The organism is Bradyrhizobium sp. 164 (genome assembly GCF_023073715.1).
In the GTDB taxonomy this organism is placed as follows: Bacteria; Pseudomonadota; Alphaproteobacteria; order Rhizobiales; family Xanthobacteraceae; genus Bradyrhizobium.
Genome location: NZ_JADPKA010000028.1, coordinates 1 through 57,671 on the forward strand (window position 1 = coordinate 1; position 57,671 = coordinate 57,671).

General features: G+C 63.5%; 46 protein-coding genes and 1 pseudogene (1 of these 47 running past the window's edge). 20 read left to right on the top strand and 27 right to left on the bottom strand.

Translation table 11 applies throughout. From position 1 onward, the window contains the following. Positions 1-285: 285 nt before the first annotated feature. From IVB01_RS10130 to IVB01_RS10190, 13 genes are all read right to left on the bottom strand, one after another. Positions 286-561, bottom strand: a complete 276-nt coding sequence (locus tag IVB01_RS10130; protein ID WP_247281690.1) for a DUF1488 family protein — start codon at positions 559-561, stop codon at positions 286-288. A gap of 169 nt (positions 562-730) precedes the next feature. Then, positions 731-1,342, bottom strand: coding sequence for a tetratricopeptide repeat protein (locus IVB01_RS10135; protein WP_247281691.1), 612 nt, complete (start codon positions 1,340-1,342; stop codon positions 731-733). A 148-nt stretch (positions 1,343-1,490) separates the two neighbouring features. Further along, positions 1,491-2,960 (bottom strand): AMP nucleosidase, encoded by a 1,470-nt coding sequence (locus IVB01_RS10140; RefSeq protein ID WP_247281692.1) that lies wholly within the window; start codon positions 2,958-2,960, stop codon positions 1,491-1,493. Between the two features lie 80 nt (positions 2,961-3,040). After that, a complete protein-coding gene (locus IVB01_RS10145) occupies positions 3,041-4,375 on the bottom strand; it encodes an HlyD family type I secretion periplasmic adaptor subunit (RefSeq protein WP_247281693.1) in 1,335 nt (444 codons plus the stop codon). Continuing rightward, a complete protein-coding gene (locus IVB01_RS10150) occupies positions 4,372-6,120 on the bottom strand; it encodes a type I secretion system permease/ATPase (protein WP_247281694.1) in 1,749 nt (582 codons plus the stop codon). The genes IVB01_RS10145 and IVB01_RS10150 overlap by 4 nt, the downstream gene beginning before the upstream one ends. 249 nt (positions 6,121-6,369) lie before the next feature. Next, positions 6,370-6,639, bottom strand: a complete 270-nt coding sequence (locus tag IVB01_RS10155; RefSeq protein ID WP_247281695.1) for a GlsB/YeaQ/YmgE family stress response membrane protein — start codon at positions 6,637-6,639, stop codon at positions 6,370-6,372. 110 nt (positions 6,640-6,749) lie between these two features. Further along, positions 6,750-7,724 (bottom strand): ABC transporter ATP-binding protein, encoded by a 975-nt coding sequence (locus IVB01_RS10160; protein WP_247281696.1) that lies wholly within the window; start codon positions 7,722-7,724, stop codon positions 6,750-6,752. Then, on the bottom strand, positions 7,721-9,136 hold the full coding sequence (locus IVB01_RS10165; RefSeq protein ID WP_247281697.1) for an amidase: 1,416 nt from the start codon (positions 9,134-9,136) through the stop codon (positions 7,721-7,723). The genes IVB01_RS10160 and IVB01_RS10165 overlap by 4 nt, the downstream gene beginning before the upstream one ends. Further along, complete coding sequence (locus IVB01_RS10170) at positions 9,133-9,330, bottom strand: hypothetical protein (protein WP_247281698.1); 198 nt, start codon at positions 9,328-9,330, stop codon at positions 9,133-9,135. Before IVB01_RS10170 ends, IVB01_RS10165 begins: the two co-directional genes overlap by 4 nt. Continuing rightward, on the bottom strand, positions 9,327-10,361 hold the full coding sequence (locus IVB01_RS10175; protein ID WP_247281699.1) for an oligopeptide/dipeptide ABC transporter ATP-binding protein: 1,035 nt from the start codon (positions 10,359-10,361) through the stop codon (positions 9,327-9,329). Before IVB01_RS10175 ends, IVB01_RS10170 begins: the two co-directional genes overlap by 4 nt. 205 nt (positions 10,362-10,566) lie before the next feature. After that, on the bottom strand, positions 10,567-11,469 hold the full coding sequence (locus tag IVB01_RS10180; RefSeq protein ID WP_247281700.1) for an ABC transporter permease: 903 nt from the start codon (positions 11,467-11,469) through the stop codon (positions 10,567-10,569). A gap of 4 nt (positions 11,470-11,473) precedes the next feature. Then, positions 11,474-12,427 carry an ABC transporter permease gene (locus IVB01_RS10185; protein WP_247281701.1) on the bottom strand — a complete coding sequence of 318 codons (954 nt, stop codon included), beginning with the start codon at positions 12,425-12,427 and terminating at the stop codon, positions 11,474-11,476. Between the two features lie 199 nt (positions 12,428-12,626). Further along, complete coding sequence (locus IVB01_RS10190; RefSeq protein ID WP_247494479.1) at positions 12,627-14,285, bottom strand: ABC transporter substrate-binding protein; 1,659 nt, start codon at positions 14,283-14,285, stop codon at positions 12,627-12,629. 200 nt (positions 14,286-14,485) lie between these two features. Between IVB01_RS10190 and IVB01_RS10195 the strand changes: the two genes are divergently transcribed. Next, positions 14,486-16,081, top strand: a complete 1,596-nt coding sequence (locus tag IVB01_RS10195) for an ABC transporter substrate-binding protein (protein ID WP_247281703.1) — start codon at positions 14,486-14,488, stop codon at positions 16,079-16,081. A 131-nt stretch (positions 16,082-16,212) separates the two neighbouring features. Here IVB01_RS10195 and IVB01_RS10200 read toward each other — a convergent pair whose 3' ends face one another. After that, the gene (locus tag IVB01_RS10200) at positions 16,213-18,444 is read right to left on the bottom strand and encodes an adenylate/guanylate cyclase domain-containing protein (RefSeq protein ID WP_247281704.1); all 2,232 of its coding nucleotides are present in this window, start codon (positions 18,442-18,444) and stop codon (positions 16,213-16,215) included. A gap of 148 nt (positions 18,445-18,592) precedes the next feature. Next, on the bottom strand, positions 18,593-24,361 hold the full coding sequence (locus IVB01_RS10205; RefSeq protein ID WP_247450579.1) for a VCBS domain-containing protein: 5,769 nt from the start codon (positions 24,359-24,361) through the stop codon (positions 18,593-18,595). A gap of 731 nt (positions 24,362-25,092) precedes the next feature. Here IVB01_RS10205 and IVB01_RS10210 point away from each other — a divergent pair. Beyond that, positions 25,093-25,824, top strand: a complete 732-nt coding sequence (locus IVB01_RS10210; RefSeq protein ID WP_247281706.1) for a transglutaminase-like cysteine peptidase — start codon at positions 25,093-25,095, stop codon at positions 25,822-25,824. A 295-nt stretch (positions 25,825-26,119) separates the two neighbouring features. Here IVB01_RS10210 and IVB01_RS10215 read toward each other — a convergent pair whose 3' ends face one another. The 6 genes from IVB01_RS10215 to IVB01_RS10240 form a co-directional block, all read right to left on the bottom strand. Next, on the bottom strand, positions 26,120-27,319 hold the full coding sequence (locus IVB01_RS10215; RefSeq protein WP_247281707.1) for an ABC transporter substrate-binding protein: 1,200 nt from the start codon (positions 27,317-27,319) through the stop codon (positions 26,120-26,122). A 139-nt stretch (positions 27,320-27,458) separates the two neighbouring features. Further along, positions 27,459-29,297 (bottom strand): AMP-dependent synthetase/ligase, encoded by a 1,839-nt coding sequence (locus tag IVB01_RS10220; protein ID WP_247494480.1) that lies wholly within the window; start codon positions 29,295-29,297, stop codon positions 27,459-27,461. A 78-nt stretch (positions 29,298-29,375) separates the two neighbouring features. After that, complete coding sequence (locus tag IVB01_RS10225) at positions 29,376-30,164, bottom strand: ABC transporter ATP-binding protein (protein WP_247494481.1); 789 nt, start codon at positions 30,162-30,164, stop codon at positions 29,376-29,378. Between the two features lie 4 nt (positions 30,165-30,168). Beyond that, positions 30,169-30,927 carry an ABC transporter ATP-binding protein gene (locus IVB01_RS10230; RefSeq protein ID WP_247281710.1) on the bottom strand — a complete coding sequence of 253 codons (759 nt, stop codon included), beginning with the start codon at positions 30,925-30,927 and terminating at the stop codon, positions 30,169-30,171. Continuing rightward, a complete protein-coding gene (locus tag IVB01_RS10235; RefSeq protein WP_247281711.1) occupies positions 30,924-32,075 on the bottom strand; it encodes a branched-chain amino acid ABC transporter permease in 1,152 nt (383 codons plus the stop codon). The genes IVB01_RS10230 and IVB01_RS10235 overlap by 4 nt, the downstream gene beginning before the upstream one ends. 5 nt (positions 32,076-32,080) lie before the next feature. Next, positions 32,081-32,956 (bottom strand): branched-chain amino acid ABC transporter permease, encoded by an 876-nt coding sequence (locus IVB01_RS10240; RefSeq protein ID WP_247281712.1) that lies wholly within the window; start codon positions 32,954-32,956, stop codon positions 32,081-32,083. A gap of 253 nt (positions 32,957-33,209) precedes the next feature. Here IVB01_RS10240 and IVB01_RS10245 point away from each other — a divergent pair, with 253 nt between their 5' ends. The 6 genes from IVB01_RS10245 to IVB01_RS10270 all read left to right on the top strand — a co-directional run bounded on the left by IVB01_RS10245 (position 33,210) and on the right by IVB01_RS10270 (position 39,179). Next, the gene (locus IVB01_RS10245; protein ID WP_247282043.1) at positions 33,210-33,959 is read left to right on the top strand and encodes an ABC transporter ATP-binding protein; all 750 of its coding nucleotides are present in this window, start codon (positions 33,210-33,212) and stop codon (positions 33,957-33,959) included. Then, on the top strand, positions 33,956-35,482 hold the full coding sequence (locus IVB01_RS10250; RefSeq protein ID WP_247494482.1) for a permease: 1,527 nt from the start codon (positions 33,956-33,958) through the stop codon (positions 35,480-35,482). Before IVB01_RS10245 ends, IVB01_RS10250 begins: the two co-directional genes overlap by 4 nt. A 107-nt stretch (positions 35,483-35,589) precedes the next feature. Then, entirely contained in the window at positions 35,590-36,405 is an 816-nt protein-coding gene (locus IVB01_RS10255) for an MBL fold metallo-hydrolase (protein WP_247281714.1), read from the top strand. Between the two features lie 71 nt (positions 36,406-36,476). Continuing rightward, positions 36,477-37,421, top strand: a complete 945-nt coding sequence (locus IVB01_RS10260) for an EamA family transporter (protein ID WP_247281715.1) — start codon at positions 36,477-36,479, stop codon at positions 37,419-37,421. Between the two features lie 73 nt (positions 37,422-37,494). After that, the gene (locus tag IVB01_RS10265) at positions 37,495-38,016 is read left to right on the top strand and encodes a hypothetical protein (protein WP_247282044.1); all 522 of its coding nucleotides are present in this window, start codon (positions 37,495-37,497) and stop codon (positions 38,014-38,016) included. A 110-nt stretch (positions 38,017-38,126) separates the two neighbouring features. Continuing rightward, entirely contained in the window at positions 38,127-39,179 is a 1,053-nt protein-coding gene (locus IVB01_RS10270; RefSeq protein WP_247281716.1) for an amidohydrolase family protein, read from the top strand. Positions 39,180-39,264: 85 nt separating this feature from the next. Here IVB01_RS10270 and IVB01_RS10275 read toward each other — a convergent pair whose 3' ends face one another. From IVB01_RS10275 to pcaB, 3 genes are all read right to left on the bottom strand, one after another. Continuing rightward, the gene (locus IVB01_RS10275; RefSeq protein WP_247281717.1) at positions 39,265-39,720 is read right to left on the bottom strand and encodes a cupin domain-containing protein; all 456 of its coding nucleotides are present in this window, start codon (positions 39,718-39,720) and stop codon (positions 39,265-39,267) included. A 294-nt stretch (positions 39,721-40,014) separates the two neighbouring features. Continuing rightward, positions 40,015-41,271, bottom strand: coding sequence for an aminopeptidase (locus tag IVB01_RS10280; protein ID WP_247281718.1), 1,257 nt, complete (start codon positions 41,269-41,271; stop codon positions 40,015-40,017). Positions 41,272-41,383: 112 nt separating this feature from the next. Next, positions 41,384-42,745: a 3-carboxy-cis,cis-muconate cycloisomerase gene (gene pcaB / locus IVB01_RS10285; protein WP_247494483.1), complete on the bottom strand. Its 1,362-nt coding sequence runs from the start codon at positions 42,743-42,745 to the stop codon at positions 41,384-41,386. Between the two features lie 370 nt (positions 42,746-43,115). Between pcaB and IVB01_RS10290 the strand changes: the two genes are divergently transcribed. Continuing rightward, complete coding sequence (locus IVB01_RS10290; RefSeq protein WP_247281720.1) at positions 43,116-44,675, top strand: winged helix-turn-helix domain-containing protein; 1,560 nt, start codon at positions 43,116-43,118, stop codon at positions 44,673-44,675. A 53-nt stretch (positions 44,676-44,728) separates the two neighbouring features. Here the strand turns inward: IVB01_RS10290 and IVB01_RS10295 are convergent, their stop codons facing one another. Together IVB01_RS10295 and mddA are read right to left on the bottom strand one after the other, a co-directional pair. Continuing rightward, positions 44,729-45,151, bottom strand: a complete 423-nt coding sequence (locus IVB01_RS10295; protein ID WP_247281721.1) for a GFA family protein — start codon at positions 45,149-45,151, stop codon at positions 44,729-44,731. Positions 45,152-45,236: 85 nt separating this feature from the next. Continuing rightward, complete coding sequence (gene mddA / locus IVB01_RS10300) at positions 45,237-46,022, bottom strand: methanethiol S-methyltransferase (RefSeq protein ID WP_247281722.1); 786 nt, start codon at positions 46,020-46,022, stop codon at positions 45,237-45,239. A 134-nt stretch (positions 46,023-46,156) separates the two neighbouring features. Here mddA and IVB01_RS10305 point away from each other — a divergent pair. From IVB01_RS10305 to IVB01_RS10340, 8 genes and pseudogenes are all read left to right on the top strand, one after another. Beyond that, positions 46,157-47,705, top strand: a pseudogene (locus IVB01_RS10305) (winged helix-turn-helix domain-containing tetratricopeptide repeat protein). Positions 47,706-47,977: 272 nt separating this feature from the next. Next, on the top strand, positions 47,978-49,528 hold the full coding sequence (locus tag IVB01_RS10310; protein ID WP_247281724.1) for an ABC transporter substrate-binding protein: 1,551 nt from the start codon (positions 47,978-47,980) through the stop codon (positions 49,526-49,528). A 199-nt stretch (positions 49,529-49,727) separates the two neighbouring features. Beyond that, positions 49,728-50,699, top strand: a complete 972-nt coding sequence (locus IVB01_RS10315) for an ABC transporter permease (protein WP_247281725.1) — start codon at positions 49,728-49,730, stop codon at positions 50,697-50,699. Next, a complete protein-coding gene (locus IVB01_RS10320) occupies positions 50,696-51,535 on the top strand; it encodes an ABC transporter permease (protein ID WP_247281726.1) in 840 nt (279 codons plus the stop codon). Before IVB01_RS10315 ends, IVB01_RS10320 begins: the two co-directional genes overlap by 4 nt. Positions 51,536-51,537: 2 nt before the next feature. After that, a complete protein-coding gene (locus IVB01_RS10325; RefSeq protein WP_247421668.1) occupies positions 51,538-53,157 on the top strand; it encodes an ABC transporter ATP-binding protein in 1,620 nt (539 codons plus the stop codon). A gap of 358 nt (positions 53,158-53,515) precedes the next feature. Then, positions 53,516-53,689 carry a hypothetical protein gene (locus tag IVB01_RS10330; protein WP_247281728.1) on the top strand — a complete coding sequence of 58 codons (174 nt, stop codon included), beginning with the start codon at positions 53,516-53,518 and terminating at the stop codon, positions 53,687-53,689. Further along, the gene (locus IVB01_RS10335) at positions 53,686-53,895 is read left to right on the top strand and encodes a hypothetical protein (protein WP_247281729.1); all 210 of its coding nucleotides are present in this window, start codon (positions 53,686-53,688) and stop codon (positions 53,893-53,895) included. The genes IVB01_RS10330 and IVB01_RS10335 overlap by 4 nt, the downstream gene beginning before the upstream one ends. Positions 53,896-54,014: 119 nt before the next feature. Continuing rightward, positions 54,015-54,953 carry an AEC family transporter gene (locus tag IVB01_RS10340; RefSeq protein WP_247421671.1) on the top strand — a complete coding sequence of 313 codons (939 nt, stop codon included), beginning with the start codon at positions 54,015-54,017 and terminating at the stop codon, positions 54,951-54,953. An 11-nt stretch (positions 54,954-54,964) separates the two neighbouring features. On the opposite strand, the gene IVB01_RS10345 is transcribed toward IVB01_RS10340, so the two are convergent. Next, complete coding sequence (locus tag IVB01_RS10345) at positions 54,965-55,249, bottom strand: hypothetical protein (RefSeq protein WP_247494484.1); 285 nt, start codon at positions 55,247-55,249, stop codon at positions 54,965-54,967. Between the two features lie 180 nt (positions 55,250-55,429). Between IVB01_RS10345 and IVB01_RS10350 the strand changes: the two genes are divergently transcribed. The 3 genes from IVB01_RS10350 to IVB01_RS10360 all read left to right on the top strand — a co-directional run. Beyond that, complete coding sequence (locus IVB01_RS10350; protein ID WP_247281732.1) at positions 55,430-55,750, top strand: hypothetical protein; 321 nt, start codon at positions 55,430-55,432, stop codon at positions 55,748-55,750. Positions 55,751-55,974: 224 nt separating this feature from the next. After that, positions 55,975-56,700: an outer membrane protein gene (locus IVB01_RS10355; protein ID WP_247281733.1), complete on the top strand. Its 726-nt coding sequence runs from the start codon at positions 55,975-55,977 to the stop codon at positions 56,698-56,700. Positions 56,701-56,863: 163 nt separating this feature from the next. Next, positions 56,864-57,671 carry the start of a HAMP domain-containing methyl-accepting chemotaxis protein gene (locus tag IVB01_RS10360; RefSeq protein ID WP_247281734.1) on the top strand. The gene runs 1,334 nt beyond the window's last position, so 808 of the gene's 2,142 nt are visible here — the first part of the coding sequence; its start codon is at positions 56,864-56,866; the stop codon falls past the right edge of the window.

Consider the following 57,671-nt stretch of genomic DNA (forward strand, 5'->3'; position numbering starts at 1 on the left):
CGGTTTTGGTCCACGGCATGGTGTCCTCCCTCGAATCTTTGCAAATCCGAAGGAATCACAAGCCGGCCAAAACCGCTCACCCTTTTTCGGTCAGGCTCTCAGGATGAGGCCACGTTGGCGCTCGTTGAAACTTTTGCCGCACACTCCGCCCTCATCCTGAGGGCCCGCCGAAGGCGGGCGTCTCGAAGGATGGCCGCAGGGGAGGAGTGTTGCGATCGCCCTGCCATCGCAAACAGAGCCTCGAAAAACGACGGCGAGGGGCTAGCGCTCGTGGTTCAATGGATCTCACCTCGCCAAATGCCGCGTGAAGATCCGCACCACGTGCCCCTTCACCCGTGGCGCTTCGTCGTAGAGGTCTGACGCGATCCGCTCGATGGTCTCGCGCAGCGACAGGAATTGCGCCTGGCGCGCGCTGCTTTCGGTGCCCTGCATGCCCGCGAGCTCGTCCATCGCGGCGTCGCTGATCTGGCACTGCACCACATCGCCATCGTTCAGCATGGTGAAGCGAAAGGCCAGCCGTTCGAGATCATGGCCAATGATCTTGTCGCGCATGAGTGGCATCAAGTCGTCCCGGTCGAACCCCCGCGCCGGACAATGCTGAAAATTTCTTTGCTTGTCACCATGTCTAGGGGTGGGTTAGCCCAAGGCGTAACCCACCTATTGTCGCGATAGTGGATTACGCCGAGCGGACTGCGCTTCGTACAGCGGCGGGCCTGACCCGCCTGCGTTCTCAGTAAACGAGGGCCGCGCCTGTGGGTTTCTCCAGCGCAGTCGCCAGGGACTTGTACTCCTCGCAATCACGCCCGCAGATCGCAGCGATGCGGTCCAGGTGAAACATTGCCTGCTCGCGGTTGCCCTGCTCGAGCTGCCAAAGCCCATAATACTGCCAGGTCAGCACGTGATTCGGATCGGCCTTCAGCGCGCGCTCGTACCAAATCTCCGACTGCTTGTAGTCGCCGAGCTTGCGATATGAGTAACCGATGAGATTGGCGACGGTCGGATGATCGTCGTGGCCGAGCGCCTTCAATTGCTCGATCGCGACCGCATAATCGTTGCGCTCGTAGATCGTGTCATAGGCCGCGCGGTAGCTGGCCGCGAATGCGGGATCCCCGATGCTGGACTGGTTGTTCGGCTTCTTGCCTTTCTGGGTTGCCCTTGGCTTGGAGCGTTTCGGGTAGGTGGGCTGCGCTTTCTGATCCGAATAGGCGCCCGCATAGGGGTCCATGGAGCTGATGCCACCACCTCCACCGCCTCCTCCGCCGCCCGCGGCCAATACCGGCGAAGCGAACAGCGCCGCTGCGACCGTTCCCAGCACGACGATTCTGATCATCGCTGTGATCATTCCTGTCTCCTGCTTCTGCGGCCCCGGATGACGTGATAACCCTGTCATGGCGGCGATATTCCGGGATGATTGCGCTCTCACTGAGACGCCAGCGTCGGGCGTGCGACAGTCTTGCTGCCAGATCCTGCCGGCAAGCGGGAGGGACGCGCTACTGAAACGCGACCTCGGCGAAACTCCTCAGCTTTCGCGAATGCAGCCGCTCCGATTCCTGCTGCTTGAGCCGCTCCAGGGCCTTCAGGCCGATCTCGAGATGCTGGCCGACGCGACGGCGATAGAACTCGCTGGCCATGCCCGCTAGCTTGATCTCGCCGTGCAGCGGCTTGTCGGAGACGCAGAGCAGTGTGCCGTAGGGGACGCGGAAGCGGTAGCCGTTGGCGGCGATCGCGGCCGATTCCATGTCGAGCGCGACCGCACGTGATTGCGACAGGCGGCGGATCACCGCCGGCCCGGAAATCTCCCAGTTGCGGTTGTCGACGCTCGCGACGGTGCCGGTGCGCATCAGCCGCTTGAGCTCGAAGCCTTCCAGCCCGGTGACGTCCTCGACCGCCTCCTCGAGCGCAACCTGCATCTCGGCCAGCGCCGGGATCGGCACCCACAGCGGTAGCTCACGATCGAGCACATGATCCTCGCGCACATAACCATGCGCGAGCACGTAGTCGCCAAGCCGCTGCGTGTTGCGCAGGCCTGCGCAATGGCCGAGCATTAGCCAGGCATGCGGGCGCAACACGGCGACATGATCGGTGACATTGCGCGCATTGGATGGTCCCGTGCCGATATTGATCAGGCTGATGCCGCGATAGCCGGGCGCGACCAGATGGAAGGCCGGCATCTGCGGCACGCGCAATGGCGGCGTGCCGCTGATCGAGCCAGCATTGCGCGTGATGACGTTGCCCGGCGCGACAAAGGCTTCGAGGCCGGCCTCGCCGGACTGAAGCCGCTGCTGGCAGAGCTGCGCGAAGGCATCGACATAGAATTGGTAATTGGTGAAGATGACGAAGTTCTGGAAGTATTCGGGATCCGTGCCGGTGTAGTGATAGAGCCGTCGCAGCGAGTAATCGACGCGCGCAGCGCGGAACAGGGATAGCGGCTCGGGCGCGCCGGGCTGGAGCTCGAAGGTACCGTCGGCGATCGAATCGTCCATCGTGGCAAGATCAGGCACGTCGAACGCATCGCGCAGCGATCGCGTGATGGCCGAGTTCTCGCCGGTGGTGATGGCGGCTTCGATGTTGATGTCGCGGCGATAGGCGAAGTGGATCGGGATCGGCTCGGCGGATTCCCCGATCTCGACGGGAACACCGTGGTTCTGGACCAGCAGTCCGATCTGCTCGGTGAGATAGGCACGGAACAGATCCGGCCGCGTCACGCTGGTCTCGTGCACGCCGGGGCCGGCGACGAAACCGTAGGACAGGCGCGAATCCAGCCGCGCATGCGTCGCGGTGGTGACGCGGACGAAGGGATAATAGGCCCGGACCCGCGTCGTGACCGCTTCGCCGCCAACATAGGCCTCGAACCGGTCGCGCAGGAATTTCGTGTTGCGCTCGTAGATCTCTTCGAGACGGGCGACGGCAAGGTCAGCGTCAGAGAAGGATTCGGTGGCGATGGGGGGTGGAGATTGCATGGTCGACCGCTGGGTTGCTGTTTGCAATCGCAGTATAACAAAGTGACAGCCAAGTCGTGGAGATGACGCGCTTTCGGGCGTCACTTCTCCCGGAACGCCCGCATCAGCTGGTCGTGCAGCGGCTTCATCAGATATGACAGCATGGTGCGGTCGCCGGTCTGGACGAAGGCTTCCACGGGCATGCCCGGGATCATCTTGACGTCGCCGAGACGGGCGATCTCTTGCGCCGGCATCGAGACGCGGATGGTGTAATAGCTCTGGCCGGTGCGCTGGTCGCTGGTGACGTCGGGTGATACGCGGCTAACGACGCCATTGAGCTCAGGCGTGGTGCGCTGGTTGAAGGCGGACAGGCGCAACAGCGTCTTCTGGCCGATCTGGAGCTTGTCGATGTCGACCGGGTTGACCTTGGCCTCGACCTGGAGGTCGTCGGCTTGCGGCACGATCAGCATCAGGGCATCGCCGGCGGTGACGACGCCGCCGACGGTGTGCACCGTCGATTGCAGCACCATGCCGTCCTGCGGCGCGCGGATGTCGATGCGGCGGAGCTGGTCTTCGGCGGCGACCTTGCGCTCGATCAGCTCGCCGATCTTGTCGTTGGTCTCGCGCAGGTCCTTGGAGACCTCGCTGACCACGTCCTTGTCGATCTGGATGATCTGGAGCTCGGTCTCCGTGATCTTGCCCTTGGCCTGGGCGCGCGAAGCGATGTACTGCGCGCGCTCGCCGTTGAGGCGCGCCGAGTCGCGTTCGAGCTGGGTCAGGCGCGAGATCTGCACCAGGCGCTTGTCATAGAGCTCGCGCACGCCGGTGAGTTCGTTCTGCACCAGCGCGATCTCCTGGTCCTTGGCCTTCTCCTGCGCACTGAGGCCGGAAATTTCCTCGTTGAGCTGCGTGATGCGTTCGCGCAGCTGGGCCTTCTGCCCGGTGCGGCCGTTGACACGGACGTCGAACAGCTTGGTTTCGGCGGAGAGCAGCACCCTGACGTCGGGATCGTTGGCGCGCTCGAGGAGGGCTTGCGGGAATTCGATCTTGTCGAGACCGCGCTGCTCGGCCTGCAGTCGCGCCGCGCGCGCTTGCGCCGCATCGAGATTTTTGGTGACGATGGCGAGGTTGGCCTTGGTGACGGTGTCGTCGAGCCGCACCACGATATCGCCGGCCTTGACCACGTCGCCATCGCGGGCGCGCACCTCGCCGACCACGCCGCCGGTCGGATGCTGCACCTTTTTGACATTGGACTCGACTACGATCTGCCCTGGCGCGATCAGCGCGCCCGAGATCAGCACTGTTGAAGCCCAACCGCCGAGGCCGACGACGAGGACCATCACGATGGCGAGGCCGAGCATCAGGTGGAACTTGATCGAATCGCGCACGGTCTTTTTCGCGGCAGGCTTCGTGCCGCCGATCGCCAACGTGCTCATGACTTTGGCACTCCACCTTCGCTGACGATCTTGATCGGCGCCGGCGGCGATACGCGCGGCTGCAGCACCTGGGCCAGGACCTGCTCCTTCGGGCCGAAGGCCTGCATGCGGCCGTCGCGCAGCACCAGGATCTGGTCGACCGCCTCGACGCCGATCGGGCGGTGCGCCACCACGACGACAATGGCGCCGCGCTCGCGCGCCGAGCGGATGGCGCGGGTCAGCGCCTCGTCGCCTTCGGTGTCCAAGTTTGAGTTGGGCTCGTCGAGCACGACCAGGAACGGATTGCCGTAGAGCGCGCGCGCCAGCGCCACACGCTGCGCCTGACCTGCGGACAGCGCGGCGCCCTGCTCGCCGACCTGCGTGTTGTAGCCCTCGCGCATCTTGATGATCATCTCGTGCACGCCGGCCTCCTTGGCCGCGGCGATGATCGCGTCGGAGGTGGCCTCGGGATCGAACCGGCTGATGTTCTGCGCGATGGTGCCGCCGAACAATTCGACGTCCTGCGGCAAATAGCCGATGTGGCGACCGAGCGTGTCGGAGGACCATTGGTCGAGCGCGGCGCCGTCGAGACGCACCTTGCCGCGCACCGGCTGCCAGACGCCGACCAGCGCGCGGATCAGCGACGACTTGCCGGAGCCGCTTGGCCCGATCACGCCGAGGCCGTTGCCGGCGGCGAGCGCGAAGGTGACGTCCTGCACGATGAGGCGCTGGTCGCCGGGAGCCACCATGGCGACGCCTTCGACCGAGAGCCGGCTGGTGGGCGCCTGCAATTGGGTCGGCATCGCCTGCGCCGGCATCTGTTCGAGGAGCCGCGTGAGACGCTGCCAGCTCTGGCGGGCCGCGACGAAGGATTTCCAGTGCGCAATCGCAAGATCGACCGGCGCCAGCGCGCGGGCGGAGAGGATCGAGCCGGCGATGATGATGCCGGCCGTCGCCTCCTGATGGATCACGAGATAGGCGCCGACCGCGAGCACGGCCGATTGCAGCATCATGCGCAGCACCTTTGCGACCGCGCCGAGGCCGCCGGCGACGTCGCTCGCCCGCTGATTGCCGGCGAGATATTTTTCGTTGGCCTCGCTCCAGCGCTGGTTCATCCGGCCGGCCATGCCCATCGACACCATGACTTCGGCATTGCGGCGGCTGGCCTGGGCGAGATCGTTGCGCTGGGCGGCAAGCCCCATCGCTTCGCGCGCCGGCTGGCGGGACATGAACTCGGTGACGAGCGTCAGTCCCACCAAGATGATGGCACCGGCAAGCGCGGTGACGCCGATCAGGACGTGGAAGGCGAAGCAGATGGCGAGATAGAGCGGCAGCCAGGGCAGGTCGAAAAATGCGCTTGGCCCCATGCCGCCGAGGAAGGAGCGGACGTTATCGAGGTCGCGCAGCGGCTGCAGGCCCTCGTTGCGGCTGCCGACGATGAGCGGCAGGCGCACGATGGTGTCGAACACGCGCTTGTTGAGGGCCTCGTCCAGCGCGGTTCCGATCCGCCCCAAGATCCGGTTGCGGATCATGTCGAGCACGCCCTGCGCCATGTAGAGGAAGCTGGCGAGGATGATGAGGCCGACCAGGGTCGGAATGCTGCGGCTCGGCAGCACCCGGTCGTAGACCTCCAGCATGAAGATCGATCCGGTCAGATAGAGCAGGTTGATCATGCAGCTCATCAAGCCGACGCCGACGAACGCCGAGCGACAAGCTCGCAAGGCGTCACCGAGCTCTGAACGGCGGACGCCAGGGATGGCTGCCATCAGTCTGATCTCTTTCGGGTGAGGGGCAAAGCCCCCTGATTTCAAAGGCGAATTGAGGGTACTTGACCCGGATTAACAACGCGTTTTCCGCGCGTCCAACGCAGTCGACCTAATCCGGGCCCGATGAGCCACATCTACCCCTGGCAGCCTTCCGCGCAAGTCCGGAATTTCACAGGCTTGCGGCTTTTTCTTGCAGGCTTTCAGGCTCTTCCCGGAAAAGGCTGAAAGTTCCAATCGGCGAACGCCGGGCTAAAACCGGCCCCCGCCGCGCACCAGTCGCACCACGAGAAGCAGAATGACCGCGCCGATGGCGGAATAGACGATCTCGGACACGAGCCCGGTGCCGAGACGAATACCGAGCTTTGGAAACAGGAAGCTTGCGATCAGGGCGCCGGCGATGCCGACCACGATGTCGCCGATAATGCCGAATCCGGTCCCGCGCACCACCTTGCCGGCAAGCCAGCCAGCAACCAGGCCGACGAACAGGATGACGAGCAGCCCTTCGTTGGAAATGTGCATCGGTTACGTCCCTCTCCGTGAATGGCCTATGGAACCGAAGCCGGATGAATGGCGTCTGAATGGGTGTTCGCCGCGCCCGACGGTAGACGCTGCGAGATGAATGCTACCGCCTACGACGCGACCACCGGCTCCGCCAGCACGCATCTGGCCGCCCGGCCCGGCGCGACCTCCACATTCGCAGGCAACTGCTCCAGGCAGCGCGGCTCGGCTAGCTTGCAGCGCGAGGCGAAGGAGCAATTGTGGGGTTTTTCCGCCAGCGACGGCGGCGTGCCGGGGATGGTTTCGAGCCGCTGCCCGCGCTTGGCGCCGTGGATGGTGGAGGCGAGCAGGCCCTTGGCGTAGGGATGCACCGGCGAGCGGACGATGTCACGCAGGCTCCCCTGCTCCACGATCTGGCCGGCATACATCACCGCGACGCGATCGCAGATCTCGATGGCCACGCCGATGTCGTGGGTGACGAAGATGACGGACATGCCGAACTCGCGCTGCAGCTCGCGCAGCAGCAAGAGTATCTGGATCTGCACGGTGGCATCGAGCGCAGTGGTCGGCTCGTCCGCGAGCAGAATCTTCGGCCGGCAGGCGAGCGCCAGCGCGATCATCGCGCGCTGGCGCATGCCGCCGGACATCTCATGCGGATAGGCATCCAGCCGCCGCTTGGCCGAGGGGATGCGCACGACCTCGAGCATTTCGAGCGCTCGCGCCCGCCCTTCCGCAAAGCTCTTGCCTTCATGGCGCACGACGCTTTCGGCGATCTGCGCGCCAATGGTGTAGACCGGATCGAGCGCGAGCGCGGGCTCCTGGAAGATCATCGAGACGGTCTGGCCGCGGAAGGACGAAAGCTCTTCGTCGTTCATGGCGAGCACGTCGCGGCCCATCACGTTGACCGTGCCCGCAATCTGCGTGCGCTTCTTCGGCAACAGCCGCATCAGCGCACGCAATGTCACGCTCTTGCCCGAGCCGGATTCGCCGAGCAGGCCCAGCACCTCACTGTTTCCGAGCGAGAGGCTGAGATCGTTCACGGCATAGACCGTGCGCTCCCCGGTGAAGCGGATGTTGAGGCGTGAGATCTCGACGAGTTTTGTCATGACGGAAGTTTCGGCAATCGATCGTGATAGTCGGTGACGCGCTGGAACGCGGCGCCGATGGTGAGCAAGGTGGCCTCATCGAACGAGCGGCCGATCAGCTGCATGCCGATCGGCAGGCCGCTTTTGCTGAAGCCGGACGGCACCGTGAGCGACGGCAGGCCGAGGAAGTTCACCGGGCGGGTGAACAACGTCAGCCGCTGCAACAGCGCCGGCGCGTTCGGGCCGCCGCCGACGTCGCTCTCCTCGATTGTCGGCGCCGGCACAGGGGATGCCGGCGCGATCACCGCGTCGACGGCCGCGGTGGCCGCGTTGTGGGCAGCAAGTGCTGGGCCGCGCCAGCGCATCGCCTCGAGATAAGTGATGGCGGGAACCGCGAGCCCGTTCTGAAGCCGCATCAGGACCTGCGCGCCGTAATCTTGCGGACGCTCGATCATCCAGCGCTTGTGGAACGCGGCGGCTTCGGCCGCAAGCACGAGCTGGCTCGCCGAGGACAGTTGCCGCTGGTCCGGCAGCTCGACCGTGACGATGTCGGCGCCCTCGCGTTTGAGCACGGCAATAGTCTCGTCCAGCACGCGCGCGACCTCGCTGTCGAGATCGTCGACATAGAAGGACGCGGGTACCCCTAATTTCAGACCCTTCAGAGAGCCCTTGGTCGCAGCCACGTAATCCGACAACGGCTCGTGGCTACAGGTCGAATCCAAGGGGTCCGCACCGGCGAGCAGGGCCAGCAGCAGCGCGCAATCCTCGGCGGTGCGGGCGAGCGGACCGACCGTGTCGAGCGATTGCGACAGCGGCATCGCACCGGCACGGCTGACGCGCCCGACGGTGGTCTTGAGGCCTGTGACGCCGCAGAAATGCGCGGGCATGCGGATCGAGCCGCCGGTGTCCGAGCCGAGCGCCGCATAAGTCAAACGCGCAGCAACCGCCGAACCGGAACCGGATGAGGACCCGCCGGTGATGTGGGCCACGTTCCAGGGATTGCGCACCGGGCCGTAATGGGCGTTGTGCCCGGTCGGGCCGTAGGCGAATTCGGCGAGGTGCAGCGTGCCCAGCCGGACCTGGCCCGCATCCTTCAGCCGCTGCAAGGCGGTGGAGGTCACGGTCGGAACGAAGTCGCGGCGGATCAGCGAGCCGCAGGTCGAAACCTTGCCGGCGTCGTAATACATGTCCTTGTGCGCGAGCGGCACGCCGTGCAGCGGACCACGAACGTTATTCTTGGCGAGCTCGGCGTCGGCGGCCTCGGCCGCCTTCAGCGCGGCTTCCGCCTCGATGGACATGAAGGCATTGAGATGCGGCTGCCACTGCGCGATGCGTTGCAGCAACGCGCGTGTGACCTCATGCGAGGAGACCTGCTTCATCGCGATCGCACGCGCGACCTCGGTGAGCGTCATCAAGGCAGGATCGGTGCTCATTTCGACACCTTCTGCGTCTGCGCGAGCACATGCCCGGCGGGCTCGAGATCGAACGGCAGTGTGCCGGCAATGGCCGCAAAGCCCTCGAAGGCAGGCCCGATGGAGTTGGAGATGCGGGTTGCGATCTCGTCATCCACGGGAACGCCGGCGATCCGTGCGATCGGCTTGATCTCTTTCGGTGTCGGTCTCGTCATGCGGTCTTCTCCCTCGGCGCGCTGCTATGGCCTGAATCTGGGATCGCCATGTAGCACGCAGCCTCGTGGCCCATATTATCGAGCGCAGTGAGCTTTGGCGTCGCATTTGCGCAGAGCGGCTCCGCAAACGGACATCGGGTGTGGAAGCGGCAGCCCGAGGGCGGGTCGATCGGATTGGGCGGATCGCCCGTGATTGGCGGCGTCTCGGTGCGGCTATCAGGGTCGGAAGACGGCATCGCCGCCAGCAGCGCGCGCGTATAGGGATGCGCCGGCTGGTCCCAGACCTGGTCGACCGGGCCGAGCTCGACGACTTCCCCGAGATACATCACCAGCACACGGTCGCTGATGTAGCGAACGACATTGAGGTCGTGGCTGATGAACAGATAGGTCAGGCCGAACTCGCGCTTGAGATCGGCCAGCAGATTGAGCACCTGCGCCTCGACGGACTTGTCGAGCGCGGAGACGGCTTCGTCCAGGATCACCAGTCGCGGCGACAGCGCCAGGGCGCGCGCGATGTTGACGCGCTGGCGTTGGCCGCCGGAGATTTCGTGCGGATAACGGCTGGCGAAGTTTTCGGGGCGCAGGCCAACCTTACCGAGCAACTCGCGCGCCAGCGTGCGCGCTGCGTTATCGGCCATGCCGTGGACCTTGGGGCCGAAGGCAATGGATTCCTCGATCGTCAGCCGCGGATTAAGTGAGGCGTAGGAATCCTGGAAAACCATCTGCATGCCGCGGCGAAGCTCGCGCAAGCTCAGCGACTGACCGACGATCATGCCATCATAGATGATGTCGCCGGTGTCGCGCGGCATCAGATGCATCAAGAGGCGCGCGGTGGTCGATTTGCCGCAGCCGGACTCCCCGACGATGCCGACGGTCTCGCCCTTAGCGACGGCGAAGGAGACGTTGTCGACGGCACGCACGGTGCGCTTGGTGGCGAACAGGCCGCCGCGCACGGGGAAGTGTTTTGTCAGGCCATTGACCTGAAGCAGCGGCTGCGCGACGCCGCCGCGGTCCTCGACCGGTTCAAGCATTTCGATTGGCTGATCCGTCGTCATTGCCGCGCGGCAAACTCGATAGAGCGGAGCCCCTCACCCGGATTGTGTCTGACGATACAACATAGCTGAACCTTCGCTTCGGGGTTCTTAAGAACGGCCCCAGAAGGCGGCCTATGTCTCTCCCTACGGGAGAGGTGTGGCACCATCAACGCCGCGAAAGTCTGCGTCTCTCTCATCATCGTTAGTTCCTGATGTCCATGGCGCTGCGCAGGCCGTCCGAGAGCAGATTGAAGCAAATCGAGACCGCGAAGATCATCGCGCCCGGGAGCGCTGCGACCCAGGGATTGACGTAGATCGCCGTGCGCAAGGTGTTCAACATCAGGCCCCATTCCGGCTCCGGCGGCTTGGTGCCGAGGCCGAGGAAGGACAGACCTGCCGCCAAGATCATCGAGACCGAGATCAGGCTGGTGGCATAGACGAAGATCGCGCCGAGCACATTGCCAAGGATGTGCACGCGCATGATGGTGAAGGCGCCGGCGCCGGACGCGCGTGCGGCCTCGACGAAATCCATGTTGCGCACGCCGGTGGTGACGCTTTCGGCGACGCGGGTGATCTGCGGCACGAACACGACGGTCAACGACACGATGGAATTGAGGATGCCCGCCCCCAGCGCGCCGGAGATGGCGATGGCGAGCAGCACGGAGGGGAAGGCATAGAACACGTCGACCGTGCGCATGATCGCGGTGTTGAGCCTGCCGCCGACATAGCCGGCGACGAGGCCGAGCGAGGTGCCGATGCAGAAGGCGAGGATCACGGGCAAAATGCCGATGACCAACGACAGCCGCCCGCCATAAATCAACCGCGCCAGCATGTCGCGCCCGAGCTCGTCGGTGCCGAGCGGATAGCCTGTCGTTCCGATGTGGCGGAGGCGGCGGATCATCGAGCCCTTGTAGGGATCTGCGAGACCCAGCCATGGCGCGAGGATCGCCGACAGGAAGATCAGCAGCAGCACCAGCGCGCAGGCCATGCTGACCTTGTCGCGCATGATGCGGCGTCCGACAGTCGCCCAATAGCCGCGCGCCTTGGTCACGGGTGCGGCCTGAAGTGCGGCGTCACTGGTGGCGGACAACGGAAGCTCGCTCATCCCGCTAGCCCCGCTTGATGCGTGGGTCGATCGCGGCTTGCGCGATGTCGACCAGCAGATTGAGGAACACGAAAAACAGCGCCAGGATCAGGATCGTGCCTTGCAGCAGCGGCAGATCGCGCTGGAAGATCGCGGAGTTGAGCAGGAAACCGGAGCCCGGCCAGGAGAACACGGTCTCGATCAGGATCGAGCCGCCCAGCATGTAGCCGAGCTGAAGCCCCATCACCGCGAGCGCGGTCGGCGCTGCATTCTTGATGACGTGGCGGAATACGCCGGTTTCACGCAGACCTTTGGCGCGCAATGCTTCGACAAAATCCTGGCTGAGAATGTCGCCGGTGAGCGCACGCACGGTGCGGGTGACGATGCCCATCGGGATCACCGAGGTCGTGATCGCAGGCAGCACGAGATATTTCAGGTGCGCCCAATCCCAGGCCCACGAGTTGGAGCCGTTGGGCCCGGCGCCGATCGCGGGCAGCCAGTTCAGCTGCACCGAGAAGATGATGACGAGCAGCATGCCGAGCCAGTAATGCGGCACCGAGACGCCGGCGATCGCAAAGGAGGTCGCGACCTTGTCGATCCAGGTCTCGCGAAAATAACCGGCGATCAAGCCGAGCAGGATGCCCATGGTGAAGCCGATGATGGCTGCGGCAATCGCCAGCGTGACGGTGTTGCCGACCGCGCGCATGACCTCGGCCAGCACGGGACGACCCGTAGCGATGGAATTGCCGAGATCGCCGTGGAGCGCACGCAGCAGCCAGAGCCCGAACTGCACCGGTAGCGGCCGGTCGAAGCCATAGGCGGCGCGCAGCTGCGCTGCGAGCTCCTGCGAGGCATCGGCTGGCAGTACGGCGACCAGGGGATCGCCAGGTGTGATGTGCACGAGCAGAAAGCACACCAGCGCCACGCTGATGACGATCGGGACGACATAGACGATGCGTCTGGCGATGTAGGCGAGCACGTTGAGTTCTTTCTTTCTTCTCCCCTTGTGGGAGAAGGTGGCGCGCGCAGCGCGCCGGATGAGGGGTTTTATCCGCGAGTACAATCATTCCGAATGCAAGAGAGGCTCCCGCGGAGAGAACCCCTCACCCGTCTCGCCGCTGCGCGGCGAGACACCCTCTCCCGCAAAGGGAGAGGGTGCACTGAGCAGGTCGCCAGAACTACTGCGCGATCGACACCGGCGAGAAGTCGATGAACCAGCTCTTCGGCTGCACGACGCCTGTCACCTTCGGGCTCATGGCGCGCGGGCCGACGTCGTGGGCGACGTAGAGGAAGGCGGCGTCGTCGACGGAGGCTGCGTGCAGTTCGGCGAGCGCGGCGTCACGCGCGGCAGGATCGAAGGTCTGGCGTGCCTTCTTCACCAGCTCGTCGAATTTCGGGTTGTTGATGAAGCCCCAATTGTTCGACACCGGCGGCGCCATGCCCGATTGCAGGAAGCGCACCAGCGCGAAGAACGGGTCCATCGCCGCATAGGTGACGTTGGTCGCGTTCGCACCGTTGGCGCTAGCGTCCTTGGCGCCGCGGCGCCAGTTGGTGAATAGCGTGTTCCATTCGATGACGTCGAGCTGCACGTCGAAATAGCATTCGGCCAGCGCCTGCTGGAGATATTCGTTCATCGGCAGCGGCTGCATCTGGCCCGAGCCGGAGGCTGATGTCTGGGTCTTCACCGTCAGCTTCTTGTTCGGGCCGAAGCCGGCCTCCTGCATCAGCTTTTGCGCAGCCGCCTTGTCATACTTGATCTCGAAGCTCGGTTTGCCGCGCCAGGGATGGCCGGGCTCGAAGGTGCCAGTCGCCGGCACCATCAGGCCGGCGAGTAGGCCGTCCCTGAGGCCATCGCGATCGACGCAGAGGTTCGCGGCCTTGCGCACGCGGATGTCGTTCCAAGGCGAGCCCTCGACACGCGAGAACTGCCAGGGCCAGACATGCGGCTGCTCGTTGGCGTAGAGCTTGAAGCCGCGCTGCTTGAGCTCGGGCAGCGCATCCGGCGCCGGAGCCTCGACCCAATCGACCTGGCCGGAGAGCAGCGCGGCGGTGCGCGCATTGGCTTCGGGCATCGGCCACAGCACCATCTTGTCGATCTTCGGCACGCGCGCCTTGTCCCAATAGTTCGCGTTCTTGACCAGCTCGAGCCGCTCGCGCGGCGTGAAGCTCGCCATCTTCCACGGGCCGGTGCCCGAGGCGTCCCTGGCAAACGCCGTCCAGGCGGCTTGCGACTTCGCCTTGGCGTCAGGGCCTTCCGCCTTGTCGTAGAAGGCCTGCCACTTCGTCGGACTCGCCATGAACAGGTTGGTGAGGTTGATCGGCAGGAAGCTGTCGGGTTCCTTGGTGGTGAGTTCGACCGTCATGTCGTCGATCTTCTTCGCCGACGCCAGCGTCGGCATGCGCGAAGCCGTAACGCCGACCTGGCTGGCGTCGAATTGCGGCGCGTCCTGCTTCAAGACCTTCTCGACGTTCCACACCACGGCGTCCGCATTGAACGGCGAGCCGTCATGGAAGGTGACGCCGGGGCGCAGCTTGAACACCCACTTGGTCTTGTCGGCATCGTCGACTTTCCACTCGATGGCAAGGCCGGGGATTACCACGCTCGCCTTGTCGGCCGAGGACAGGTCCCAGCCGGTGAGCCCGTCATACATGGTAAGGCCGGTGAAGCGATTGCCTTCAAAACCCTGGTCAGGCTGGCCCAGGGTGCGCGGAATATCGACGGCGGTCATGCCAATGCGCAGCACAGTTTCGGCACTGGCCATGCGCGGCCATGCGGCGGCGGTCGTTAGAGCGAGCACCGCGATCAATGCCGCGCGTGTGGTCTTCTTGATAAGCATCGCCTCAATCCTTTTCCGGCTTGGATGACTATTTTTGATGCAATCGTATGCAATGGCTATGCCAAAGAGAAACTTATTCTGCCATTTGTCACTGCGACGACAAGTCCTTGTGGGTCGCGCGAGGGTAAACGCGTGGCATTGCCTATTCTGGCATCAAGATTGCAAGTTCGGCCCCGACGTCTCCTGGGAGCTTGGGGCCAATGCGTATTCGATTGTCGACCTGTCTCGCCGTGCTTGCGCTAGCGTTGTCCGCGATGGCGGCGCGCGCCGAAACGGTGGTGCGCTACGGCATCTCGATGGCGGACATTCCGCTGACGACGGGTCAGCCCGATCGCGGCGCCGGTGCTTATCAGTTCACCGCCTACACGATCTACGATCCCTTGGTGGCCTGGGAGATGGACGTCGCCGACCGCCCCGGCAGGCTGGTGCCGGGGCTCGCCACCGAATGGAAGGTCGATGATACCGACAAGACCAAATGGCGCTTTACTTTGCGCAAAGGCGTGACGTTTCACGACGGCAGCGAGTTCAATGCCGATGCAGTAATCTGGAATCTGGACAAAGTGCTCAACGACAAGGCGCCGCAATTCGACAAGCGGCAGAGCGCGCAGGTGAAGACCCGCCTTCCCTCGGTCGCGAGCTACGCCAAAATCGACGACTTCGCGGTGGAGATCACCACCAAGACGATCGACTCCTTCTTTCCCTACCAGATGCTGTGGTTCCTGGTATCGAGCCCGGCGCAATACGAAAAGCTCGGAAAGGATTGGGACAGGTTCGCAAGCCAACCCTCCGGGACCGGTCCATTCAAACTGACAAAGCTGGTGCCGCGCGAGCTCGCCGAGCTCACCAAGAACCCGGACTACTGGAACAAGAAGCGCATTCCGAAGGCCGATAAGATCGTGCTGGTGCCGATGCCGGAGGCGCTGACGCGCACAAACGCTCTGCTTGCGGGCCAAGTAGATTTGATCGAGACGCCGGCGCCAGACGCCGTGCCGCAGCTGAAAGCGGCCGGCATGAAGCTCGTCGACAACGTCACGCCGCATGTCTGGAACTATCATCTGAGCGTGCTGCCGGGCTCGCCCTGGACCGACATCCGCCTGCGCAAAGCACTGAACCTCGCGATCGATCGCGAGGGGGTGGTCGCCCTGATGAACGGCTTGGCAAAACCTGCCAAGGGTCAGGTTGATCCCTCCAGCCCGTGGTTCGGTAAGCCGAGCTTCGAGCTGAGATATGATCTCGCCGCGGCCAAGAAGCTGGTCGAAGAGGCCGGCTACTCCAAGGCGAAGCCACTGAAGACCACCTTCATCATTGCGCAGGGCGGCACCGGCCAGATGCTGTCCCTGCCGATGAATGAATTCCTGCAGCAGAGCTTCAAGGAGATCGGCATCGAGATCGACTTCAAGGTGGTCGAGCTCGAGACGTTATATACACACTGGCGCAAAGGCGCGGCCGACGAGATGAACGCCGGCATCACCGCCAACAACATCGCCTATGTCACCTCCGACCCGCTCTACGCCATCGTCCGCTTCTTCCATTCCGGGCAGATCGCGCCGGTCGGCGTCAACTGGGGTGGCTACAAGAACCCTGAGGTCGATGCACTGATCGACAAGGCCAAGCAGACGTTCGATTCCGCCAAACAGGACGCTCTGCTGGCGCAGGCGCATGCGCTGATCGTGAACGATGCCACGCTGGTCTGGGTGGTCCACGACACCAATCCGCACGCGCTCTCGCCGAAGATCAAGCAGTTCGTGCAGGCGCAGCACTGGTTCCAGGATTTGACGACGATCGGGGTGGAGTGAGGCGCGACAAGCCCCGCGGTCGTAGGGTGGGCAAAGCGAGCGTGCCCGCCTCTTCAAGCGGACCCAAGGAGAGGTGGTGGGCACGGCGCTTCGCGCCTTCGCCCACCCTACGGGAGCGGTGACGCGAGCTACTACTTCGTCAGCAGCGCATAAGCCCCGGTCCACCCTTCCGGTGGCGGCGTCAGCTGGAAATCTCTGATCCGCGCTTCATAGAGCCTGAACAGCTTCTCCAGCGTGTCGGCGTCTTCGCTCTTGCGCCCGCGCTCGATCGCGTCCAGTGCGCCCTGCCAGTCGCGATTGCGATAGCAGCCGAGCATTTCGATGGTGATGTTGCGCAGGCGCTGGAAAGCGCCCGAATGCATCACGTCCTCACGGCCGGCGATGGCATAGATCACCTCCGGCTCGGTCTTGCCCTTGACCATGATGAAGTCGAGCTCGAGGATCGCGAACTTGTCCTTGGCCGCGAGCGCCGTCCTTGAGCCGACGATGATCGGGAAGCCGTATGCCTTGGTCTGCCCCTCAAGGCGCGAGGCGAGGTTCACGCTGTCGCCGAGCACGGAGTAGTTCTTCTTCAGATCGGAGCCCATGTTGCCGACCACGCCGATGCCGGTGTTGAGGCCGATTCCGACATTGAGCGGAATGTAGACGTGGCCGCCGTCGGCGGCTTCCTGCTCGCGCTCCTTATTGACCGCGTCGATCTGCTCCAGCATCTGGATCGCGGCCTCGCAGGCGTTGACCTCGTGCTCGGCATCGTCGAGCGGCGCGTTCCAGAACGCCATGATGGCGTCGCCCATGTATTTGTCGATGTAGCCCTTGCGCTCGATGATGACGTCGGTCAGCGGCGTCAGAAAACGGTTCATCAGCGCGATCAGCCCCTGCGGGTCGTGCTTGTAGCTCTCCGAGATCGAGGTGAAGCCGCGCACGTCCGAGAACATGATCGTCATCTCGCGCTCCTCGCCGCCGAGCACGAGCTTCTCCGGCGACTGTACGAGTTGCTCGACCAGAACCGGCGACATGTATTGCGCGAATTGTCCGCGGATCTGCACGCGCTGCCGCTGCTCGCGCACGAAACTGGCAAAGATCAGCGTCAGATAGATCGCCGTGGTCGACAGCAGGGGATAGGTAAAATCGATGAGGTAGCGGTACTGCGCGTAGAAGAACCAGGACACGCCGACCAGAATGGCGGCGAAGGTCGCGCCCACGAGCACCAGGCGCACCGGTCCGAGATTCGGCGCGAAGATGATGACCAGGAGGCCGATGATTAGCGCCGCTATCAGCTCAACCCCGAGCGCATAGTTCGGCTGGGAGACCACGGCGCCGCTCAGCACGCTCTCGAGCACCTGGGCATGGATCTCGACCCCCGGCATGGTCGAGGACACCGGCGTGGTCTTGATGTCGTTGAGCCCGACCGCGGAAGTGCCGACCAGCACCAGCTTGCCGGTGAGCTTGGCGGGCGGCGCGGTGTTGTCGAGCACGTCGGCCGCCGAGACGTAGATCGAGGGATCCTGCCGCGCATAATGTACCCAGAGCTGACCGTTCCTGTCGGTCGGGATCTCGAGGCCCTTGAGGCGCACGGCCCTGATGCCGGTCTTGTCGGTCCGGATCAGGAGCGTCGGCGTGCCGGTGGCGACGCGCAAAATCTCAAGGCTGAGCGAAGGCATGATGTTGCCCTGGGCGCGCATCACCATCGGCACGCGGCGGATCAGGCCGTCGCGCTCGGTCTTGATCGTGAACAGGCCGCGGCCGGCGGCGATCTTTTCGATGACGGGCACGTTGCGCAAGAGGCCGGGGAATTCGAACAGGAAGCGCTCGGCGCCCTCTTCGCCGACCGTGGCGACGCCGGTGAAGGGCAGGGACTTGTCAAGTTCGGAGGAGATCGCCGGCTGCCCGGTCTCGCCCAGCACCACGCGGGAGCCCTTGATCGCCTCAGCGAGGATCTGGTCGTTGGTCGGCAGCTCGCGCAGCTTGGCACGGGTGGCGTCGTCGAGATAGCGCATCTGGTTCGCGACCAGATCCGGATTGAGCCGATCGGCCTCCGAGAACACCACGTCGAAGCCGATCGCCACCGCGCCATTACTGGTGAGGTTCTGGATCAAATCGGCAATTCGCGTGCGCGGCCACGGCCATTGCCCGAGCTTGGCGAGGCTCTTGTCGTCGATGTCGACGATGGTAACAGGCCGCGCCGTCTTGTGACGCGGATCGATCAGCTGGAACATATCGAAGGTGCGCAGCCGCAATTCTTCCATCGGCGGCGGATCCCAGAGACGAGCGCCGGCAAACAGGACCAGCAGCGCGAGGCACATCAGCCGCGCAAAGCCGAACTTGCGCGCAAACCACCGCCGCAGGATTTTTAGACGTTTCATGCCGGTCGGGCTTCCTGTCCCGCCTCCTGCCGTGCGCACTGATCATGAAGCGTCCGCGCGCGATTTACTATGCCCTGGCGGCCGAGGATTATGGATTTTTTGACGCGGCCAGGCCGCGAGCCGGCTGGCGGGAGCTCCCGGGCGGCGATCAGGTCATGTGGAAGATGAAATCGCTGGCCTTGAGATTTGCCGCGATCACGTTTTTCAGCAGCAGCGACTCGTTCTCCGTGACCGGCGCGCCCTCGGGCTGCGTGACCTGCTGATGCCAATTGACCAGCGTGTCGCCGGAGCCCTGCTGCTGGACGATGGTGAGATTGCCGACGGAGTTGACGTCCGAGAACTGCCGCAGGTCGATCTTGTCCAGCCCGGTCGTGAAATCGATGATGGTGTGCGTGAAATCCGTATTGGAGTTTTCGGGGCCATAACCAATCGAACCCGGCGAGAACACGAACTGATCCTTCCCGGCGCCTCCGATCAGCGTGTCGCCGGTGTCGGTCGCGAAGATGACGTCCTTGCCGCCGGTGCCCTCCAGGGTGATGCCCTGGCCGGTGTCCCCCGCCTCGTTGAAGAGGAAGTGGACGGTATCGAACAGGCCGGTGGTTCTGTCCTTCACCGTCAGCGTGATCTGATCGTTGTCCGGCGGCGTTTGGCCCGGATCATAAATGACCCCATCCGCGAGGGCCAAGTTGATGTCATCGAGAGAGCCGCACGCCGCCCCCGGGGCGACACTGCTGTCCGGATCATGTGCAGTTACGGTCGTGATCTGGAACTCATCCGTCGCAGCGTCGGCATCGGTGTCGATGATCGAGAGACCGGTGATGAAGTCGGTGTTGCTCTCGTTGTCGTGCCAGACGTAGAAGCTCGTGGTGTCGATGACCGGGCCGCTGGCGTCGTCGGCGCCGGTCACGTCTACCCTGAGCGTTGCCGTGCCGGTGGCACCATGCGCGTCCGTGGTCTGGACCGTGAAAATATCCGCATAGGACCCGTCCGACAGCGCGTTGATGGCCCCTGCATTGGGAACGTAGCTGTAGCTGCCGTCTGGGTTGACCGTGAGCGAACCGTACAGTCCCGCAACTGTCGTCGTGGCATGGTGATCCGCGTTCAGGACGGCAAAGGTCAGCGTCGCCGTCTCGCCGCTATCGGAGTCGGTGCCGGCCAGTTGCCCGGTGAGGTTGGAGAAGGTGTCGTCCTCGGCGGTGTCCGTGAGCGGGCCGATGTGAAGATCGGACAGCGTCGGCGCATCGTTGCTGCCGGCAATGTTGACTGTGACGATTGCGCCTGTGCCAGCGCCCTCGGCATCCGACGGAACGATCGTGTATTGCAGCGACAGCGTCTGGCCGGCGGCGAGAAAGTTGAAGGCCTGGCTGCCCGAATTAAAACACCAGGAGAACTGGGCATAGGTGGCCGTGCCATCGAGGATGTCGCCGGACGGCACGGTGAGATAGTTCAAAAGATCTGCATGCGACAGCCCGCCGACGCAGCCGGTTTGCGGCACGCCATCGAGAGAGACCTGCACCTGGCTGACCGACACCGTGACGTGGTCGCTCGCGTCGACCTCGGAGACCGTCAGCACGCCATGCGAGAGCTGGCCGGCATTGGTTTCCATCAGACCGGCAACGGCGCCGCCCGGCCCGGAGGTCCCGCTGGCCCAGTCCGCAGTACCCTCGATCGCGAGGCTGTGGGCGGAGTTGACCGTATTGGCGGCCGTGGTCCCGTTGCCGTCGCCGAGCTGATAATACGCGGCAAGATTCGCCTCGTTGCCGGTGAGGCCGGTGAAATCGATCGACTGGATCTGCGTCTGCGTGAGCGCGGTGGTCCAGACGCTGACATCGGCGATCGAGCCGGTGAAGCCCTCCCCCTTATAGCCGGGCCCGCATTCATGACTAGCCGCACCGATCATCATGTAGGACGCCGACGGATTCGACGGGCTGCCGTCGATCGGATTGAACGCCCATGACTGCGAATATTCGAGCTTTCCGTCCAGATAGAGCGTGAAGGTGCCGTTGTCGCGGGTCAGCGCGATGTTGTGCCACTGCGACGCCGTGAGCGCCACGCCGGTATCTTCGATATCGACGCCGCCTGCGAGAATCTGCAGCTCCAGGGTACCATCGTCGTTGACCGTACCGAGGAGACCGAAACCGGTGGTCGAGGTGTTACCGTTGTAGAACAGGATCTGGCCGTCGCCGGGATCGGCGGCCCCGCTCCAATTCACCCAACCGTCCAGCGTGACGTCATCAGTGGCGACCGTCGGCACGTCGCCAACCGCGATCGTCTCGCCGTCGAAATTCATGTAGTCCGACGTCACATAGGAAACGGCCGGCGCATCGTTGGTGCCGGTAATCGTGACGGTGACGTCCTGGCTGACGGTGCCGCCGTGATGATCGTCGAACGTGACGGTGTAGACCTGGGTGACGGTCTGTCCCTCCGCCAGCGACTGCAGCACGGGATCGCTGTTGTCCAAGGTGAAGTGCCAGCCCAGCGTCGCAGCGTTGCTGGCGTCGCTACCGGATTCAGCCACCGACGAATCGATCGAGAAAGTGCCGATATGCGAACCGGTCCCGAAGCCCGCCAGAGCCGAGCTGACGGACGACGATTTGAACGACCACTGTGCCGTATGGGTGTCGATCAGGTCGACGTCCTGGATTGCCAGCGTGCCGCATGCCGACAGCGACGAGCCCTCATCCTCGGTGACCGCGCCCGTTGCCGCGGCGGCATCGCTGGTGATTGTCGGTGCGTCATTGCCGCCGTTGATCGTGACGGTCACGTCCTGCGAGACTTGCGCGCCGTGATCGTCGGTGAAGGTGACGGTGTAGACCTGGGTGATGGTCTGGCCCTGCGCCAGCGACTGGAGCACCGCATCGTTGTTGTCGAGGCTGAAGTGCCAGCCCAGCGTCGCGCCATTATCGGTGTCGGTGTTGAACTCCGCGAGCGCGGAATCGATCGTGAAGGTCCCGAGTGGCGTACCGTCGTCGAAGCCCGGCAGATGAACGCTCGACGTCGACGACTTCAACACGGTCTGCGCGGTGTGAACGTCGATCAGGTCGAGATCCTGGATCGCGAGCGTGCCGTCGATCGACAGCGTCGCGCAAGTATCCTCGGTCACAGCTCCGGCGGCGTCCGCGGCACTGCTGGTCATCGTCGGCGCGTCATTGGTGCCGGTGATGGTGACCGTAACGTCCTGAGAAACCTGTGCACCGTGATCGTCGGTGAAAGTGACGGTATAGACTTGAGTGATGGTCTGCCCTTTGGCCAGCGACTGGAGCACCGGGTCGTTGTCGTTGAGCACGAAATGCCAGCCCAGCGTGGCACCGTTATCGGTGTCGCTGCTGGATTCGGCCACCGACGGATCGATCGTGAAGGTCCCGAGAGGCGTGTTGTCGTCGAAGCCTGGCAATTGCGCGCTCGACGTCGACGACCTGAACACCGCCGTCGCGGTGTGAGTGTCGATCAGATCGAGATCTTTGATCGCCAGCGTGCCGCAGGTTGACAGCGTCGTGCTGGCATCCTCGGTGACGCTCCCCCTTGCCGCGTCGGCATCGCTCGTAACGGTCGGCGCATCGTTGGTCCCGGTAATGGTCACCGTGACGTCCTGGGTGACCGTCCCGCCGTGATGATCGTCGACCGTAACGGTGTAGACCTGCTTGATGGTCTGGCCTTCGGCCAGCGACTGGAGCACCGGATCGTTATCGTGGAGCGTAAAGGTCCAGCCCACGGACCCTCGCGTGCTGACGCCGGGACTTTCGCTCACCGCCGCAAGCGCGAAAGTGCCGATATGCGAGGTGCCGTCGCTGAAGCCGGGTAAATGCGAGCTCGACGTCGTCGACTTCAGCGCGAAACTCGCGGTGTGCGTGTCCGTGAGATCGGGGTCGTTGAAGGTAATCGTGCCGCTCGCCGCGAGCGTCCCCGCCGTGTCCTCGATCACCGCGCCGGTTGGGATCGTGGAGTCTTCGACGATCGTCGGCAGGTCGTTTGTGCCCTCGACATTGACGTCCGCACCGTTGATGGACACGGTGATCGGCGTGCTGACCACACCGCCGTGCCCGTCATCGACCTGCACCACGTAGTTGAGGATCAGCTTTTCGCCTTCGGCGAGGAAATCGAAGAGATGGTCGGGAGCGCTGTAGGTCCAGGTGGCCGAACCGTTGTTACTGTTTCCCGCGCCCTGCACCACGGTCAGCGGCACCTCGACGGCGGCGATCGCGGCGCGCTGCTCCGCCGTCAGCGTCGCGCTGATATCGTTGCCTTCGGCATCGAGATATTTGAACGGCTGGGTCGACGAGAGCGCCGCGCTCACGATCGGCCGGTCCGTCAGATCGACGTCGGTGAAGCTGACCGTGCCCGTGATGGTGTCCAGAGCCTGGTTGCCGGTCCCGACCTTCTCGATGACGGTGCCACCCGATGTCGCCACGGTGGGCTTGTCGTTCGTTCCCGTGATCGTGATGGTGATCGGGATGAACTTGGACTCCGGGCTCACTGCGAAATTGGTATCGACGCGAACCATGTAGGTCAGCGTCAGCGTTTCACCGGCCGCGAGGAAGTCGAAGACGTTGTCGGGGATCGTGTAGGTCCAGACCGCCGAGCCGTTGTTGGTGTTGCCGCCATCGGCGACGACACTGATCTGGATCTGCGTCGCCGCGATGTCCTGCTTCTGGAGCGCGGTGAGCGAGCCGGTGACGTCCTGCTGGCCGGCGTTCTTGTAGACGTAGTTCGGCGCCTCGGCGAGGCTCACCGACACCGACGGCCGGTCGCCAAGGTTTTGGTCGACGAAGGTGATCCGGCCTGAGACAGTGTCGGCATGCGTTGTGTCGCCCGTGGCGTCCGCGCGCTCGGTGAGCGCGAACGCGGTCTTCACATTGCCGCTGGAATCGAGGCTTTGCACCAGCGGCTGGCCGGGAACACGGGTGGCCGTGGGCGTAGAGTTGCTAGGGGCTTCCTGTCCCTGCGGATTGAAGTTCGTGAAGACCGCGGTCACGATGTAGCCGGCCGGGGTCTTGATCAAGATCCCGTCGCTGGTCTGCGTGATCGTGTCGGTGAAGTTCGTGGTCAGCTTAGTGTTGCTGTTGTTATCGGTGAACTTCAGCGTGAACACGTCCGTGATCAGCTTCTGCACGTCCGGCGACATCAGCGCATTGGTGATCGAGATGTTGCCGCCGCTGATCTGGATCATCTGGCCGGCCTGGTTGACCGTCGCGATCGGCAGCAGCGTGATCTTGTCGAACAGAATGTACGAGCCCGTGGTGCCGTTCGGCTCGACCAGCACCTGGAAGCTCGCCTGCGGCTGCGGATCGCCGCCACCGGCAGGGACGACGAAGTTGATCTGGGTCAGCACCGCAGTGCCGCGGATGCCCATGGTGGCGACCGGCGTGTCGACCTTCATGTCACCGTGCTTAGCGGTCTCGCCGGCGACGAAGGTGATGGTGCCCGCGACCAGGCTCAGCAGCGAGGAATTGCTCGACCCGTTGGGGTCGTAGACCATCTCGTTCAGCACCATCCGCGCATTGGAGGACAGGCCGAACACGGTGCCGTCGATGAAGGTGATGCCGAGTGTCGAATCGGCGCCGGTCGAGACCACGTCGCCCTTCTCGACATTGTCGCCATTGTTCAGGATGACCGACACGCCGTTACGGATCGCGGACGCGCTGCCGGAGAGTTTTGTGACGTGACCGATGACCTGGGCCGCTGCGGTGCCGGGCGCAGCCTGCGCATATTGTACATGGCCCGTGAGGGTATTGACGATGTCGCCGGTGAGATGGGCGCCGTCCGGCGAGGCGATCGCTGCCCGCTTGTCGCCCCTGAAATAATCGTGAACGACGAACTCGCGACCCTCATGGGACAGCACGAGGTCGAGACCTGCGCGCTTGAACTCGCCGTTGAAGATCAGGCTAGGGTCAGGAACAACGAACGCGCCATCGGGCACATTGCCATGTGCCTTTGCGACAAAGGGCTTGGCAGAGAAATCGACATGGACATCGGCGGGTAAACGGGAACCCGGGCCGTCCAAAGAGATCGTGGCGTCAAATTTGCCAGCGTAATTCAACCGGGCACCGTAAAAAGGGTTAAAATCTAAGTAAGTATCGACTGCCTAAGCTTGCATAGCATTACCAAGTCCTTAGCGAAACCATCTATTGCTTGTGTGATTCGGCGTCACCGAGCCGCACAGGCCCCGTTGAATCAAGTCTCCTGGAGGATGCGCGGCAATACCGCAAACATTTGGAAGTATAATTTTCCCATGTTGGAGCTAATTTCGTCGATCCTCACGTATTCTAAAGTATAGAGTAGGCAACGAATACTTGTGTCATCTTCTATTCCAATACCCGGCAGCACACTGGGGCAAACATGGAACCAAATCTGTGATCCAGTTAACAGAACGCGTGAAATAGCGGGTCGTTAGGCATAGGGCGTGAAATTACGAGCGCACGATCAGCACCTGCAATTAGTTCCATTCTCGCGTGGGTGGCGTCCCCCTTGCCTGCGTAAAATTTTACGCAATATGAGCAGGCGCGTTTCAGCCTGTTCCCCGGTTTTGTGACCCCTGCCGGGCGCGTTAAGCAGAACAAAACGGCCCATCTCGCACTATCTGCCCGAAAGCAACAAAGCCGGCACGTCGAGATCGAGAGGGATCTCGCGAAGCCCGGAAGGGGATGTCAGATGGAGACCGCTGGTCGCTGGCGCGCTTGGCGCGCAATCCTTGTTATGTGCGGATTGGTCCTGCTCGGATCGGCCGCCGAGCTTCGCGCCGGCACGCTGCTGTCGCCCGGCGCCGGCGTCCTTGTGCGCAAATCCGCCGAGCCCTTCGGCGTGTTCGCCTTCGCCATCTCGTCGGGCGGCCTGCAACGGAAATGGCTCGCGCTGAAGGACAAGCTCGACGACGACATGGTGCAGCTCGCGCTGTGCGATGGCGATCGGGACAATTGCGCATCGCCTGCGGCCCTGAAGCTGCTCGCCATCGTCGACCAGGCTCGTGATCGCGACGGCCATGCGCGGCTGGGCGAGGCCAACCGCGCCGTCAACTTCGCCATCCGGGCCGTCAATGACGGCACCAATGACGTCTGGAGCTCGCCGCTTGCGACCTTCCAGCGCGGCGCCGGCGATTGCGAAGACTACGCTATTGCCAAGCTCGCCGCACTGCGGCTCGCCGGCATTGCCGCTGAAGACCTCCGCATCGTCGTGGTGCGCGACACCCGCGCCGGCGAGGCGCATGCCGTGGCCGCCGCGCGGCTCGACGGCCACTGGCTGATGCTCGACAACCGCCGCATGGCGATGGTCGAGGACGACGCTGCGCGGAGCTACCAGCCGCTGTTCGTGCTCTACCAGTCGGCCGTGATGAAATATGTCGACGAACCCGCGCGGTTCTCGATCGCAGCCACCGAGCCGCGGTGATCCACTTTGTAGCGCGCATGAAGACAACGGGCCGGCGCAAGGCGCTGCCCGACGGCTGGCGTTGCCGGGAGGACGAACTGGCCCCGGTGAATTCGGGGACGGCGGGTGGGGGATCGTAGCCGGTCGCGCTTTCTTCCTTCTCTCCTGCGGCAGAAGGTGGCGCGAAGCGCCGGGTCTGTCTGCGCTCGCAAGACTGTTCGTGAGAATAGAACCCCTCACCCGGCTTCGCATTCGCGAAGCGACCCTCTCCGACGAGGGGAGAGGGTGCACCGTTCGCGCGGCAAGAGCGAGCGCATCAAAACATCAGATTGTCCTTCACCAGCACCCAACGGCCGCCCTTGACCTGCTGTACCTGGGTGATCGTGTTGGCGAGGTGATCGGTCTTGGAGAACTTGGTCGGGGGCGAGTTGAAGATGTCGAGGAATTTCTCGCCCGACTCGAGCGCGTCCAGCATCTTCTGACCTGTGAGATCCTTGCCCGCTTTCTCCGCGTAGAACGCAAACGTCATCACCGCGTTGTAGCCGATGATCGCCTGCGTGTTGGCGTCGGTGCCAAACATCTTCTTGTAGTTCACCAGCCAGTCCTTGACCTTGCCCTTGGCGGTGTCCTCGTAGGGAATCTCGAAGCCGCTGGCGGCGTAGAGACCTTCGACGGCTTCCTTGCCGAGCATCGGCACCTCCATCACGTTGGTCGGCGTGGCACCGAGGAAGGTGACGTCCCAGCGGAGTTTCTTGGCTTCGGTCATCGCTCCTATGGTCTCGCGGAGCACGGTGCCGAGCACGACGAGGTCGCAGCCGTCGGACTTCATCTTGGCGATCTGCGCGCTGAAGTCGGAGGCGCCGCGCTTGTAGCTCGTGATCGAAGCCGGCTGAGCCTTCATCGCGGTGAGCTGCTGGTTGAAGCCGTCGAGCACGTTCTTACCGTACTCGTCATCCTGATGCATGATGCAGGGCTTCTTGAAGCCCTTCCACTCCATCATGTATTTCAGCGCGGCCCGCGTGCTCTCGACGTAAGGCAACAGGTTGTTGAACTTCAGTCGCTCCTGCGGCTTGGCCGGATCGAACTTGAAGGTGAACTCGGCCGCCGTCAGCGGGAAGAGCTGCAGTACGCCGGCGTCGAAGAGGATGTCCTGCGCGGCGAGGACCGTCGGTGATCCCATAGGTCCCACCATCGCGAAGATCTTGTCGCGCTCGATCAGTTTTTGCGACGCCAGCACGGCCTTTTTCGGATCATAGCCGCTGTCCTCGATGACCAGTCGAATCTTGCGGCCGTTGATCCCGCCGGACGCATTGATCTCCTCGGTCGCCATCTTCATGCCGTTTGCAACCGGGACGCCCCAACCCTTGATCGGTCCCGACAGGTCCTGGTGAGTGCCGATAACGATCTCGGATGCCGAGATGCCTTCGTTGGTGACCTTGGTTTGCGCCGCGGCCGGCAGACAGGTGAGCACCACGGCACTCACAGCAAGGCCGAACGCGCTGAACGATTTCGACATTGACGTCTCCTCTCCTAAAGGCCCGTGTTGGACGAAGGTCGAGGGCCATCGCTCCTCCGCTTGCTTGAATGGGCTCGCTTTTCTTTTCTGCACATGCCCCGTCGGGAAACCGACTCCCACTCTTCCGGGGGCATGTGAGTCACGCCACCGCACGCTGGCGATACATCGCCTCGATCTCGGCAGCGTAGCGCTTGTTCACGAAGCCGCGCTTCAGCTTCATGGTCGGCGTCAGTTCCTCGTCTTCCGGAGTGAGCTGGCGCTCGATCAGGTAGAACTTCTTGATGGTCTCGACGCGGGCAAAATTGCCATTGACCTGTTCGATCTCGCGCCAGATCAGGTCCTGAATCTCCGTCGCCCGGCACAGGCTGGCATAATTGGTGAACGGGATGTCGTGGTCCTGCGCGAATTTCTCGACATTCTCCTGGTCGATCATGACGAGGCAGGTGAGATAGGGCCGCTTGTCGCCGATCACCACGGCGTCCGAGATGTAGGGCGAGAATTTGAGCTGGTTCTCGATCTCGGACGGCGTGATGTTCTTGCCGCCCGAGGTGATGATGATGTCCTTCATCCGGTCGGTGATGCGGACGAAGCCTTCATTGTCGATGGTGCCGACGTCGCCGGTGTGCAGCCAGCCGCGGGAATCGATGGTTTCGGCGGTCTTCTCCGGCTGGTTCAGGTAGCCCATGAACAGGAAGTCGCCTTTGATCAGGATCTCGCCGTCGGGCGACAGCACGACCTCACCCCAGGGGACGGCCGTGCCGACCGAGCCGAGCTTGATCCGCTCCGCCGGCATCATGGTGGCAACCCCGCAATTCTCGGTCTGGCCATAGACTTCGTGCATGTCGATGCCGAGCGCGAGATACCAGCGGATCAGTTCGGGGGCGATCGGCGCGGCGCCGGTGAAGGCGATGCGGCAGCGGTCGAGCCCAATCATGCGGCGAATGTTGCGGAAAGCGACGCGATAGGCGAGACGGTTGGCGAGGCGCAGCATCAGCGGCGGCCTCCTGCCCTCGAGCCGGCAATCGACCATGCGGTAGCCGATGCCGATGGCGCGGCGATAGACCCATTGCTGGAGCGGCGTCGCATCCTTCAGCGCGATGGTGATCGCGGAATAGAATTTTTCCCAGATCCGTGGCACTGCGAGGAAAACGGTCGGCTGCACCTCGCGCAAATTATCGGGCACGGTCTCCGGGCTCTCGGCAAAGTTCATCACCGAGCCGAGCGCGACCGAGATGTAATAGCCGCCGACGCGCTCGGCAACGTGACAGAGCGGCAGAAAGATCAGCCGGTCCTCGTCCTCTTGCGCGGGAATGAAGTCGCTGGCGTGCCGCATCTGATGCGTCACGCTGCGGTTGGCATGCATCGCGCCTTTCGGCGGACCTGTCGTGCCCGACGTGTAGACGAGGATCGCGAGATCGCCGGCGCCGCGGCCGTCGATCATCTCCTGCCACAGCGCCTCGCGGCCGACCATGTGGTTGCGGCCGAGCGCGCGGAACTCGTCGAGCGACATCACCATGTCGTCGGAGAAACCGCCGAGGCCCTCCATGTCGAACACGATGATCTTCTGCAAGGTAGGACAGCGCGCCCGGCAGGCGAGGACCTTGTCGAGTTGCTCCTCGTCCTCGACGAAGATCACCTTTGTTCTGGAGTCGTTGACGAGATATTCGACCTGGGACGATGCGTCGGTGGGATAGATGCCGGAGGAGACGCCCCCGGCGCACAGGATGCCCATGTCGGCATGGACCCATTCGGGCACGGCATTGGCGATGATGGAGGCGACGTCGCCGGGCATGAAGCCGATCGCGCGAAGCGCATAGGCGACCTCTTTTGAGATATCCAGCCATTGGCGCCAGCTCGTCGGCTGCCAGATGCCGAACTTCTTCTCGCGGATCGCCGGCCTGTCGCCCCGCGTCTCGACGGCGCACAGGAAGCTCTTCGCGATCGTATCAGCGACCGTCAGCACCGCCGGTCGGGCCATGCACCTCTCCTCCTTGTCGCGATCCCCTCCGTCGCCTGCCTTGCCGGCGGTCTATGTCTTGCGGAGGGGCTCGTCCATCTAACGCCACGTTTTCTTCTTTTTCCAGCGCCGTTCGCCTCTAGCGCCCACTTCCTTGGCGCCAAGGTAAAATTCCTGGATGTCCTGGGAATGCATCAAGCGGTCGCAGGTGTCGTTCATCACGATCCGGCCGATCTCCAGGACATAGCCGTAATGCGCGGTCTCCAGCGCCACCTTGGCGTTCTGCTCGACCAGCAGGATCGACATGCGCTGCTCCTCGTTGACGCGGCGGATGATGGTGAAGATCTCCTTCACCATCAGCGGCGACAGACCGAGCGAGGGTTCGTCGAGCAGGAGCAGCGTCGGCCGGTTCATCAGGGCGCGGCCGATCGCCAACATCTGCTGCTCGCCGCCGGAGAGCTGACCGGCCGGCTGGTTGATGCGCTCCTTCAGGCGCGGGAAATAGCCGTAGACGCGCTCCAGATCTTCCGCGACGACGTCACGGTCCCGGCGCGGATAGGCGCCCATCATCAGGTTCTCGCGCACCGAGAGGAACGGGAAGACTTCGCGCCCCTCCGGCACGTGACTGAGGCCGAGCCGCACGATCCTGTCGGCTTCCATGCGCTGGATCGGCTTGCCCATGAACTCGATCGCGCCCTTCTGCGGATCGAGGATGCCGGAGATGGTCTTGAGCACTGTGGTCTTGCCGGCGCCATTGGCGCCGAGCAGCGTGACGATGCGGCCGCGCGGTACCTCCAGCGAGATGCCGCGGATCGCCATGATCGGCCCGTAATAGCTCTCGATGTTCGAGAGTTTCAAGATGGTCTCGGGTGTCGCGGTCGCATCCATCGACTCAGGCTCCCAGATACGCGGCGACGACATCGGGGTGCTGCTGCACCTCGGCCGGAGAGCCCATCGCCAGCACCCGGCCATAGTTGAGAGCAATGACGCGGTCGGAAACGCGGTTCACCAGCGACATGTCGTGCTCGACCATAAGCACGGTGACGCCGAGTTCGTTTTTCATGTCGCGGATCCAGAACGACATGTCGTCGGTCTCCTCGACATTGAGGCCGGAGGACGGCTCATCCAGCAGGATCAGCTTCGGCTCCGAGCACAGCGCGCGCGCCAGCTCGATCACCTTGCGCACGCCATAGGGAAGGCCCGAGATCAGCTTGTCGCGATAGGGTTCGAGATCGAGGAATTCGATCACCTGCTCGACCCGGCGGCGGTGCACCTTCTCGTTGGCCCGTACGCTCGGCAGGAACAGCAGCTCCTGCCAGAGTTGGGTGGTGGAATGGCGGTGGCGTCCAACCAGCAGATTGGAGAGCACGGTCGCGTTCTCGAACAGCTCGATGTTCTGGAAGGTGCGGGCAATACCGAGCTTGGCGATGTCGTAGGGCGGCTGTTCGGTGATGTCCTGGTCCTCGAAGAAGATGCGGCCCGACGTCGGCCGGTAGATGCGCGAGATCAGGTTGAAGATCGAACTCTTGCCGGCGCCGTTGGGACCGATGATCGAGAGGATCTCGCCCTTCTCGATCGCGAACGAGACCGTATCGACGGCCTTGAGACCGCCGAAGTGCAGCGACAGGTTCTCGGCGCGGAAATAGCTCATCGGTTGCGCTCCGATTTCACGTAGATCTTCTGCCGCTTGAAGGTGGCGCGCTTGTAGAGCGGGAACAGTTGGAAGAAGAGCTTGATCTTGAGCCAGCGGCCGTAGAGGCCGAGCGGCTCGAACAGCACGAACAGCACGATGATGACGCCGTAGATCGCGCCTTTCAGGCCGTTGAGCGAGGCGAAGGCTGCGACCTTGGACTGAATGTTGCCCGCAGTCGCCGAGCTCGCACCAAATGTCGCGGCGATGCCGGCGATAATGCCGGGCATGTCGTCCTTGAGGTAAGTCAGGAACGGATCGATCATCACGATAAAGATCGCGCCCAGAACCGCGCCGTGCAGGCTGAAGGCGCCGCCGATCAGGATCACGATGATGAACTCGATCGAGAGCTGCAGCGTGAACATCTCCGGCGAGATGAACGAGAGCTTGTGCGCGAACAGCACCCCGGCAAAACCGGTGATCGCCGCCGAGATCGCAAAGGACTTCACCTTGTAGAGCGCAACATTGACGCCCATGCTGCGCGCCGCGGTCTCGGAGTCGCGGATCGCAACAAAGGCGCGGCCCGTCGGCGAGCGCAGCAGATTGAGCGTGCCGACGATGGTCAGCACCAGCACGGCAAGGCAGAGGTAATAGAAGGTCGGGCTGTCGCGCGGGACCGTGACGCCGAGCAGCGATAGCGTCTTGACCCGCATGCCTTCATTGCCGTTGGTGACGCTCTCCCAGCGCGCCAGGATCTCCTCGACGATCAAGGCAAAGGAGATGGTGGCGATGACGAGATAGATGCCTGTCAGGCGCAGGGCGGGAAAGCCGACCATCGCGCCGATGATCCCGGTCAAAACTCCGGCAGCGAGGAAGTAGACCGGGAACGGCACGTTGTATTTCTGCAAATACGCCGCTGTATAGGCCCCGATCGCGAGGAACGCTGCGTGCCCGAGCGAAGCCTGGCCGGTAAACCCGGTCAGGATCAGCAGCGCCACGCCGACGGTCGCATAGATGCAGACGAAGACGAGCTGGCTCATCAGGTAGCTGGAGAGCAGATAGGGCGCGATCAGCAGCAGTGCGAGCAGGACGCCATAGGTGGCGACGTAGCCCGAATGCGGAAACAGCTTGATGTCGTCCTCATAATCGGTCTTGAACAGGAAGCGCATGGCGTTCAGACCTTCTTGCGGACGTGGAGGCCGAACAGGCCTTCAGGTTTCAAGAGCAGCACGGCGAGCAGCACGATGTAGGGTGCGACGTCCTTCCAACCTTCGGCCAAATAAAAGCCGGCCATGCTCTCGATCACGCCGATCAGCACGCCGCCGACGACCGCGCCCGGGATCGAGCCGAAGCCGCCGAGCACGGCGGCCGGAAAGGCCTTCAGGCCGAGCACGAGGCCGACATTGGAATGGATGAAGGTGATCGGCGCCAGCAGCACGCCGGCGCAGGTGGCGACCGCCGCGCTAATGGCCCAGACGATCGACACCACGCGCTTGACCGGAATACCCATGTAATAGGCCGCCAGCATGTTCTCGGAACTGGCGCGCATCGCAGTGCCAAGCGTGGTCTTGTTGAAGAACAGCCACAGCAGCGCGCACAGGATCATTGTTGCTGCGATCACCGAGAGCTTGTCGTAGGCAAGGACCAGAGAGCCCATGCGCAGCACCCCCTGGCTGAAGGGGGTCTCGATTTTCAAATCGTCGGTGCCCCAGATCATGCCGGCGATCGAGCGCAGGAAATAGCCGAGGCCGATCGTCGCCATGATGATGGAGAATTGTGGATAGCCGAGGATCGGCCGCACCACCACGCGCTCCGCCAGCATGCCGAACAGCGCCATGGCGGCCACGGCACCGGCAAAGCCGATCCAGTAGTTCAGACCCATCATGCCGATGAAGGTGAAGGCGAAGAAGCCGCCGAGCATCATCAGATCGCCCTGGGCGAAATTGACGACCTCGGTGGCCTTGTAGACGAGCACGAAGCCGAGCGCGATCAGGCCGTAGACGCAGCCGAGCGCAACACCGCTGACCAGCTGCTGAACGAAATCCAGCATCGCCGCGCATCCTCCCGACGCAACCAACGGTTCTTCCTGACCGCCTTGTTGCATCTTGTGTCCAGTCGCTACGCAGTCGTTTCGCTGCGTCAGCGCCATTTGTCCGAGGCCAATTCAGCCTGAACCGCCAAGCGCTGTCAACAAACGGACACTTGCCTTTAGGATAACGGAATTTGTCGGCCGTAGATTCACGGTGCCGAAACATCTTAAAGTCATGGTCGCGGACGATGCAAAACCGGATGGTGTGGCCGTCATGAAGCCGGACAGCTCGGCGCTGGAAGTCCTGGGGTTAACGAAGCGTTTTGACCGTTTGGCGGTCGATGGCCTCGATCTCACCATTCATGCCGGCGAATTCTATGCCCTGGTCGGCCCTAACGGCGCCGGCAAAACCACCACCCTGCGCATGGTCGCAGGCCTGCTGCGGCCCGATGCCGGACGCGTCTCGATCTTCGGCATCGATGCGCTCCAAAATCCGGTCGCCGCCAAGCAGATGATGGCATGGGTGTCCGACGAGCCGATGATCTACGACAAGCTGACGCCGCTTGAATATCTCGAGTTCGTCGCCGGTCTCTGGGGTATCGCGCCGTCCAGCTCGGAACCGGTTGCGCAGGAGCTTCTCGGCTCGCTGGGCCTCGAGTCGCATCGGCACGAACGCTGCGAAGGCTTTTCCAAAGGCATGCGCCAGAAGGTGGCGCTGGCCGGCGCGCTGGTGCACGATCCCCGCCTCATCATCCTCGACGAGCCGCTGACGGGGCTCGATGCCGTTTCCGCCCGCCATGTGAAGGGCCTCCTCAGCGAGCGCGTCCGCGCCGGCTGCACCGTCATCATGACCACGCATATTCTCGAGGTCGCCGAGCGCATGGCCGACCGCATCGGCGTGATCGCATCGGGCCATCTGGTCGCCGAAGGCACGCTTGACGAACTGCGCCGGCAGAACGGCCATGACAATACCAGCCTGGAAGACCTTTTCATCGCGCTGGTGACGTTTCCGGACGCCGCATGAGCTCGGCGACCGCGTTCTCCTGGTTCGCTCGTCACGAGCTCCGGCTCGCCTGGCGCGAATGGTTTGCCATGATGACCGGCGGCCAGCGCAAGCGAGCGCGCGCCGCCGTCATCGGCCTGTTGTTCTTCGCAGCACTCCTGCACGTGCCGGCCTGGGCGGTGATCGGCCGCTTCGCCGATCTGCAACTGCCGCTCGATAAGGCCTCGCTGATCGTGATCTCGGCGACGATCTTTCTGGCCTGGAGCTTGATGCTGTCGCAGGCGATCGAATCGGTGACACGGGTGTTTTACGCCCGTGCCGATCTCGACCTCATCATGTCCTCGCCGGCGAGGCGGGCCAACCTGTTCTCGGTCCGCATTGCCGCGATCGCGCTGACCGTCACGGTGATGGCGCTGCTGTTCTCGACGCCCTTCATCGACGTGCTGGTGATCGGCGGCGGTGCGCGATGGCTCAGCGCGTTGGGCGTCGTGGTCGCGATGGGCCTGTCGGCGGCGGCGATCGCGATTGCCGTCACCATTCTCCTGTTTCGGCTGATCGGGCCGGCGCGGACGCGCTTGATCGCCCAGATCCTCGCCGCGGTCATCGGCGCTGGCTTCGTGATCGCGCTTCAGGTCGCCGCGATCATGTCCTACGGCACGCTGTCGCGCTTCACCATCCTGACCTCGGGTAGCCTCGCCGCCTACGCGCCTGATGTCGACAGCATCTGGTGGTGGCCGGCGCGGGCGACCATGGGCGACTGCGAGGCGCTGTTGCTGCTTCTCGCGCTCGGGCTCGTGCTGCTCGGAAGCGTCATGGCGATCTTTTCGGGCCGCTTTGCCGATACCGCCATCGATGCGGCGGCGTATGGCGCATCCGGCCGCGTGCGCGCGAAGGAGCGCCCATTCCGCGGCGGATCGCGGCAGCAGGCGCTGCGGCGCAAGGAATTTTCGCTGCTCTGGCGCGATCCCTGGCTGATCTCGCAGACCCTGATGCAGTTGCTCTATCTGGTGCCGCCGGCGCTGCTGCTCTGGCGAAATTTTGCCGACAGCTCGGCAGCGCTGACGCTGATCACGCCTGTCATCGTGATGGCGGCCGGACAGCTTGCCGGCGGGCTTGCCTGGCTGACCATCTCGGGCGAGGACGCGCCCGACCTGGTCGCGACCGCGCCGCTGACGCCATCCAGCGTCATCCGTGCCAAGATCGAGGTGGTGCTGATCGCGACCGCCGTGATCTTCTGCCCTCTGGTGGCGGCGCTGGCCTTCGCCTCGCCAATCCAGGCGGCAATTAGCGCCGGCGCAATCATTATCAGTGCGGCCTCCGCCACCGCGATCCAGCTCTGGTTCCGGGTGCAGGCCCGGCGCAGCCAATTCCGCCGCCGCCAGACCTCCTCGCGGCTTGCGACTTTTGCCGAAGCCTTCTCCTCGATCGGTTGGGCCGCGACTGCGGCGCTGCTGCTCGCTCTCCCCATCGCCGGCCTTATCAGCGGCCTGATCACGGCTAGCCTCATTGCCATCACCTGGAAGTTCAGCCCGCGGCGTGAATAAGCCACGCTAGCGAAAGGTGCGACACTGACGCGCTGTTGATCGCAGCCCATTGGCCACGCGCCGCATTGCACGCTAGACTTTCTCGTGAAGTCATCGGAGACGGATGCATGTGGCGACTGGTTTCGGCGGCTTTGGCGCTGTTCGGCGTATCCCTCGCACCTGCCCTCGCCCAACAGCCACCTCAACGCAGCGAATGCCTGGCGATGGCCAACGCGACGCCGCGCGCGCTGCCGGTCGCGTTCCGGCAGGCCGCCGGCTCAGCCGAGGTCGAGATCACCTATGCCGGCCACTCCACCTATTTCATCGATACGCCCGGGGGCCTGCGCATCGCCACCGACTATAGCGGCGCCTATCAGGTGGGACCGCTGCCCGATGTGGTCACCATGAACCGTGCGCACAGCACGCACTACACCCTATTCCCGGACAAGCGCATTCCCCATGTGCTGCACGGCTGGGGCGTGGACGGCCAGCCGGCGATCGTATCGGAGCGCATCGGCGATACCTTCATCCGCAACGTCACCACCGACATCCGCCGTTATTTCGGCGACGATACTGGCGCCGACATGATCCGCGACGGCAACTCGATCTTCATCTTCGAGGTCGCCGGCCTCTGCATCGGTCATCTGGGTCATCTTCATCACAAGCTCGACGACAGCCATTTCGCCCAGATCGGGCGGCTCGACATCGTGATGGTGCCGATCGACGGCACCTATACCATGTCGCTGGACGGCATCTCCGAGATCACGAAACGGCTGCGCGCCTCGGTGGTGCTGCCGATGCACCGCTTCGCCACCCCGCTCGACACTTTCATGCGCCGGATCGGCCAGCAGTTCGAGATCGACCAGCGCATCGAGCGGTCGTTCCGGATCTCGCGGGATGCTCTGCCGTCGAAGCCGACCGTGATCATCCTCGACGGGGTCTGACGCGCGAAGCCGGAACACATGAACGTCCTCTGACTTGGTTTGCTTCAAGATCATCCTTGGTCGGAGCAATCATGAGCAGACGATTTTCTATCCTCGGCTCATTCGCCGCGATATATTTGCTGTGGGGTTCCACCTACTTTGCCATCACATTGGGCCTAGAATCGATCCCGCCATTTTTGCTGATGGCGCTCCGCTCGTTCTGCGGCGGCATTGCGCTATTGGCGATGAGCGGTGGGCAGGTCGCAAACGTATCCTCGCAGGCGTGGGCGCGGGCGAGCCTTTGCGGACTGCTCTTCTTCGTCGGCTGCCACGGCGTGCTCGCTTATGCCCAGCAATCGATTCCTTCGGGCGCGGCAGCGATCGTTCTTGCTACCATCCCGTTCTGGATCTTGCTGATCGATGTCTTGTTCCCCGGCGATCAGCGACCAAAACCCCTCGCCCTGCTTGCGCTCGTGCCCGGCTTCTTCGGCGTTGGTCTCGTGGCGTGGCAGAACGTCGAGCAGGCGGGCATCAGCATTCTTCCCGTCGTCCTTCTCCTGGCTGCGGCCTTGTCATGGTCGGTCGGGACCGTCCTGTCCCGGAGCATGTCGCACCAGGCGTCCGCCGTCCTGCTGTCGGGCATGCAGCTTACGATCGGCGGTGCCGTGTTGTTCGCAATCAGTTGGCTGACGGGCGAGATCCCAAGCTTCAGGCCGAGCGACGTCTCGCCGACTTCGCTTGCCGCGGCGCTTTGGCTGATCATCTCAGGCAGCGTGATCGGATTCGTCGCCTACAATTGGCTACTGGAGAACGTCTCGACCTCGTTGGTATCGACCTACACTTTCGTCAACCCGGTGATCGCAGTGCTGCTCGGTACCGTCATTCTGGGCGAGCCGTTTTCACGTCTGATGCTGCTTGGCGCGGTCCTCGTCATTGTCTCCATCATCGTCATCTGGCTGGCGGAACGTTCAGCGAGCCGGCGAACGAACGATGCGACCGATCGCGGCATGAGGCATCTGTCGCCACGCAAGACCTGACGACCGCGGACGGCAATTTTCTCCAAGTCGCTAAGGCACGTTCATGCTGATCTCCTCGCAAGAGGAGATCGACATGACAGATTTTGCGAGATTGTTGCATGCGGACGGACCGAACCCAGAGCACGCGGAGGCGCTGCAGCTTTACGGTCGTTTTGTCGGCGACTGGGACGCCGAAATCACCGCCCACGGGCTCGATGGAACCAAACACACAGCGTCAGGCGAAATCCATTTCGGCTGGGTACTGGAGGGGCGCGCCGTGCAGGACGTCTGGATGATTCCTCGTCCCGCCGGCAGCCCGGCCTTTCCGATCGCCGGCAATTGGTACGGCACGACGCTGCGTATCTATGACCCAACCATTGCCGCGTGGCGGATTTCCTGGTTCGATCCAGGCCGCAGCGTGTTCCGCCAGCAGATCGGCCGTCCGCGCGGCGACGCCATCGTACAGGAAGGCACGACCGAAGCCGGCGAGCTGACGCGCTGGAGCTTTACGGAGATTACCGACAATTCCTTTCACTGGCTCGGGGAGGTCAGGCCGACCGCCGTAGCGGACTGGCGGCTGATGGTCGATGTGAAAGCAAAGCGGCGCGAGGGCTGACGACTGTGCCGCTGTGCTAGCGATGACGGGTGCGGTTGCATGACGCGCGCTGCCGCGTGACGAGATGAGGTGCTAGGCTCCCAGCACAAACACAGAGGGAGCGAACGCCGATGACCGCAAGTGGATTGCCTGCCAATACGAGCGGACTGTTTGTCGAGCCGCGCGAGGACTGGCTTGCGCAGCACCAGGAGGAGATCATCGATGCGCCCCGGCCGATCGTCGATCCTCACCACCATCTCTGGAATCGCGGGCACCGCTATCTGATCGAGGAGATGGCGGCCGACATCGCCTCTGGCCACAACATCGTCGCAACCGTCTATGTCGATTGCCGCTCGATGTATCGTGCGCATGGGCCAGAGGCGTTCCGGCCCGTCGGCGAGGTCGAGTTCGCCAACGGCGTCGCGGCGATGAGCGCGAGCGGTGGTTACGGCAAGGCGGCGATCTGTGCGGGCATCGTCAGCCACGCCAATCTGCTGCTGGGCGACGCGGCCAAGCCGGTGCTGGAAGCGGAGATCGCGGCGGGCCACGGCCGCTTCCGCGGCATCAGGCATTCCTCGGCCTGGGACGAAGACCCCGTGGTCGCCGGCATGTATGCGAACCGGCCGAAGGGCCTTTTGCAGGATCCGACCTTCCGCAAGGGATTTGCCTGCCTCGCGCCGCTGAACCTCAGCTTCGATGCCTGGCTGTTTCATCCGCAGATCGGCGAACTGACCGAGCTTGCGCGCGCCTTCCCCGACACCCGGATCGTGCTCGACCATTGCGGCGGCCCCGCCGGCGTCGGCCGCTTTGCGGGACGGCGCGAGGAGGTGTTTTCGCAGTGGCGCGCCTCGATCCGCGAGATCGCGAAATGCGAGAACGTGGTGGTTAAGCTCGGCGGGCTCGCGATGTGCCTGCTCGGCTATGACTTCCATCGGCGCGAGAAGCCGCCGTCATCCGAGGAGCTTGCCGCAGCCTGGCGGCCTTATGTCGAGACCTGCATCGAGGCATTTGGCCCAAGGCGCGCGATGTTCGAGAGCAATTTCCCGCCGGACAAGGGCCAGTGCAGCTATCAGGTGATCTTCAACGCCTTCAAGCGCATCGCGGCGGCCCTGAGCGAGGCCGAAAAGACGGCGCTGTTCTCGCAGACCGCCATCGATTTCTATCAGCTCGAACTGCCGTCGTGACGAGAAGAGGGGCCGGGATGTTGATCCCGGCCCCTCTTCCGTCGTGGCCGCTGGGAAGCGTCCTTGAAACGTTATTGTTCGGGCTCTAGCCGGCACCCATCAAGGAGGCCGGACGGCGCTCGCCGCTGGAGGTGAACATCTTCTTGAGCTTGTTGACCACACGGATCAGAAAGCCGATCATCACGGGATTGGTCTTGCGGCAGAAGGCGATCTTCTTGACGTGCCCTTCGACATGCCATTTGGCATGCGCGCCGTCGCGGAAGAAAATGACGTCGCCGGGGCCGTAGCGCTTCGGCGGCATGCCGTCGCTTTCGAGCACGATCGATCCTTCCATGATCATGATCGTCTCGTCGATATCGTAGTACCAGTTGAAGCGCCCTTCGGTGCAGGCCCAGATGATGGTTTGGGCCGTGCCGTCGGCACTGGTGGACAGGACGCGCGAGCGCGACACCGGGTTACCCTCGATGATCCAGGACGGCTCGATCGGCCGCAGCTCCAGATCCACATTGCAACTGCCGATCTCAATCATTGCGCGCGACATCTGTTTCCTCGGGGAATGAAATAAGTTTGACCGGGTCGGAGCCCGGACTGTTTCAATGATCCTCGCGACGCTAGTGATCGGCTTTTAATTCTTCCTTACGCAGGCCTCGACAATCGGCCGTAGTTGAAGCCGCGAAGCGCGTTAACGCAGTGATTTCCTGCCAATTGGACTATGTGAACCCATCTTTGCCGGGGGGTGCGACAAAATGCGCGAGGGAGTCATCGATGCTCCTCGCGCTCGAGGTTCTGACAGCCAATCGCGGTGCTCACCTCTCCTACAGGAGAGGTGAGCAGGTTACTTCGCCCACTCGCCCTTGCGGAACACCGGCACCTTGCTGCCGTCGGCGAGAATGCCGTCGATGTCGGTCTCGGCCGAGCCGATCATCCAGTCGATATGGATCAGGCTCTGGTTGCCGCCCTGCGCGGCGATCTGCTGCGGCGTGAGCTGCGCGCCGTTGACGAAGCATTTCGAGTAGCACTGGCCGAGCGCGATGTGGGACGCCGCGTTCTCGTCGAACAGCGTGTTGTAGAACAACAGTCCGCTCTGCGAGATCGGCGAGGAATGCGGCACCAGCGCCACCTCGCCGAGGCGGCGCGCGCCCTCGTCGGTGTCGAGCACCTTGTTCAGCACCTCCGCGCCGCGCGAGGCCTTTGCGTCGACGATCTTGCCGTCCTCGAAGCGCACCGAGATGTTATCGATCAGGGTGCCCTGGTAAGACAGCGGCTTCGAGCTCACGACGTGGCCGTAGACGCGGCGGCAATGCGGCGTGGTGAAGACCTCTTCGGTCGGAATGTTGGCGTTGCAGCTGATGCCGTTCTTGGAGAGCGAGGCGCCGCCTTCCCATTCATGGCCATCGGCAAGTCCGATGGTGAGGTCGGTGCCCGGCCCCGAATATTGCAGCGCGCGGAAACGCTGGCCATTGAGCCAGTTGGTGCGCTCGCGCAGGACCGCATTGTGGCTCGCCCAATTGCTAATCGCGTCCTCACGGTCGACGCGGGACGCCGCAAAGATTGCATCCGCGAGCTTGCCGATTGCGGCGTCCTCAGGGTCGTCAGGAAACACCTGCCTGGCCCAGGAAGGGCTCGGATAAGCGATGATGTTCCAGTTGGTATCGAAATTGACGATTTTTTCCAGCGCCGGTTGATAGGCCATGGAATTGGCCTTGCTGGCGCGCGCCACCTTGGAGGGATCCTCGCCCGACAGCAGCATCGGATTGTCGCCGACGATGGCGAGCCGTGCGGTGTTGTCCGAGAATGCCTTGGCCATGCCCTCATACAGCCAGCCGGCAGCACGATCGAAACTATCGTCGTGGCCGTGGCGGTAGCGCGCCAGCGTCATCTCCTCATCCGACAGGATCGGCGTTACGATGCCGGCGCCGGCCTTGTAGGCGTGCACGGCGATCCGCCGCACCAGCGGCAGTGCGACCGCAGGCGCCGTCAGAAGAAGATCCTGCCCCGGCCGCAAACCCAGCCCCACCTTCACCGCCACCTCGGCCAGCCGGTCGAGTTTCGCGGGATTGATGGGAGTAGCGGAATTGCGGTGATCAGTCATACGGGGCCCTCTGCCGAAAGTCTCTCGTTCAATCTAAGCCCAGGATCGCGAGGCGCAAGTGCGCGAGCACCTTGCGGCAGGGAGAGATACGCAGTTTCACGCATATTGGTTTTCAACGCGTTGCCGATTTCAGCACCCGGTCAACCATGGCGGGCGCAAGGCCGAGGTAATTTCTTGGCGAGGTGAGTGCCTCGATTGTGGCACGGTCGATGCAGTTCAAGACGCGGGAGTCGGATGAAAGCGCATCCGCCAGCGAGAGACTTTTCTCATTGGCGAGCCGGCAGGCGTCATAGACCATGTCATGCGCCTCCTGCCGCCCGATTTGCGGCGCGAGCCCCATCATGACCGCTTCGGCCACGATCAGGCCGCGGCTGATGGCGAGATTGTCATTCATCTTCGCCTCGTCCACGATGAGGCCTGCGAGCGCAAACTTCGCCTGGTGCAGCGCGCCGGCGGTCAGCACGAAGCTTTCTGGGATTGCCATCCATTCGGCGTGCCAGGGGCCGGTGGCGCGCTCGAAATCCTGCACCATCGCATCCAGCATCAGGCCTGCATGCTGGCGCACCGCCTTGGACGCCGCAAGCATCAGTTCGGAGGAGATCGGGTTGCGCTTCTGCGGCATGGTGGAGGAGGCGCCGCGCCCCTTGACGAAGGGTTCGTAGAGCTCGGCAAACTCGGTCGAAGCCATGATCATGATGTCGAGCGCTATCTTGCCGAGCGAGCCGGTGACGAGCGCCAGGAAGTTCACGGCCTCGGCAAAGCCGTCGCGCGCGACGTGCCAGGTCGAGGCGGGAACGCCGAGCTTCAGCTCGGCGCAAAGCGCCTCCTGCACCTCGAATCCCTTGTCGCCGAGCGAAGCCAGCGTGCCGGCAGCGCCGGCAAACTGGCCGACCAGGACGCGCGGCCTCAACTGCGTCAGACGCCCGGCATGACGGTCGAACATCGCGAGCCAGATCGCGGTCTTGTAGCCAAACGTCACTGGCAGCGCCTGCTGCAGATGGGTGCGGCCCGCCATCGGCGTATCGCGATATCGCTTGGACAGGTCTGCAAGAATGCGGCGCAGTTCGGCAATGTCCCTTTCGACGATTTCGAGCGCGGCACGCAGTTGCAGGACCACCGCGGTGTCCATGATGTCCTGCGTGGTCGCGCCCCAATGCACGTAGCGGCCAGACTCGCCGCACTGCTTCACCATCTGATGCACCAACGGCAGGATCGGATAGCCGACGATGTCGGTCTCCTGCCGCAACAGATCGAAATCGAGCGCGGCAACATTGGTCCGGCCCGCGATCTGATCGGCGGCGTCCTGCGGTATCACGCCGCATGTGGCCTCTGCCTTCGCCAACGCGACCTCGACCTCGGCATAGCGCGCCACCAGCGCGATATCGGAGAACACCTCCCGCATCTCGGGCGTGCCGAAGGCGTCCCGGAACAGCATGGAGTCGAGCACGGTGGTCCCAGTGGGAAAAGCGGGCATGGGCATTTCTTCGTGGTTGGAGTGTTCTGTGTGAAGGCAGCTTACGCGGGCCATGCTATTCGACAATGCCTGCCATACGACCGATGTCGTCCTGGCGGATGCCCGTGGGCATTCGCCGGGCATTCGCCAGACGACGCTGGGGAGATGTCCGACACTGCCGACGTCGCTACGCTTGCGGATTAAGCCAGCGGCAATCCGCGCCAAGCCTCCACATTCTGTCGAGGTCGTGTTCCCATCCGAAAACAGCATAGTTGGCATCACGCGATCGTGGTGAACCTGACAGTCCCTTCGTCGGACTTACAGGTTTCAAGTCGAAATCCATTTTAATTTTTGTATTGCCTGATGTCGTTGTGAGGACTGAGTTTTCGACGTGCAATTTCTGTTCCGGGACCATCTTCTCGATACCGACCGGCGCGAGCTGAGCCGCGAGCAGGTTCCCGTTGCCGTGGAACCTCAGGTTTTTGACCTGGTCGTGCATCTCATGGAGAACCGCGACCGGGTGGTCAGCAAGGGTGAGCTGATCGACAAGATCTGGCACGGCCGCAGCGTCTCCGAATCGACGCTGACCAGCCGGATCAACGCGGCACGCAAGGCGATCGGTGACAATGGCGCGAACCAGGCGCTGATCCGCACCATCGCGCGCAAGGGCTTTCGCTTCGTTGGCGACGTCGAGGCAAAGCGCGGCGCGGCCGTTCAGGAACCCGGCCCCGCGGCGCCGTTGGCGCAGACCACGCTCGCGCTACCCGACCGGCCCGCAATCGCCGTGCTGCCCTTCACCAACATGAGCGGCGACCGCGAGCAGGACTATTTCTCCGACGGCATCAGCGAGGATATCATCACCGCCCTGTCGAAGCTGCGCTGGTTCTTCGTCGTCGCGCGCAACTCGTCCTTTGTCTACAAGGGGCGCGCTGTGCACGTCCACGAGGTCGCACGCGAGCTCGGCGTGCGGTACGTGATCGAAGGCAGCGTGCGGCGTAGCGGCGAGCGCCTGCGTATCTCGGCGCAGCTCAACGATGCCTCGACCGGCAGCCATCTGTGGGCCGAGCGCTACGACCGCGAGCTCGCCGACGTCTTCGCCGTGCAGGACGAGATCACCGAGGCGATCGTCGCGGCGATCGAACCGCAGCTCTACGCCGCCGAGAGCTTTCGCGCCCAGCAGAAGCCGCCGGGCAGCCTGGATGCCTGGGATCTGGTGATGCGCGCATTGTCGCGTTACTGGCGCATCACGCGCGAGGACAATGCCGCTGCGCAGGAGCTGCTGGAAAAGGCAATCGCGATCGATCCCGCCTATGGCAAGGCGCTGGGCCTGCTCGCGACCAGCCGCATCTTCGGTGCGCATATGGGCTGGGCGGAAATGGCTGCAACCGTGCCGGTCGCCGAACGCGCGGCGCTGGCGGCGGTGGAAGCCGATCGCGACGATGCCTGGGCGCATCACGGCCTCGCCTATACTTATCTGTTCCGCCGCCGCTTCGAGGACGCATTGGCGGAGTTCGATCTGGCTCTCAAGCTCAATCCGAATTTCGCGATGGCGTACGCCTTCTACGGTGTGACGCTGTGCTACGCGGGACGATGGCAGGACGGCGACGCCGCCGCGCGCCGTGCGTTGCGGCTGAGCCCGCGCGATCCGCTCGCCGGGATCTATGGTGGAGTTGCGGCCTACGCCCGGTTCATCGGCCGCGACTACGAAGGAGCCGTGCAGATGGCGCGCGAATCGCTGCGGCAACGCAGCGATTTCGTCGGCGCGCATCGTGTGCTGACAGCCGCGGCCGGTATGTCGGGAAACGCGGCCCTTGCCGCGTCCGCCCTGCACGGCCTGCGCCGCGCCCAGCCCGGCATTTCGCTTGCCTGGATCACGCGCGAGCTGCCGATGCTACGCGACGAGGATCGCGCGCATTACCTGGAAGGATTGCGGCGCGCAGGGATGAGGTAGCTCGCCACAGCTTACCCTGCCCTGGGGGCCTCCAGGGGAGGGTCAGAAAAGTCCTACTCCTGCATCATCTCGCCGCTGCCGCCGAACTCGGCAGGAAAGTCCTTCAGCTTGGGCAGGCCATCGCGCATCGGCAGCACCGTCTCGGCATAATTGACGTGGACGCCTGGCGAAAATGCGAGCGTGGGGATGGTGGCGGTGAAGACGTCCACCAGGCCGAGCGGCGGGTGGTTGGTCATGAGATGACCGCCGCACTTCTTGCAATATTTGCGTTGGCTGAGCGGCGTCTTGGCGAAGGTCTCGACGTTCTGGGCGCCTTCGGTGATGCGCACCGCCTCGGGCTTCCACAGGCTGAAGGCATTCACCGGTCCGCCCGACCACGACCTGCAAGAACGGCAATGGCAATAGCCCATCGCCTCCGGCTCGCCCGTGACCTCGATCGTGACTGCGCCACAGAAGCAGTTTCCGAGATGTTTCATTTTGCTCGTCTCCATTGGGATCGATATTGCTGGTCGGGCCAGCCACGCGTCCTCCTTTCGGTGGACGCCTGGCGCGAGGCGAAGACTATACCGATCTGCGCCAGGGAATAAGCATCGACACGCGTTGTTTGTACTGCCGGTACTCGTCCCCGAAGAGAGCGACGAGGTCGCGCTCCTCCAGCGCGATGCCGACGAAGATGTAGAGCGTGGTCACGGCGGCGAACAGCAGATGGCCCGCGGTCATGACCGGCGCCGCCCAGAACGCGATGATGAAGCCGAGATAGATCGGATGACGAACGAACTTATAGAGCAGCGGCGTCTTGAACCGCGCAGGCGCCGCTTCCTTGCCGACGAGATGGTTGGTCACCTGATGCAGGCCGAACAGTTCGAAATGGTTGATCATGTAGGTCGAGGTGAACACCAGCACCCAGCCTGCGAAGGACAGCGTGACCAGCGTCACTGCAAAATCGGGATCCTGGACCTCCCATACGACCGAAGGCAGCGGCCGCCACTGCCAGAACAGGAGCAGCAACGACAGGCTCGCCAGCAGCACATAGGTGCTACGCTCGACTGGCTTCGGGACGAACTGCGTCCACCACGCCTTGAAGCTCTGACGCGCCATCACGCTGTGCTGGATGGCGAACAGGGTCATCAGGAGGAGATTGATGATGACCGCCTCAAGCGGGGGCGTGGCGGTTCCGGTGTCGATGGTCTTCGGCACGACCAGCCCCATCACGAAGCCGATGGCGTAGAGAATGGTGACGAAAAACACGAGATATGCCGCAATTCCGTACAGAAAGGCGGCGAACTTGAACATGCGTGAGCCCGCAACAGCCGGGCTGATCGAATGAACCTGATCAATCTGAGACATGGAAAGCTCCGTTGTGCCAAAACATCGGCACTATGTGGTCGCCCCACCATGCGCTTCGGACGGGCCCGAGACTTTCGCCGACAATTGATTTTCGCCTGAGATGCCATTGATTTTTGCTTGAGACGACACAAAACGTGCGATTTTGCTTTGAAGACAACGTGCTCGACGGCGACCTGCGGGAACTCACCTGCGCCGGTGTCGCCGTGCCGTTGCAGCCGCAGGTGTTCGATCTGTTGCTCTATCTGGTTGCTCAACGCGCGCGTGTGGTCAGCAGGGATGACCTGATCAGCCAGATCTGGAGCGACCGCATCGTCTCCGATTCCGCCCTGAACAGCCGGATCAACGCTGCGCGCAAGGCGATCGGCGACGACGGCGCCACCCAGCGGCTGATCAAGACCATTCCGCGCAAAGGCTTTCGTTTCGTCGGCGAGGTTCAGGAAGAGGTGGCGGCTTCGCCTGCGCCCGCTATATCCGTTCCTGCCCGGCCGCACACCGTCTCGGATCGCCCGGCAGTCGCGGTGCTCGCCTTCGAGAACATGAGCGGCGATCCCGCGCAGGACTATTTCGGCGACGGCATCAGCGAGGACATCCTCACCGCGCTGTCGAAACAGCGCTGGTTCCTGGTGATCGCCCGCAACTCGTCCTTCACCTACAAGGGACGCGCGGTCCACATCAGGCAGATCGCCGAGGAACTCGGCGTCCGCTACATCGTCGAGGGCAGCGTGCGCAAGGCGGACAACCGGGTGCGCATCACCGCACAGCTCAACGATGCCACATCAGGCAGCCATCTCTGGGCCGAGCGCTACGACCGCGAGCTGATCGACGTCTTTGCCGTGCAGGACGAGATCACCAACGCGATCGTGGCGGCGGTCGAGCCGCAGATCCACGCGGCCGAAAATTTTCGCGCTCACCGCAAGCCGCCTGCGAGCCTGGATGCCTGGGATCTGCTGATGCGGGCACTGTCACACTATTGGCGCGTGACGCGGCAGGATCACGAGGCCGCTCGGACGCTGCTGGAGCGCGCGATCGGAATTGATCCGAATTATGGTCAGGCTGTCGGTGTTGGCGGCAAATCATATGTTCGGCGTGCATCTCGGCTGGGCCAAGCTTGCTGCGGTGGCGCCAGTGGCGGAAGCCGCCGCGCTCGCTGCCGTGCGCTGCGACCATGAGGACGCCTGGGCGCATGCCGCGCTGGGGAGCGTCCTGTTCTCGACACGCAGGCTGGCCGACGCACTGTCCGAGTTCGAGCAGGCGCTCGCGCTCAATCCGAACTTCTCGCTGGCGCAGGGCTATTACGCGCTGGCACTGTCTTATGCCGGACGCTCGAAGGAATCGTTCGAGGCGGCGCAGACGGCAATCCGGCTCTCGCCGCGCGATCCCTCGCTGGCGATCTATCACGGCATTGCCGGCTATGCGCGCTTTACCGAGCGGCACTATGACGAGGCGATCGCGCTCGCGCGCGAGGCGATCCGCCACCGCGGCGACCTCACCGGCGCCTACCGCGTGCTCGCGGTCTCCGCCGGCATGACCGGGGACGCAAAGCTGGCAGAGATCGCGCTGGGCGAACTCCGCCGCGCCCAGCCCGGCATCTCGCTCCACTGGATCGCGACGCAACTGCCGTGGGCCAATGACGCCGACCGCGAGCACTATCTAGAAGGATTTCGGCGGGCGGGGTTGCGATGACGGGCCTGCCCACGACGCTGTGTCGCTAGCCGCACCGGTCATGTCGGCCAACGACCGACATGACCGGTACACAGCGATATGAGGCAGATAAATCAAAACAGGACGCGCTGTGCATTTTTTGTGCGAACGTTGTCGCGACTTTCATCTTGCGGCGCCGAGCGAGACTATGTGAGCCTCGCTACCGGATGGGGACTGGGATGGGCCGGCCGTCGCTTTGCGCGCGAGGACGTTGCGAAGCGTTAACGGCTGACCTCGCTTGAGAAAGATACGACATGCCGAAACGAGTGTTGCTTGGTCTCCTCCTGGCTTGCGGCCTCACGGCCCCGGCGCTGGCGCAAGAGCCGAAAACAGGGGGCGTGATCAATGCCGTAATCCAGCCCGAGCCGCCCGGCCTGATGCTTGCAATGGTCCAGAACGGTCCGACCCAGATGGTGTCGGGCAACATCTTCGAGGGGCTGCTGCGCTACAGCCCCAAGCTCGAGCCGCAGCCGGAGCTCGCCGAGAGCTGGAGCGTAAGCGAGGACGCGAAAACCTACGCCTTCAGGCTCAGGAAGGGCGTGACCTGGCACGACGGCAAGCCCTTCACCGCCGCAGACGTGCTGTTCTCGGTCGAGATGCTGAGGCAGACCCACGCGCGCGCCCGCAACAACCTCGCCCAGGTCGACAAGGTCGAGGCGCCCGACGACTACACGGTGGTCTTCACGCTGAAGCAGCCGTTCGGCCCGTTCCTCGGCATCTTCGAGGTTGGCTCGATGCCGATGGTGCCGAAGCATCTGTATGAAGGCACCGATTTCAAGACGAATCCCTACAACAACGCGCCCATCGGCACCGGCCCCTTCATGTTCAAGGAGTGGCAGAAGGGCTCGTTCATCCGCCTGGTCAAGAACCCGAACTATTACGAGAAGGGCAAGCCTTATCTCGACGAGATCTACTGGCAGATCATTCCCGACGCCGCGGCCCGCTCGGTGGCGTATGAGACCGGCAAGGTCGACGTGCTGCCCGGCGGCTCGGTCGAGAACTTCGACGTGCCGCGGCTGTCCAAGCTGAAGGACACCTGTGTCACCGGCGCCGGCTGGGAGTTCTTCTCGCCGCTGGCCTGGCTCTGGCTCAACAACCGCCAGGGTCCGCTCGCGGACAAGCGGGTGCGGCAGGCGGTCATGTATGCAATCGACCGCGATTTCGCCAAGGATGTCATCTGGAACGGGCTCGGCAAGGTCGCGACCGGCCCGTCCGCCTCGACCATCAAATATTACACCGACGACGTGAAAAAGTACCCGTACGATCCGGCCAAGGCCAAGGCGCTGCTGAAGGAAGCCGGCTACAAGGGCGAGAAGATCCGCCTGTTGCCGCTGGCCTATGGCGAAACCTGGCAGCGCTGGGGTGAAGCGGTGAAGCAGAACCTCCAGGACGCCGGTATCAACATCGAGACGATTGCCACCGACGTTGCTGGCGGCAACCAGAAGATCGGCGAGTGGGACTATGACATCGCCTTCACCTATCTCTATCAGTACGGCGATCCCGCACTCGGGGTAGGACGCAATTACGTCTCCAGCGCCATCGCCAAGGGCCAGGTTTTCAATAACGTCGAAGGCTACTCCAACCCGGAGATCGACAAGCTGTTCGCCGACGGTGCTGTCGCGACCCCGGACTCCAAGCGCAAGGAGATCTATGAGAAGGCGCAGAAGATCCTGGTCGAAGACGTGCCGGTGGCCTGGATGCTCGAGCTGCAATTCCCGACCATCATGCGCTGCAAGGTCAAGAACCTGATCACCACGGGAATCGGGGTCAATGACGGCTTCAAGGACGCATGGCTCGACAAGTGATGGTGCAGGCCGCACGCTTGTTTCACCTCCCCCGCTTGCGGGGGAGGTCGACGCGCTTGCAGAGCGCGGCGGGAGAGGGCTTTCTCCACCCGGTGTCATCTCTGCGGAAATACCCTCTCCCCTGCCCTCTCCCGCAAGCGGGAGAGGGAGCGCACGGCGATCGCCGCTGCGTTCAACCTGATCTGATCGCCATCTAATTATGCTCTCCTTCGTCGCTCAGCGTGTCCTAAAGGGCGTGATCGTCCTGCTCGCGATCATCGTTCTCAATTTCTTCCTGATCCGACTTGCGCCCGGCGACCCTGCGGTGGTGATGGCGGGCGAAGCCGGCGCCAGCGACCCGATCTTCGTGAAGCAGCTCCGGGAAAAGTTCGGCCTCGACAAGCCAATGCCCGAGCAGCTCTTCATCTACGTCAAGGGCGTCGTCACTCTCGACCTCGGCTTCTCCTTCCGCCAGCAGGCACCGGTCGCAAAGCTGATCGGCGAACGGCTGCCGGCGACGCTACTGCTGACACTGACCGCCTTCACGATCTCGCTCGTGCTCGGCATCCTCTTCGGCACCTTCGCCGCGCGCTTTGCCGGAATCTTCCTCGACACGGCCATTACCGTCTTTGCACTGATTTTCTACGCCATGCCGATCTTCTGGGTGGCGCTGATGGGGATCCTGCTGTTCTCGGTCACCATGGATTGGCTGCCGAGCTTCGGCTACGAGACAGTCGGCGCCAATCTCACCGGCCTTGCCCACGCGATCGACGTCGCAAAGCACCTGATCATGCCGGCGATGACCCTCGGGCTGTTCTTCATGGCGACCTACACCCGCATGACGCGCGCCTCGATGCTCGAGGTGAAGCGGCTCGACTTCATCAAGACCGCGCGCGCCAAGGGCCTGTCCGACGCCGTGATCCAGCGCCGCCACGTGCTGCGCAACGCTCTGCTGCCGGTAGTGACGCTCGCCGGCGTGCATTCCGGCACGCTGATCGGCGGCGCCGTCATCACCGAGACCGTGTTCGCCTGGCCCGGCATCGGTCGGCTGATGTACGACGCGCTACTCCAACGCGACTACAACCTACTGCTCGGCGTCTTCGTGATCTGCTCCGCCATGGTGCTGATCTTCAACCTCATCACCGACCTGGTCTACCGCCTGGTCGACCCGCGCATCGAATTCGCCTCATGAAGCAATTTTGGAAATCGATGTTGAAGAGCCCGAGCGGCGTCATTGGGCTCGTCATCCTGCTGCTTGCGATCTCGGTCGCGGTGTTCGGGCCGATGCTGTTCCCGAACTCGCCCTGGCGCATGGTGCAGCGGCCGTTCCTGCCGCCCTTCACGCTGCAGGCCGTGCCGCTCGGCACCGACGCGCTCGGCCGCGACGTGTTCGCCGGCATGATCTTCGGCGCACGCGTCTCGCTGCTCGTTGGCCTTGTCTCGACGCTGGTAGCCCTGATCGTCGGCGTGCCGATCGGCGCGATGGCCGGCTATTTCGGCGGCAAAGTCGACGATGCCTTGATGCGCTTCACCGAATTCTTTCAGACTATTCCAAGCTTCGCGCTCGCGATCGTGCTGGTCGCAATCCTGCAGCCCTCGATCTATTCCATCGTGGCCTCGATAGCGGTGGTGAGCTGGCCGCCGGTCGCCCGCCTCGTGCGCGGCGAGGTGCTGTCGCTGCGCACGCGCGAATATGTCCAGGCCGCGGTAGTCACGGGACAGAGCAACACCTGGATCATTTTGCGCGAGATCCTGCCGAACGCACTGTCGCCCGTGATCGTGCTGGCCTCGCTGATGGTGGCGACTGCAATCCTCTTGGAATCCTCGCTGTCGTTCCTTGGCCTCGGCGATCCCAATCTGATCTCCTGGGGCTACATGGTCGGCGCCGGCCGGACCGTGATCCGCCAGGCCTGGTGGATCACCGTGTTTCCCGGCGTGGCCATCCTGATCTCGGTGCTCGGCCTCAATTTGATCGGCGAAGGCCTAAACGACGCGCTCAATCCGCGACTGTCGCGGGAGGGGCGCTGACGATGACCGCACCGCCCGCCATCTCCATCAAGAGCCTGAGGATCGCGCTGCCCAAGGGCGCCGAGCGTCCGTTCGCCGTCGACGGCGTCTCGCTCGATTTGCAGCCCGGCAAGATCGTCTGCGTCGTCGGCGAGTCCGGGTCCGGCAAGTCGATGTGCGCGCATGCGCTGATGGGCCTGTTGCCGGACACCGTGTCGGTCACCTCCGGCGAGGTCCAGTTCGAAGGCCGCGACCTGCTCAAGCTGGGCGACGACGGCTGGCGCGATCTGCGCGGCCGCAGGCTCGCGATGATCTTTCAGGAACCGATGACCGCGCTCAATCCGTTGATGCGGATCGGCGACCAGATGGCGGAGATGTTCGAGGCCCATGGCCAGCTCACGCCGAAGGAGCGGCGCGCAAGAGCACTCGCGTTGGCGCGCGAGGTCGGCCTGCCCGACCCCGAGCGGATCGTGCGCGCCTACCCGCACCAGCTCTCCGGCGGCCAGCGCCAGCGCGCCATGATCGCCATGGCGCTCGCGCTTGAGCCCGCGGTGCTGGTCGCCGACGAGCCGACCACTGCGCTCGACGTCACCACGCAGGCACAAATTCTCGATCTGATCCGCAATCTCCAGCGCAACCGCAACATGGCGGTGATGTTCATCACCCACGATTTCGGCGTGGTCGCCGACATCGCCGACCAGGTCGTGGTGCTCCGACACGGCAAGGTGGTCGAGGAAGGTCCCGCTGCGACGGTTTTCCACGATCCGCAGCACGACTACACCAAGGCACTGCTCGCCGCCGTGCCGTCGATGGACCCGCCGGTGCGCAAACTGCTCGACGATCAGGCCCGGGCCGTCGAGGTGATCGGACTGGACAAGACCTACGTCACGTCGGGCGGCTGGTTTCGCGAGGACCGCCGCGTCGAGGCGGCGCGCGAGGTCAATTTCAACATCCTCAAGGGCGAGACGCTCGGCCTCGTCGGCGAATCCGGCTCCGGCAAGTCGTCGGTGGCACGGCTCGTGATGCGGCTGATCGAAGCCGACCGCGGCACGGTGCGGATCGGCGACACCGATCTCACCTCTCTTTCGGGCAGGGCGCTGCGCGCCGAACGGCATCGCATCCAGATGATCTTCCAGGATCCGTTCGCCTCGCTCAATCCGCGGCGCAAGATTGGCCACATCATCGCCGACGGCCCGATCGCGGCCGGCACCGATCCGAAGGTCGCGCTCGACCGCGCTCGCGATCTCCTCAGGATGGTCGGCCTCGACGCCGGCGCCCTCGAGCGCTATCCGCACGAATTCTCCGGCGGCCAGCGCCAGCGTATCGGCATTGCGCGCGCGCTCGCGCTCGAGCCCGAGATCATCGTCGCAGATGAAGCCGTCTCCGCCCTCGACGTCTCCGTGCAGGCGCAGGTGTTGAAGCTGCTCGAAGACCTCAAGGCGCGCCTCGGCCTTTCGATGCTGTTCATCACCCATGATCTGCGCGTCGCGGCGCAAATCTGCGACCGCATCGCGGTGATGCAGCGCGGCGCCATCGTCGAACTCAAGCAGACCGCGCAGCTCTTCGCCGCGCCCGAGCACGCCTATACGCGTGAACTGCTGTCGGCGGTACCGGGGCGAAAGGCGCGCGCGCCGGCGGCATGAGCGATCGTCGTGACGGGTTCGCCGAGCTGCAAGATTGTTCCAAAAACTTGCGGGTGATGCCGGCGAAACATCTTTGGTCGATCGGCATTTGCTTTGCAGAGACTGCCTTGCCGGTGCGGCAAGAGTAAGCTGTCATCGGCGTTCGCTCGCGCGGTAATTGCAGCAGCGCGATAAGAACGGTGAACAGCCCGTACCTGGCGCAGGAACACCCGGACGTTGGGACGCCCGCGCGGTCACGGGCTTTTTATTCCGTCGTGAACGGGGACGTCGTTTCAAAAGCCGAGGGGACGCCATAGATACGATTAGATGATTGTTATCATCTCATGACCTGCTTGCCCCACTGACATTCGGAGCCAACATGGGTGAAGTTATTCGATTTGTCTCAAGATCTGAGCGCGAGCGCGCGCGCCTCATTCAGGAGGCACGCGCAATCTACGACAGCATCTTTCCGCCATCTGATCCGGTCAGCAATGGGCAGGATAAAGCAACGGGCCGCACGATCAGCGGCGGCGATAGGGGTAACCTTTCGTGATCAAGATCATTGCCGTGCTTTGCAGTCTCTCCTCTCCGACCAATTGCCATGAGCAGATTGTCACCAGCTCGGACTTTGCTCAGGTCTCGGTGCAGTCCTGCCTGATGGGCGCCCCGCAGCTTGCGGAATGGATGAACCAGCATCCGGCTGAGCGCCTGGCGGCATGGCGTTGCGTGATTGGGAAGCAGGATCGCAGGGGAATCTAACGAGGAAGATTTTCGTCCTTGGCGAATGATCACCCGGGACGGCTCCATTAAACCACACCGTGACGACAACCCATCGCTGGGCTAACCTCGCCCCCCTTTGTCCATGAGGGGGAAGCCAGATGGAGGTCGCCAGCCTCATTCTTCCCGTGTTCGCGATCATCGTCACCGGCTGGCTGGCAGGCGAGTTCGGCTCTCTCTCCCGCTCGCTTGCCGATGCCCTGGTGCACTTTGCTTACAACGTGGCGATGCCGGCGCTCCTGATCGTCACGATCGCGCGGGAGCCGGCCCGCAACCTGCTGGAATGGCGCTTCCTGCTCGCATTCGGCGGCGGTTCACTGATCTGCTTCGGGATGGTGTTTCTGGCGGTCCGCGCGGGTGGCAAACACGATATCGCCAGCAGCACCATTCATGGGATGGCGGCGGCAATGACCAATACCGGGTTTGTCGCGCTGCCGATCCTGCACGTGATCTACGGCCAGCCCGCCGTCCTGCCCGCCGCGGTAGCGACAGTGTTCGTGGCCGCCGTAATGTTTCCGATCACGGTCATCCTCCTGAAAGGACGCGACCCGCACGAGCCCGCCCATCCCACGGGACTGGCAAAGCAGATCCTGCTCAATCCGATGGTGCTGTCGACGCTCATTGGGCTGGTGTGGGCGATCACGGGCTTGCCGATTCCGGCGCTGGTCGCGACCTATCTGAACATGATCGCTGCAGCGCTCACGCCTTGCGCGCTGTTTGCCATCGGACTTGGTTTGTCCGTTGAGGGCCTGCGATCCAACCTGAAGGCATCGTTTGCGCTCGCGGCGGTGAAACTGGTGGTCATGCCTCTGATCGTCTACGGGCTCTGCGTGATCTTGGGACTCGATCCTCTCTACACGGTCGCCGCTGTCGTCTGCGCGGCCGTGCCGACGGCGAAAACCGTGTACGTCCTCGCGCATGAGCACAAGGTTGACGAGAAGCTGGTTGCGGCCACGGTCTCGATCACGACGATGCTGTCCGTCGCAACGTTGCTGGTCGCGCTGTATCTGCTCTCCGGCCTCGCGATTGGCGTCCGCTGACCGGCATCGGTCTATCTCGTGGTGTTGCTCCAGGTGGGGACCGAGTTGGTCACGCCGACCGAGGGCCAATTGTACGAGCCGACCGACGGCGCCGTGACGGTGCCGACCGTCTGTCCGGACGACCCATAGGACGCGCTCGGCTGCGCTGACGGCGTTCCGGCACCGCCATAGGTCGGCGCCACCACACCGTTGCTGTAATGTCGGCTCGATCGGGCTTTCTTCGCTTCAGCCGCAAAGGGCACGGCAAGCAGCCCGGCAGTGACGAGTGCGGCAATGGCGAGTTTGACGGTTGTCATGGCCTGATCCTTTCGCCCCGTGCCCGGTATGCCAAGTGTTCATTCATCGGAAAATTTCCATAGGTCTGCGTTCATAACTCCGTGCGCGCGCGAACGTGCCGGGCTGCGCTCGCCGCCTTCGGATGAACCCGAATCAGCGCTAGTGCATTGGCTTCAGTGACTTTCCTGGACGCAAGCAGCATGACCGGCGCCGAACTGAAGCAACTCCGCAACGACCTCTCCGACGCCCTTGAGCGCAAGCTCACCGCGGCCGACATGGCCAGGCTGTGCGGGCTGCCGGAGAAAGGCGGCGCCGAGACCATAAGGCGCTGGGAGGTCAGCGGCCCGACACCAGCGGCGACCAAGGTGCTGCGCGTGCTCGCGATGGCAAGCGAGCGCTATCCGATCCTGGAGAAGTTCGACATCTTCGATCGTCACGACGTGCGCGAGGAAGACCGCCCGGCAAAGCGCGCGGCCTTTCGTGCTCAGATGCGCGACGAGGCGCGGCGACGTCTTGGTTAAGAGGAGGCGCCCGCAAGTTACCGGCGACGCGCGAAGTTAAGCCTTCCTTCAGCATTTCTTAAGGCGCCATTAAGCACGAAAATCATTTGCGGCCCAGTAGGTTAGGTTGGGGCCCGCTGTGCCATGCATGTGACAGCATTTTCGTCAAAAGCGAGCTATCTGCAAAACCAACGACGGCGCGAAAGCGCGCCTGCCGGGGACCTTACGTGTTGGAGTTCAAGACGATGAAGAAGATTCTGTTTGCGACCGTTGCGCTGCTCGTGCTGGGCGCGGCCGCGCCGGCCGTCGGCGCCGATCTCGGTAACCGCAACTACTACAAGGCACCCGCGCCGGCCTATGCTGCACCGATCTACAACTGGACCGGTTTTTACATCGGCGGCCATGTCGGCGGTGCGTTCTCCAGCGACAACAATTTCAACGGTCTCTCCACCGGCAACAATGGCAACGGCCGTTTCCTCGGCGGTGTGCAGGTCGGTGCGGACTGGCAGTTCAACCCGAACTTCGTCGTCGGCGTCGAAGGCCAGTATTCCTGGCTCTCCGGCAGCGTCGGCGCGGTGTTCCCGGGCGGCATCGCCTACACCAACGACCAGCGCGGGCTCGGCTCGATCACCGGCCGGGTCGGCTACACCTGGGGTCCGGGCCTCCTCTATGTGAAGGGCGGTTATGCCTATTCGGACAACAACGAGAGAGTGACTGTTGGCGGCGTACCATCCGGCTTCATCATCGATGGCGATCATCGCAACGGCTACACCGTCGGCGCCGGCCTCGAATACATGTTCGCACCGAACTGGTCGGCCAAGGCCGAGTACCAGTACTACAACTTCGGCGATGCGCACTTCACCGCGGGCCCGCTGGTCGGCACCGGCAACTTCACCACCGACGACCATACCTTCAAGGCGGGCCTCAATTACCGCTTCAACTGGGCCAGCCCGGCCGTCGCGCGCTACTGAGCGTTAGCAAAACGTTATCATCACGAAGGGCCGGCGATGTTGCCGGCCCTTCTTTTTTCGCCCTGCGGAACGCGCGCAACCGATTGCACAGATTGCGATTTTTTAACCGGCGTGCCCGATACTCCCGGCCACAAAACAGAAGCAAGGGCGTGGGGGAATTTCGATGGCGATCCGTTTCAGTCTCGGCCGATTCAAGCCGCGTTTCAAACTGCCGAAATGGGGCGTGCGCGGCAGCCTGTTCGCGGCCTTCGCAGTGATCGCCGGCATGGGCCTCGTGATTTCGGCCGGCGCCGGCCTGGCGCTGCAGAAACTCGGCGGGCGCATGACTGAACTGAGCGGACGGGACATTCCGCGCCTTGCGGCGAGCCTGCAATTGTCGGCCTTGAGCGCGAGCCTTGCGGCACAGGGACCTGCCCTGCTTGCGGCTCAAACCGAGGACGCCCTGAACGAGCGCACCAAGAAGCTGAAGGAACTGCAGGAGCAGACGCAGCAGAAGCTCAACGAGATCATCGAGCTCGGCGGCGACAAGGCCGTCGTCTCCGGTCTCGGCGAGACGATGAAGAGCATCAACGAGGCGGCCCAGAGCCTGGCCAAGGCTGCCCGCGAACGGCTGGACATCGCGGCCCTGCATGACAAGCAATATGACGCGCTACGCAACGCGCAGGGCGCGTTCGTCGGCGCGGCCAGTCCGGCGATGCTGGACGCGCAGACCCGGGTCAACGCCATTCTCGGCTCTGCCGACCTGTCCGCTGCAGATGCCACTGACGCCGCGCAGACCGTCGGCCAGCTCGGCAACGTCGTCGCCAGCGGCAATCTCGCAGCCGCCGACATGAGCGCGGCGCTCTCGGCGAACACGAGCGACAAGCTCGATGACATCCAGAAGGAATTCAAGACGGCACAGGGTCGCTTGCGGTCCAACCTCGATCTGTTGCCGGACAATCAGGGCAACAAGATGCTGCGCGAGACCGCAG

Coding starts and splice junctions, on each gene's coding strand:
- IVB01_RS10130 (WP_247281690.1), bottom strand. CDS start 561: ATGCCACTCATGCGCGACAAGATCATTGGCCATGATCTCGAACGGCTG.
- IVB01_RS10135 (WP_247281691.1), bottom strand. CDS start 1,342: ATGATCACAGCGATGATCAGAATCGTCGTGCTGGGAACGGTCGCAGCG.
- IVB01_RS10140 (WP_247281692.1), bottom strand. CDS start 2,960: ATGCAATCTCCACCCCCCATCGCCACCGAATCCTTCTCTGACGCTGAC.
- IVB01_RS10145 (WP_247281693.1), bottom strand. CDS start 4,375: ATGAGCACGTTGGCGATCGGCGGCACGAAGCCTGCCGCGAAAAAGACC.
- IVB01_RS10150 (WP_247281694.1), bottom strand. CDS start 6,120: ATGGCAGCCATCCCTGGCGTCCGCCGTTCAGAGCTCGGTGACGCCTTG.
- IVB01_RS10155 (WP_247281695.1), bottom strand. CDS start 6,639: ATGCACATTTCCAACGAAGGGCTGCTCGTCATCCTGTTCGTCGGCCTG.
- IVB01_RS10160 (WP_247281696.1), bottom strand. CDS start 7,724: ATGACAAAACTCGTCGAGATCTCACGCCTCAACATCCGCTTCACCGGG.
- IVB01_RS10165 (WP_247281697.1), bottom strand. CDS start 9,136: ATGAGCACCGATCCTGCCTTGATGACGCTCACCGAGGTCGCGCGTGCG.
- IVB01_RS10170 (WP_247281698.1), bottom strand. CDS start 9,330: ATGACGAGACCGACACCGAAAGAGATCAAGCCGATCGCACGGATCGCC.
- IVB01_RS10175 (WP_247281699.1), bottom strand. CDS start 10,361: ATGCTTGAACCGGTCGAGGACCGCGGCGGCGTCGCGCAGCCGCTGCTT.
- IVB01_RS10180 (WP_247281700.1), bottom strand. CDS start 11,469: ATGAGCGAGCTTCCGTTGTCCGCCACCAGTGACGCCGCACTTCAGGCC.
- IVB01_RS10190 (WP_247494479.1), bottom strand. CDS start 14,285: ATGCTTATCAAGAAGACCACACGCGCGGCATTGATCGCGGTGCTCGCT.
- IVB01_RS10195 (WP_247281703.1), top strand. CDS start 14,486: ATGCGTATTCGATTGTCGACCTGTCTCGCCGTGCTTGCGCTAGCGTTG.
- IVB01_RS10200 (WP_247281704.1), bottom strand. CDS start 18,444: ATGAAACGTCTAAAAATCCTGCGGCGGTGGTTTGCGCGCAAGTTCGGC.
- IVB01_RS10210 (WP_247281706.1), top strand. CDS start 25,093: ATGGAGACCGCTGGTCGCTGGCGCGCTTGGCGCGCAATCCTTGTTATG.
- IVB01_RS10215 (WP_247281707.1), bottom strand. CDS start 27,319: ATGTCGAAATCGTTCAGCGCGTTCGGCCTTGCTGTGAGTGCCGTGGTG.
- IVB01_RS10220 (WP_247494480.1), bottom strand. CDS start 29,297: ATGGCCCGACCGGCGGTGCTGACGGTCGCTGATACGATCGCGAAGAGC.
- IVB01_RS10225 (WP_247494481.1), bottom strand. CDS start 30,164: ATGGATGCGACCGCGACACCCGAGACCATCTTGAAACTCTCGAACATC.
- IVB01_RS10230 (WP_247281710.1), bottom strand. CDS start 30,927: ATGAGCTATTTCCGCGCCGAGAACCTGTCGCTGCACTTCGGCGGTCTC.
- IVB01_RS10235 (WP_247281711.1), bottom strand. CDS start 32,075: ATGCGCTTCCTGTTCAAGACCGATTATGAGGACGACATCAAGCTGTTT.
- IVB01_RS10240 (WP_247281712.1), bottom strand. CDS start 32,956: ATGCTGGATTTCGTTCAGCAGCTGGTCAGCGGTGTTGCGCTCGGCTGC.
- IVB01_RS10245 (WP_247282043.1), top strand. CDS start 33,210: ATGAAGCCGGACAGCTCGGCGCTGGAAGTCCTGGGGTTAACGAAGCGT.
- IVB01_RS10250 (WP_247494482.1), top strand. CDS start 33,956: ATGAGCTCGGCGACCGCGTTCTCCTGGTTCGCTCGTCACGAGCTCCGG.
- IVB01_RS10255 (WP_247281714.1), top strand. CDS start 35,590: ATGTGGCGACTGGTTTCGGCGGCTTTGGCGCTGTTCGGCGTATCCCTC.
- IVB01_RS10260 (WP_247281715.1), top strand. CDS start 36,477: ATGAGCAGACGATTTTCTATCCTCGGCTCATTCGCCGCGATATATTTG.
- IVB01_RS10265 (WP_247282044.1), top strand. CDS start 37,495: ATGACAGATTTTGCGAGATTGTTGCATGCGGACGGACCGAACCCAGAG.
- IVB01_RS10270 (WP_247281716.1), top strand. CDS start 38,127: ATGACCGCAAGTGGATTGCCTGCCAATACGAGCGGACTGTTTGTCGAG.
- IVB01_RS10275 (WP_247281717.1), bottom strand. CDS start 39,720: ATGTCGCGCGCAATGATTGAGATCGGCAGTTGCAATGTGGATCTGGAG.
- IVB01_RS10280 (WP_247281718.1), bottom strand. CDS start 41,271: ATGACTGATCACCGCAATTCCGCTACTCCCATCAATCCCGCGAAACTC.
- pcaB (WP_247494483.1), bottom strand. CDS start 42,745: ATGCCCGCTTTTCCCACTGGGACCACCGTGCTCGACTCCATGCTGTTC.
- IVB01_RS10295 (WP_247281721.1), bottom strand. CDS start 45,151: ATGAAACATCTCGGAAACTGCTTCTGTGGCGCAGTCACGATCGAGGTC.
- mddA (WP_247281722.1), bottom strand. CDS start 46,022: ATGTCTCAGATTGATCAGGTTCATTCGATCAGCCCGGCTGTTGCGGGC.
- IVB01_RS10310 (WP_247281724.1), top strand. CDS start 47,978: ATGCCGAAACGAGTGTTGCTTGGTCTCCTCCTGGCTTGCGGCCTCACG.
- IVB01_RS10315 (WP_247281725.1), top strand. CDS start 49,728: ATGCTCTCCTTCGTCGCTCAGCGTGTCCTAAAGGGCGTGATCGTCCTG.
- IVB01_RS10320 (WP_247281726.1), top strand. CDS start 50,696: ATGAAGCAATTTTGGAAATCGATGTTGAAGAGCCCGAGCGGCGTCATT.
- IVB01_RS10325 (WP_247421668.1), top strand. CDS start 51,538: ATGACCGCACCGCCCGCCATCTCCATCAAGAGCCTGAGGATCGCGCTG.
- IVB01_RS10330 (WP_247281728.1), top strand. CDS start 53,516: ATGGGTGAAGTTATTCGATTTGTCTCAAGATCTGAGCGCGAGCGCGCG.
- IVB01_RS10340 (WP_247421671.1), top strand. CDS start 54,015: ATGGAGGTCGCCAGCCTCATTCTTCCCGTGTTCGCGATCATCGTCACC.
- IVB01_RS10345 (WP_247494484.1), bottom strand. CDS start 55,249: ATGACAACCGTCAAACTCGCCATTGCCGCACTCGTCACTGCCGGGCTG.
- IVB01_RS10350 (WP_247281732.1), top strand. CDS start 55,430: ATGACCGGCGCCGAACTGAAGCAACTCCGCAACGACCTCTCCGACGCC.
- IVB01_RS10355 (WP_247281733.1), top strand. CDS start 55,975: ATGAAGAAGATTCTGTTTGCGACCGTTGCGCTGCTCGTGCTGGGCGCG.